The following is a 57,671-nucleotide window of genomic DNA, read 5'->3' on the forward strand; positions in this document are numbered from 1 at the left end:
GTAATATAAATATAATCAATTATTTTTAATTATATGAAGTTTTAATAATTTAGGTAATAATAAATTTATACTTTAAAGAATAATACATATATGTAATCTCATATATTATTTTAAACTAAAAAGAGGTTATTATATGAAAAATATTTTTGTTGAAATAGAGTTTATAGATATAAATGATAAAGTTATAAAAAAAGAGGATATTATAATAGAAGAAATTTATTTTAATATTATAAATGATTATGCGAAATACATTGATGCAGTTATTATAAAATAAGGGGATAAAATATGGCAGAAATATTAAAAAACGACTGGAAAAATTATCTGGATAATGAATTTAAAAAAGATTATTATTTAAAAATTAGAGAAAAATTAAAAGAGGATTACAAAACAAAAATAGTATACCCACCTATGGGTGATATATTTAATGCACTTCATTATACAAGCTATAAAGATACAAAAGTTTTAATATTAGGACAAGACCCATACCATCAAAAAGGGCAAGCACACGGGCTTAGTTTTTCTGTAAATAAAGGTATAAAAATACCACCTTCTTTACAAAACATATATAAAGAACTATCTAGCGATTTAGGACTTTATATACCTAATAATGGATATTTAAAAAAATGGGCAGACCAAGGGGTGTTGCTTTTAAACTCAACATTAACAGTTTTAGATAGTAACGCCAATTCTCACCAAAATATTGGTTGGCAATTGTTTACAGATAAGATTATACAAGTGCTAAATGAAAAAGATGACCCAGTAGTTTTTATACTTTGGGGTAATAATGCCATATCTAAAACAAAATTTATTACAAAAAAACATCATCTTATTTTAAAATCTGTTCACCCAAGTCCACTTTCTGCTAGTCGTGGTTTTTTTGGAAGTAAGCCTTTCTCAAGTGCTAATAAATTTTTAAAGCAAAATGGTATAAAAGAGATAGACTGGCAAATAGAAAATATATAAAACCCCAGGTTGTAGACAAAGTCTACAACCTCTTCAAAAAAATAACAAATTTATTTTTTTGAGATAATCTAGGGTAGAAAAGCTACATTTAATAATATTTTGTCTTCAATCTAAAAACCCTTCTATTTATTTATAGGAGGGTTTTATATTAAATATAAATTATCTTTTTTCTATAACAAATTTAATAGAAGTTTTTAAATCTCCATCAACATCTATTTGAGAAAAAGCAGGTGTGCATATAAGCTCTATACCATTTGGTGCAACATACCCTCTTGCTATGGCTATGCTTTTTACAGCTTGATTTACTGCACCTGCTCCTATTGTTTCTATTTCTATCTTCTTATTATTTCTTGCTATTGCTGCTATTGCACCAGCAACAGACTTTGGGTCTGAACTTGCTGAAACCTTTAATATTTCCATAATTTCCTCCTAAAATGTTGTACATTATAATATTATTTTTAACAAATATTTATATTATATACATAGGTATAAAAATTAAAAAAATAAAAAATTTTTGAAACTTTATTAATATAAAGGGTGTCTAATATATAGGAGGTGAAAATGACTGATGAGGAAAAATAAGGTATACCTAATAGAAGAAACTCTGTTAAAAAATTATAATAAATACTATAAACTAGCATTTTCTTATGTTCACAATGATACCGATGCTATGGATATAGTTCAAGAAAGTGCATACAAAGCTATTAAAAATGCAGAGTCATTAAAAGACAAAAGGTATGTAGACACTTGGATATATAAAATAGTTATAAACCAATGTAAAACTTTTTTATCAAAAAATAGTAAAATAACAGATGATATAGAAGATGTTAATATAACTTTTAATGATAAATATGAAAATATAGATTTAAAAAATGCCTTAAACTCTTTAGATGATGACGAAAAAGCAATAATTATATTAAGATTTTTTGAAGACTTAAAGATAGAAGATATAGCTAATATATTGGATATTAAGGTTAATACAGTAAAATCTAGGTTATACCGTTGTCTTAGAAAGTTAGAAGACCTTATGGAGGGGTATAGAAATGGAGCATAGAAAAATAATAGAAGATTTAAAAAAAGAATACAATAATATTAATGTTAAACAAGAAGGAGTTTTTATTATGAAAAAAAGAATAGAAGAAGCTAAAAGAGAAAACAAAAATAAAAAAATTAAATATGTATCAGTTGCGTCAATAGCAGCTATAGCAACTTTTGTTGCTCTTCCAAATTTAAGCCCAAACATAGCTATGGCTATGGGTAAAATACCTATTATAGGTAAAATAGTAAATGTTGTTACAATGAATAAATATGACGAACAAGATAAAAATATTACTGCAAAAACACCTGTTGCATCTGATGAAAGTAGTACTCAAAATTTAGAAAAATTTAATAAAGAAGTAGATGAATATATTAAAAACCTTACAGAAGAATTTAAAAAAGATTTCCAAGTGGGAGCTAACCAAAGTTTGGATATAGACTATGATGTTATTACAGATACTGAAAAAATGTTTAGCTTAAGAATAAATGGAACAGAAACAAAAGCTAGTGGGTTTACATTTTCTAAAATTTATAATATAGATAAAAAAACAGGGGAAATGGTAGAGCTTAAAGACTTATTTAAAGAAGGTAGCAACTATATAGATATTTTAAGTGAAAATATTAAACAACAAATGAAAGAGCAAATGGCTAATGATGATAGCAAAGCATATTTTATAGATAAAGATATGGAGGACAGCAACTTTACAAAAATTAGAGAAGACCAAAATTTCTATTTTGATAAAGACGATAATTTAGTAATAGCTTTTGATGAATATGAAGTTGCACCAGGTTATATGGGAGAAGTAGAATTTGTTATTGAAAATAACCTTATAAAAGACATATTAAAATAATATCTTAATATATAAAATAAAAAACAAAATTATAGATACTTACAGATTTGTAGACAAAATAGTGTTAAAGTAAATTTTTTCATTTTTATATATTATTTATAGGGTATAAAAATTTTAATCACAATATGAGGCTTTGCCTTGGGTTGTGTAAAAGCTAGATTTTTATGGGCTTTAGTCCTTGTGCGAAGAAATCTAGCTTTTTTCTTGTTATATCTTGTTTTTCTAAGGTTAGCTTTTTTTATCTCTATTTAATACAAATAATTATTATACAAATTACAAGCTATAAATTTTATATTATTGTATAATTGATTTTTAAATAGATAGGTGTTATTATAATTTTAAAAATTAAGCTATTACAATTAGGAGGATACGGTATGAGTATTAAATTTTTTGAAAAAGAAAAAATATTTTTTATCCATACACCAAACACCACATATGCAATAGGAATTGAAGATAAAGGGTATTTAGGGCATATATATTATGGTAAAAAAATAGATGATTCGGATATAAGGTATTTATTAAGAAGCCAGGAACACCCTAGCATACCTTCTAAGAATTTAAGAGAAAAAAATTTATTTTTAGATACATTTCCTATGGAATATCCAGAATATGGTACAGGAGATTATAGAGAGGCTGCTCTTTGTATAAGAGATTTAAATGGCCATTGTTGTAGCGAGAGCCTATACCATTCTTATGAAATTATAAAAGGAAAGCCAAAATTGGAAGGACTACCTGCAACTTTTGGAGATGAAAATGAGTGTGAAACTCTTTGTATAACTTGCTTAGATGAAACTTTAAATATGGAGATAAAGCATTTTTATACAGTATTTAAAGATTTAGATGTTATTACAAGGCATACAGAGATTAAAAATAATAGTGATGTAAATTTTTATATAGAAAAAGCTTTAAGTGCTAACATTGATATAGATGATGAAGATTTTGAAATGATAAGTTTATGTGGCTCTTGGGCAAGAGAAAGACATATACAAAGAATACCTTTGGGATATGGAAGACAAAATGTAGCGTCTTTTAGGGGAGAGTCTAGCCATCAAGAGCACCCATTTTTTGCATTAGTAACAAAAGATACAAATCAAGACTATGGTAAAGTGTATGCAATGCATTTTGTATATTCTGGAAATTTTAAAGCACAGGCAGAAAAAACTCCTTTTGATATGGTTAGAATGTCAATGGGAATACACCCAGATGGCTTTTGTTGGAAATTAACACCAAAAGAAACTTTTGTAACACCTGAGGTAGTATTAACTTATTCGGATTGTGGACTTGGCAAAATGACAAGAACACTACACGACTTATATAGAAATCATTTAATTAGAAGTAAATACAAAAATACAAAAAGACCAATTTTGATAAATAATTGGGAAGCAACATATTTTGACTTTAATGAAGAAAAATTACTTGATATAGCTAAAGATGCTAAAGAGCTTGGAATAGAAATGCTTGTTATGGACGATGGCTGGTTTGGTAATAGAAATACAGATAATAGCTCTTTGGGAGATTGGGTTGTAAATGAAGAAAAGCTAAAAGGTGGGCTAAAATCTTTAGTTGATAATGTAAAAAATATAGGCCTAAAATTTGGTATTTGGTTTGAGCCAGAAATGGTATCAAAAGACTCTGATTTATACCGTAAGTATCCAGAATGGGCTATACAGATACCTAATAGAGAAATAACACAAAGCAGAGCACAATATGTACTAGATTTTACTAGAAAAGATGTAAGAGATTATGTATATAGTTTGATTTATAATATATTAAAAAGCGCAGATATTTCATATGTAAAATGGGATATGAACAGACAGTTGACAAATATAGGTAGCTTTTCTCTTGATAAAGATTGTCAAGGAGAAATTTACCATAGATATATGCTTGGTGTATATGAAATGCAAGAAAGATTGTTAAATGACTTTCCAGATTTATTGTTGGAAAACTGCTCTGGTGGTGGTGCAAGGTTTGACCCAGGTATGTTATATTATAGCCCACAAATATGGTGCTCAGATGACACAGATGCTATAGAAAGGCTACTTATACAAGAGGGGACATCTCTTATATACCCTATTTCTACAATGGGAGCACACGTTAGCGTATGCCCTAACCATACAGTAGGAAGAACTACACCTTTTAAAACTAGGGGAGATGTTGCTCTTTGTGGTACTTTTGGATATGAGCTAGATGTTACAAAGCTAACAAAAGAAGAAAAAGAAATGGTTAAGCAACAAGTGGAAGATTATCATAAATATAACGACTTAATAAGAGAGGGAGATTATTACCGTATAGCTTCTTATTCTCAAAATAAATACTACGATAGTTGGATAATAGTTAGTAAAGATAAGAAAAAAGCTATACTATTTTATGTACAGGTACTAGCAAGACCTAACCATAGAAGTAAAAAATTAAAATTAAAAGGGTTAGATAGTAATAAAATATATAAAATAGAAGATACTACTTATAAAGGTGATGTAATTATGAATGCAGGTATTTTAATACCACCTATACAGGAAGATTTTAAAAGTATAATTATTATAATAGAAGAAAAATAGGAATATAAAGGGATATAATTAGCTAATAATGTATATAGATTATTTGTAAAAACTATTGTAAAAAAAAGTAGAATAATATATAATATAATTGAAAATATTATTTTTATAATAAAAGGAGGGTTAAAGTATGATTTCAAGCGATAAGGATAACCTTTTTGATAATACTTTAGAGCAAGAAACTGACAATAGCCTATCAAAAAGCCATATTAATTTAGATTATACTGATGAACCCCAAAAAAAAGGTTTATTATCAAGATTTTTATTAAAATTTAGACAAGAAGAAGTTATAGACTCTAGACAAACATTAAAAGATTATGATTACGAGTATTCTAAGTTTAGAGAATATGTATTTTTATTAGGAGAAACCGAAGACGATGAAAATGTCTTAAAAGCAATAGAACTTTGTGATGATAGCTTAAAGCTAGATAGACACCGTTTATATTTAGAAAAAAAGAAAAAAGAATGTGAAATTATATTAGAAGATTTAGATTGCTATAACAATCTTTCTAAGGAAGATGCACAACATTTAAAATCTCTTATTACAAAATTTATACAGTTAAATACCGAAAGAAAGGGTATTAGATACCAAATTGGAGATTTTGATAATGGAATAAATAAGCTAGAAACTTTAGAAGAAGATGCTCAAGATGCACTTTATCAGATAGAAGATGCAGAAAATTCTAAGCGTCTTTTATCTAGAGATATAAGTTTAATAAAAGATGAAAAAGAGCGTACTATTCTTGATAGAGAAAGATTACAATTTGCCTACAAAGTTTTGCATAAATTTTCTTTTGCTATATCTATAGTTTTAGGGTTATTTATAGTAGTTTTGGCGTTAATATCTGTATATTTAAATGAATCTGTATTTTTGTCATTATCTATTTTATGTATAACATTAGTTTTTACAATAGTCCTTATATATATCTTTAGGAGAAAAATAGTTTTTGAATTAAAATTAAACGAAAAGAAACATTCTAAGCTTGTATCCTTATTAAATAAAAAAACTGTTGTATATTCTTATTATGTAAACTTTTTAAATTATACTTACCAAAAATATAATGTAAAAAATTCCCGTATATTAAAAGCTAATTTAGAAGATTTTAATAATTACAAGCACGTTATTACTAGATATGATAATTTGGGAAAATTAGTATATGAAGTTCAAGGAAAGTTAGAAGACTTTTTAAAGGATAAAAAGATAACTATTTCTAATGGCTCTTTAGAGGCTTTTGCAAAATCTATAAATATAGATAATAAAATAGCATATTTTAAAGAAATAGAGCTTAAAAAACAAAAAATCGAAGAGAGAATAAAAGGAATAGAAGAAGAACACCAGCAATTAATAGAAAAAATAGTTGCTCTTAATGTGGAAGATACATCTAAAGAAAAGGTAATAGAAAAAATAATAAAAGCATATTTTAACGAAACAGAAAAGCTATTATCAGAAGAAGATGAAGAAAACTTTAAAAAAGAAGAATTTTCTATTTAGTACTACAAAATACCTACCTATATTAGGTAGGTATTTTAAAGGATTAAATATATTCAATTTTAAAGGAGGACATTATGAAAAAAATACTTAATCTTTTAAGTGTAATAATTTTTACATTAGCATTAAGTTTTACTGTATTTGCTAATGATTGGGTAAATTTAAAGCTTAACTATGATGGTAAAATACATAATTATAGTGCAGAAAAGGTACATATTACTATTGATAGTAAGGAAATAGAACAACTTAAAATGGAGCCTATTATAATAGATGGAAGAACCCTAGTTCCTTTAAGAGATGTTTTTGAAGAAATGGGTGCAGAAATATTATGGGACGATAAGAAAAAGGAAGTAACTATAAAAAAAGATGACAACACTATAATATTTAAAATAGGTAGCAAAGAGGCTATAAAAAATAGTATAGATGTTATAAAGCTAGATGTACCTGCAAAAATAATAAATGGATATACAATGGTACCTATAAGGGCTATATCAGATAGTATAGGGTGTAGTGTAGAATGGGATAATAATATAAGAACTATCATAATAGAAACACCTATAAATAATATAACTACTACAACAGAAACTATTACAGAGGTTACAACTAATAATATAGAGCCAGTAGCCAACCAAAAACAAGATGGTATAAAAATTGTTTGGGACCAAACAAACAAATCTATAAACGATAGTGATATAAAAAGAAAGGCTATAAATGGATTAGATGTTTTATCTCCTACTTGGTTTGAGATAAAAAATAGTAAAGGTGATATAGAAGATAAAGGTAGTATAGAGTATTCTAAATGGGCTAAGGAGCAAGGGTATCAGCTATGGGGGCTTGTGTCTAATAGTTTTGATAAAATTATAACACACGATACATTAAGTGACCCAAATAAAAGAAGTAAAATAATAAACACTTTACTAGAATATGCTAAAAAATATAACTTAGATGGAATTAATATAGATTTTGAAAACGTTGCAAAAGAAGACGGAGATTATTATTTGCAGTTTATAAAAGAGGCAACATCTATATTTAAACAAAATGGATTGGTTGTATCTGTTGATATGTATGTTCCTGCACCTTGGACAGCACATTATCAAATGAAAGAAGTAGCAAAAATAGTAGACTATGTAATAATTATGGCCTATGATGAGCATTATAGTACAAGTAAAGAAAGTGGTTCTGTTTCATCTTTACCTTGGGCAGAAAAATATATGGTAGAGGCTACAAAGCTTGTACCTAAGGATAAACTTATAATGGGTGTTCCTTTTTATACTAGAGTATGGACAGAAACTAAAAAGCCAGATGGAACTGTTTCTGTTGTATCTAAATCTTTAAAAATGGAAGAAGCTAGAAAATTACTAGAAGATAACAATGCCAATATTGTATGGAACGAAAAAACTAAACAGTATTATGGTGAATATTTTTCTGATGGGACAACTAAAAAAATATGGCTAGAAGATGAAAAATCTATGGAAGAACGTATGAAATTAGCTAGAAAGCTAGATGTTAAAGGTATTGCAGCTTGGAAAAGAGGACACGAAACAGACGCTACTTGGGATATAATAAATAAATATTTTAAATAAGCTAGGTTATAAAGGCTTTAGTCATTATAAAAATTAGCTTTTGCTACAATAAAAAGCCCCTTCATTAAGGGGGCTTTTTATTGTAATTTTATAAGACAATCTCAAAAGGCCAGTCTACAATGCCACCAAATTCTAATACGTTTGTATAGCCTTTTTGTGCCATTATTTGAGAAGCATATTTACTTCTTATACCACTTTTACAATATACAAGTATAGTTTCATCTTTATCTTTAAAAATTTCTTCTATTTTTTCATCTATTTCATCTAAAGGTAAAAGTATAGCATTATCTATATGAGATTCATTAAATTCTTCTTCCGTTCTTACATCTAATATTTTACATTTTTTACTATCCATTATTTTTTTTGCTTCTACAGCATTTATCATTTTAAAACTTTTCATTATTACCTCCATTATTATAAGTTAATATCTATGCTTACAGGACAATGGTCTGAGCCAAAAATATCATTATGTATAGTAGCATCTATTAAATTTTCTTTTATGCTATCAGATATTACATAATAATCTATACGCCAACCAGCATTTTTTTCACGAGATTTAAAACGGTAGCTCCACCAGCTATAAGCACTTTCCTTTTCTGGATATTTATACCTAAAGGTATCTATAAAGCCACTATCTAAGAGATTTTGAAACTTTTCTCTCTCTTCATCAGAAAAACCAGGGTTTTTTCTATTATTTTTAGGATTTTTTAAATCTATCTCTTTATGAGCCACGTTTAAATCTCCACAGTATATAACAGGCTTATGTTTATTTAGGTTATTAAGGTGATTTTTTATATCATCTTCCCATTTTATACGATAATCAAGCCTTTTTAATTCTTCTTGAGAGTTAGGTACATAGGCAGTTACGTAATAAAAATTTTCAAATTCTAATGTAATAAGCCTACCCTCTGTGTTGTGTTCTTCTATTTCTAAGCCGTATTTAACGCTTATTGGCTCTTTTTTAGAAAAAACAGCAACGCCAGAATATCCTTTCTTTTCGGCATAGTTCCAATACTGGTAATATCCATCTAAATTAAGCTCTATTTGTCCTTCTTGTAATTTTGTTTCTTGTACAGAAAAAATATCTGCATTTATACTATTAAAAAAATCTAAAAATCCTTTTGTTACACAGGCTCTAAGCCCGTTAACATTCCACGATACCATTTTCATTTTTTATCCTCCAAACTATAATTCTAAGTTTTTTATACGTTCTAAAAAGCTATTAAAGCTAGCGTCACTAGGCATTCTAAAATCTCCTCTAGGAGATAAAGATACAGAGCCAACTTTTACACCATCTGGAAGACAAGAGCGTTTAAACTGCTGTGTAAAAAATCTTATATAAAACTTTTCTAACCACTTTAAAATAGTTTGGTTATTATAAGTATTTTTAAATGCTTTTTTAGCAAGATAATATATTTTTTCTGGTGTATAATTATATCTTATCATATTGTATAAGAAAAAGTCGTGTAGCTCATAAGGGCCTACTATATCTTCTGTTATTTGAGATATATTACCATTTTGATTAGGTGGTAAAAGCTCCGGAGATACAGGTGTATTTAATATATCCATTAGTATGTTCTTTAAATTTATATTAGAGTTTTTAGCAAAGTATTCTATTAGATACCTTATTAATGTTTTAGGTATAGAACCATTTACACCATACATACTCATATGGTCGCCATTATATGTGGCAAATCCAAGAGCAAGCTCGGATAAATCTCCAGTACCTATAACTATACCATTATATTTGTTTGATATGTCCATAAGAATTTGCGTTCTTTCTCTAGCTTGGCTATTTTCGTATGTTACATTGTGTACATCAGGGTTGTGCTTTATATCTTCAAAGTGTTTTAAAACAGCAGCTTTTATATTTATTTCTAAAAGGGTAGTTCCTATAATTTCACATAGCTTTTTAGCATTATTGTATGTTCTATCTGTTGTGCCAAAGCAAGGCATAGTAACAGTAATTATACCTTTTTTGTCATATCCTAAAAGCTCAAATGTTCTGTTTACAACAATTAATGCGTGGGTAGAATCTAGCCCACCAGATATTCCAATAACAACATTTTTAATGCCTATATGCTCTATACGTTTTTTTAGCCCATATGCTTGCATATCTATTATTTCTTTACATCTTATATCTCTTTTATCCATATCTTTTGGTACAAAAGGCATAGGGTCAACATATCTATCTAAATCGAAAGAGATGTTTTCCATTTTGTAGGATATTGTATGATAATCTTTAGTTTCAGTTGTTTTGAAAGAGGTGTTTTTTCTTCTTTCACTATTTATATAGTCAAGGTCTATGTCCGAATAAATAATTTCATTTTTAAACGGTGTACTTTCATTTAAAAGGTTACCATTTTCATATATTAAATTATGTCCAGAAAACACTAAATCTGTTGTAGATTCTCCTTGTCCAGCATTAGCATATACATAGGCACAAATACATCTAGCAGATTGGTTTTTTACAAGCTCTTTTCTATATATAGATTTTCCTGCTATTTCGTTACTAGCAGATAAGTTAAATATAATATTAGTACCATTTAATACATAGTTTGAACTAGGTGGAATAACACTCCACAAGTCTTCGCATATTTCTATTGCAAAAGTAAAGTTTTTTGTATTTTCTATTTTAAAAATAGTTTTACCAAAGCAAGCTTCGATGCCGTCTAAATTAACAAAATGTTTATTATTATCATCTAAGCTGTTAAAATGTCTTTTTTCATAAAATTCGTTGTAGTTGGGTATATGTGTTTTTGGGACTATACCTAAAATTTTACCTTTATAAAAACATACAGCACAGTTGTAAAGACTACCTAAAAACTCTACAGGCATTCCAACTATACAAGTTATGTTTAAGCTTTTAGTTTCTTCTATAATATATTTTAAAGCATTAATACTATCTTGTAGTAAGCTATCTTGCAAAAATAAATCTGAACAAGTATACCCTGTTATGCAAAGCTCTGGAAAGCATATAATACTTGTTTTATTTTGTTGAGCTTTTTTAATATCTTCTATTATATTTTTAGCATTGTAAAAACAATCAGCAACTTTTATACAAGGTGTAGCAGCAGCTACTCTAACAAATCCATAGTCCATAAATTTATCTCCTTATTTAATTTATTATTTTTATTATACCATAAATAAAATTTTTTAAAATATGTTATTATTGTAGATTTTAATAAAATTGTAAAAATAGGATATATTGTATAAAAAGTAAAAAAATATTGCATAAAAACCCCTTTATTGATTAATACTAGTATTGTTTAAAACAAATTAAAATTATAAATTTTTATAATATAATTTTAAATATAAGGAGGAATTTTTTTGAAAGCAACAGGGATAGTAAGACGTATAGATGATTTAGGTAGAGTTGTTATACCAAAGGAAATAAGAAGAACATTAAGAATAAGAGAGGGAGACCCTTTAGAAATATTTACAGATAGAGAAGGGGAAATTATATTAAAAAAATATTCTCCAATAGGTGAGCTTGGTAGCTTTTCTAAAGAATATGCAGAAAGCTTGGCTCAAACAGCAGGGCATATAGCTTGTATAGTAGATAAAGACCATATAATAGCTGTAAGTGGTGGTGGCAAAAAAGAGCTTTTAGAAAAACATATTAGTAGTGATTTAGAAGAAGTGCTTAACAAAAGGGTAACACATATAGCAAATAGAGATGAAAAAAGCTTTGTATCTATTACAGAAGAAGATAGTGGCATATATAATCACCAATTAATTACACCTATTATATCTGAAGGAGATGTTTTAGGTGCTGTTGTATTATTATCTGGAGATAAAAAAATGGGTGAGGTAGAAGGAAAGTTAGCCCAAACAGCAGCAGGTTTTTTAGGCAAGCAAATGGAATAATTAAAATATAAATAGCCTTTCAAATAGTTTATAATGAAAGGCTATTTATATTTTAAAAGTATAAAATTTACATATATAATTAACTAGTACAAAAAAATATATTTTTTATATTGTATAAATTGTTGAAATTTAGTATAATTATAAAAATAGTATATTTATGAAAGGAGAAAACTATGGATAAAGTGAAAAGTAAACAAAATAAGGTATCTTTTTTTAACAAGTTTTTAAATGGTGTTGAGATAGCAGGTAATAAGTTGCCACACCCTGTAACATTATTTGCAATATTAGCACTTATAATAGTTGTATTATCTGCTATATGCGAAGCTTTTGGAGTTTCTGCAACTGGAGAGATAATGAACACTAAAACAATGGAGATAGAAGAAAAAACTATAACAGCAGTTAGTTTGCTAAGTGGAGAAGGTATATCATATATGATAACAAATGCTATATCAAACTTTACAGGCTTTGCTCCTCTTGGTGTAGTTTTAGTAACAATGCTTGGTGTTGGCTGTGCAGAGGGTAGTGGATATATTGCTGCTTCTATGAAAAAGCTAATATCTAAAACGCCAGCAAGGCTAATAACACCTGTTGTTGTATTTTTAGGAGTTATATCAAATGTAGCATCAGATGTTGGTTATGTTGTATTAGTACCTATTGGTGCTATTGTGTTTATGGCATATAAAAGACACCCTTTAGCAGGGCTTGCAGCTGCTTTTGCTGGTGTATCTGGAGGGTTTAGTGCAAATCTTTTAATAGGTACAGTAGATGCTCTACTTGCAAGTATAAGCACAGAGGCAGCGGCAATATTAAATCCAACATATGAGGTTGGAGCAACAGCTAACTGGTTTTTTATGTTTGTATCTACATTTTTAATTGTTATAATAGGGACATTTGTTACAGATAAAATAGTTGAGCCTAGATTGGGTAGCTTTGAAACAACAGATGAAAGCATTGACAAAGCAACAGAGCTTACACCAAAAGAAAGTAAAGCTTTAACAGTAGCAAATATATCATTATTAGTATACATATTATTAATTATAATATGGGCTATACCAAAAAATTCTTTACTTAGAAACCCAGAAAATGGTAGCTTAATATCAAAATCTTTATTAATAAATGGTATTATTGTATTTATAACAATAGGATTTTTTATACCTTCTGTTATATATGGTAGAATGTCTGGGACATATAAAAATGAAAAAGATATAGGCAACCAGTTAAGCAAAAATATGGAATCTATGGGCTCATACATTGCTTTAACATTTGTTGCAGCACAATTTATAAATTATTTTAGCTATACAAATCTTGGAAGCATATTAGCTTTAAAAGGTGCAGACTTTTTAGGTAATATAGGATTCACAGGTGCACCTCTTATGATAGTATTTATTTTATTAACAGCATTTATAAATCTTTTTATGGGTTCTGCATCTGCTAAATGGACTATACTTGCACCTATATTTATACCTATGTTTATGCAACTTGGATATTCTCCAGAGCTTACACAAGTTGCTTATCGTATAGGAGATTCTACTACTAACATTATTAGTCCACTTATGGTGTATTTTGCTATGATAGTTGTATTTGCTAAAAAATATGACAAAAAATCTGGTATAGGTACATTAATATCTATAATGTTGCCATATAGTATAATGTTTTTGATAGGTTGGACAATATTATTAGTTATATGGATGCTTTTAGGCCTACCTTTAGGACCTGGCGTATCTATGTTTTATCAACATTAAAATATAAGTATAAAAAAGGCTTGATTTATATTAAGCCTTTTTTATACTTATTATTAAATACAATTAAGATATGACTTATATTTTTAAAGGGGAAATTATATACGGTTTTTTGTATTAGTTTTCCTTTTAAAAATATATAGGAATATCTATTTTTGACTACAAAGTATTCAGAACCTTGATTAACAGGTAAAGGAGTGATTTTTATAGATAATTATATTTTAATAGGTAATCCAGTAAAACATAGTATATCACCTATGATACATAACACTTTCTTTAAAGATATGGGATATACCAATAAAAAATATAGTTTATTTTTAGTTGAAAAATTAGATAAAAATATAATAGATGATTTTTTTAATAAAAATGTAAAGGGATTAAATGTAACAGTCCCATACAAAATAGATATAATAAAGTATTTATATAAAATAGATGAGCAAGCTAAAATGATAGGTGCAGTAAATACTTTAAAATATACACAAAATGGATATATAGGATACAATACTGATATAGATGGTATGCAAGATACCCTAAAAGAAAATAATATTAATATTAAAGACAAGGTAGTATTAATATTAGGAGCAGGTGGCAGTGGGTATACAGCATCTTTTATGGCATTAAAAAACAAAGTTAAAAAAATAATTATAGCAAATAGAACTATTGAAAATGCAGTAAAGCTAAAAGAACATATATTAAAATATTATAAAAATGCTAATGTAGATATATTTAGTTTAGATAAAGTACACTGTATAGAAAACGTGAATATAATAATTAATACAACGACATTAGGATTTGGAGAAAGCATAGAAAAATCTCCTTTAGATGAGAGTTTTTTTAAAGATAAAAATATAGAATTTGTATTTGATATAATATACACACCATTTAAAACAAAGCTTCTGCAAATTGTAGAAAAGAATAATATTAAATATGCAAATGGATTTTCTATGTTAATATACCAAGCTTTAAAGGCACAGGAAATATGGCAAGATAAGGGTATAGATATGTTATATAAAATAAATATTAAAAACAAAATTTTAAGTAATTATAAAAAATAAAATATATTGAACAAATTTAATTTAAATGATATAATATACAAAAATTATTTGTTAGGAGGGAAATAATGGGAAAATATTTTGGGACAGATGGCGTTAGAGGTATTGCAAACGTGGAGCTTACACCAGAGCTTGCCTATAAAATAGGTAGAGCAGGTGCATATGTTTTAAGTAAAGAAAATAACCATAAGCCTACTATTATTGTTGGTATGGATACACGTATATCTGGAGATATGCTAGAGGCAAGTCTTATATCTGGTATGTGCTCTGTGGGAGCTAAAGTTATATCTTTAGGTATTATACCTACACCAGCTATTGCATATCTTGTAAAAAAATATAGTGTAGATGCAGGTGTTATGATTAGTGCTAGCCATAACCCTTTTCAAGACAACGGTATTAAATTTTTTAATAGTAATGGATTTAAGCTTACAGATAGTGTAGAAGAAGAAATAGAAGATTATATAATAAATAAATATGATGATATACCTTATGTACAAGGTAGCGAAGTGGGCTATAAAGAAACTAGAGAAGATGCAATAGAAGATTATATAGACTTTTTAAAATCTACAATAGATGTAAATTTTGAGGGAATAGATTTAACAATAGATTGTGCTAATGGTGCAACATATCAAGTAGCACCTATATTGTTTGAAAGTTTAAAAGCAAATACAAATGTTATATTTAGAGAGCCTAACGGTACAAATATAAATGATAATTGTGGCTCTACACATATGGAAAATTTATGTAAAGAAGTTATAAGTAACAAATCTCATATAGGGATAGCATTTGACGGTGATGGGGATAGATGCCTTGTAGTAGATGAAAACGGTAGCATAGTAGATGGTGACGAAATAATGGCTATATGTGGTAATTATTTAAAGGAGCAAGGAAAACTAAAAGATAATACTATTGTTGCCACTATTATGAGTAACTTAGGATTATTTATAATGGGAGAAAAAAATAACATAAATATTTTAAAAACAAAAGTAGGGGATAGATACGTTTTAGAAGAAATGCTTTTAAATGGGTTTAATTTTGGTGGAGAGCAATCTGGACATATTATATATTTAGACTACAACACAACAGGAGATGGTATACTTACTGCCATTAAGCTTTTAGAAGTTATTAAAACAACTGGCAAAAAATTATCTGAGCTTAGACAAATTATAAAAGTTTTACCACAAGTGCTTGTTAATGCTAAGGTTAATAATAAAAATAAATATAACTACCTTGAAAATGAAGATATAAAAAATGCTATAAATAGTGTTGAAAAAATGTTTGAAGGAAATGGCAGAGTTTTAATAAGACCATCTGGTACAGAGCCTTTAGTAAGGGTTATGATAGAAGGTAGTGACCAAAAATTATTAGATGAAGAAGCTAAAAAATTAGCTAAATTAATAGAGGAAAAGTTAAAATAATGTGTTTAAAGCTAATTTTTTTAATAGGTTATATTCAAAAGTATATATAAATGCTTAATTGTATTTAATAAAAATAAGAGAAAAATAAAGAGGTTGTAGACAAAATCTACAACCTCTTCAAAAAAATAACAAGTTTATTTTTTTGAGATAATCTAGAGTAGAAAAGCTGATTTCTTCGCACAAGGGCTAAAGCCCCTTGAAATCTAGCTTTTTACACAATCCGAGGCAAATCCACGTATTGTGATTAAAATTTTTATATCCTATAAATAGGATATAAAAATGAAAAAGACTTGATTTAATAATATTTTGGATTCAATTAAAGAGGTTATAGACAAAATCTACAACCTCTTCAAAAAAATAATAAGTTTATTTTTTTTGAGATACTATAAGAAAATTATCCTATTTTTTGTATCTATACTAGATTAATTGTATCTATTATCCAATTTGGCAAATCTTTAAAATTTTCATCAACAAAGTAAAAATCACTATGTTCTTGGCTAATTTTAATGCTAGTATTTTTTATATTAACTAAATATGTAATAATAACAAGGTGCAAGCCATCTTTTCTTATAACAGATGTAGCATTTAATATTTTTTCTATGTTATTTAATGTTATATTAATCCCTGTTTCTTCGTATACTTCTCTTATAAGAGCATCTGTTATATTTTCTCCGTATTCTACCCTTCCACCAGGTATATCATATAAATTTGAACTAGCATCATTTTTATTTTCATATTTTGTCTTTTTTAAAATAAGGTATTTATTACCCGTATTTTTTAAAAGACATTTTACGGCAATAGCAAAACTTTTTTCCATATTACACAATTTCAAATCCTAAAATATTTTTCATATAGTCTAAGGCAAATGTATGTCCATTTTCATTAAAAGATGCACAAGCACTAGTGTTTACTTTAAAGTGGATATTTTTATCCATATTTGCACAAGCATTATAAATTGTAATAGCAGTTTGTAAAACACATATATCTGTAACAACACCACATATTTCTATATTATCATAGTTATTAACTATATTTTCTATATCTTGTAGTGTAGGAGTATATCCTTTTTTTTCTAAAACTTTACAATTTTTATATGATAAAATTTCTTCTATTTTACCATAAGGTTTATGTCCTTTTGTACCTTTTTCACAATGTATGTTAAAACTTTTGCTCTCTGGGTGTATATGCCATTCTTCTTTAATATGTGTATCAAGAGTAAATATAATATCACTATTATTTTTTATATATTCGTTAGATAGGGTATAAATATTATTTTCTATATCTTGAGCTTTTTTACCAGCTGTTAAAAGGCCGTCATCTGCAACAAAATCATATTGATAGTCTACAATTATTAATAAGTTATTCACAATATCACCTCGTTAATTATACATATATACCTACAAAATTTAAAGTAGGGCAAACTCTTGATTTAAGTATTCTTATTTCTATATAATCGGTATTAACATTATTTAGCCTACAAATTCTTTTACTACCTACAATTGTTCCATTAAAAACATTAACCATATTATTATCTATACTAGCATAAATTTCAAATCGTTCTATTCTTTGGCTTAAAGCTATTTGCTCTTTTAAAACAATATTTTTAATTTGTTTTACACTATCAAATTTAAAGCTAATAGTTGCTTTTTCTTCATTATTAACACCTTTATAAAAATTATCATCATCTGATACAATATTATAAATATTAGTGCTATCATCAATAAAATCTACTTTAATTTCTGCTTCATTTACGATATTTTCTTTAAAAGCATCGTTTATATGAGAGCCTATTTGTTTAAGTATTTCTACATCTTTATCATCAATAAGGCCATCTGTATTAGGAGGAACGTTTAATAGCAATGTAGCATTAGCACCAACAGAGTTATAGTATATATCTAAAAGTTTATCTAGTGGTTTTGGATTTTCATTTTTGTGATAAAACCAACCACTTCTTATAGATGTATCTACCTCACAAGGATACCATATTAAATCTTGTTCATCTTTTAATAATTCTCTACTGCCTAAGTCTTCATCAGTAGAGCTAATTGTTTTTTCTCTAAAGGAGGCATCATCACTTTTTTGTGAGTGTTCTTGAACTATTTCGGATTTTGATAATCTAGCAGGAACAACATTCCATTCTTCTTTTCTACAATGTCCAGCCTCATTGCCACACCATCTAACATCTGGGCCACATATAGTTATACAAGCATTTGGTTGGAGTTTTCTTATTAAGGCATAATATCCCTCCCAATCATATACTTGTTTTTTACCATTTTCTCCCTCGCCACAAGCACCGTCAAACCATACACTAAATATATCTCCATATTCTGTTAAAAGCTCAGTTAACTGATTTTTAAAAAATTTGTTATATTCATCTGTACCATAAAGTTTATTGTTCATATCCCAAGGAGAGAGATAAACACCAAATTTTAAGCCATATTTTTTACAAGATTCGCTTAGCTCTTTTACAATATCTCCATTACCATTTTTGTATGGGCTATTTTTTACGCTATGCTCTGTATATTTACTAGGCCATAGACAAAAACCATCGTGGTGTTTACAAGTTAATATTACAGCTTTTATGTTTGCACTTTTTAAGCTTTCTACCCATTGGTCTGTATTTAGTTTAGTAGGGTTAAACATAGTAGGGTCTTCTTTGCCATTGCCCCATTCTCTATCATAAAATGTGTTTATACCAAAATGTATGAAAGAATAAAACTCTAGTTTGTGCCAGTTAAGTTGTCTTTTACTAGGGCGTATGCTAATTAATTTGTTAGATAAGTTATTCATAATGATAACCTCCTTATATCTATAATAAATATTTATAGTAAATTTAAAATTCTTCAAATTCACCCATTTTTCTAAAACGGTTATATCTATCATCTAAAAGTTTATCTTTATCTATGTTTAAAAGGGTGTTAATTTCTTTTATAAGCTCTTCTTTTAAAATATGGGCAGTGTACATAAAGTCCATTTCTACGCCACCATCTACTTCAGGTATAACCTTTTCTATTATGCCAAGCTCTAAAAGGTCTTTAGCTGTTATTTTCATAAGCTCTGCTGCTTCTGGTGCTTTAGTAGAATCTTTCCATAGAATACTTGCAAATCCCTCTGGAGATAGTATAGAATAAACAGAATTTTCTAACATCCAAACTCTGTCTGCAACACCAAGGGCTAAAGCTCCACCACTACCACCTTCGCCTATAACAATGGCTATAATAGGTACTTTAAGATTTGCCATTTCAAAAAGGTTTCTTGCAATAGCTTCTCCTTGTCCTCTTTCTTCTGCACCTATACCACAGTATGCACCAGAGGTGTTTATAAATGTTATTATAGGTCTATTAAATTTTTCTGCTTGTTTCATAAGCCTTAGTGCTTTTCTATATCCTTCTGGGTGAGGTGAGCCAAAGTTTCTTTCTATATTTTCTTCTATTGTAGAGCCTTTTTGTATACCAACAATGGTAACTGGTTGATGGTCTAAAATAGCAATACCACCTATAACAGCTTTATCATCTTTATATGCTCTATCTCCGTGTAGCTCTATAAAGTTTGTAAATATATAGTCTATATATTCTTTAGCATTAGGTCTTGTAACTTTTCTTGCTAGTTTTACTGTTTCAAAAGCATTTGACATTTTAGCACCTCCTTATATATTGTTTTTATGGATTTTTAAAATAGTAGATAAGGTCTTTTTAAGTCTTTGTCTTTCCACTATTGCATCTACAAAGCCGTGTTCTAATAAAAATTCTGCTTTTTGGAAGCCATCTGGTAATTTTTGTTTAATAGTTTGCTCTATAACTCTAGGGCCTGCAAAGCCAATAAGAGTGTTTGGCTCTGCCAATATTATATCACCAAGCATAGCAAAGCTAGCTGTAACACCACCTGTTGTAGGGTCTGTTAAAACAGTTACATATAAAAGTCCAGCATCGGAATGTCTGCTAGCTGCTGCACTAACTTTTGCCATTTGCATAAGAGATACTATGCCTTCTTGCATTCTAGCACCACCAGATGCAGTAAAAATGATAATAGGAAGTTTATGTTCTGTTGCATATTCAAATGCTCTTGTTATTTTTTCTCCTACAACAGAACCCATACTACCCATTATAAAGCTAGAGTCCATAACACATAAAACACAGTCTTTACCATATATTTGGCATTTACCTGTAACCACTGCATCATTAAGCCCTGTTTTTTCTTTAAGGTTTTGTATTTTTTCATCATAGTTAGGATAGTTTAAAGGATTTTTTGCATACATATCTTTATCAAATTCTACAAAGATATTTTTATCGGCAATAGTTTTTATTCTATCTCTAGCAGATAGCCTAAAATGGAAGTTACATTCTGGGCAAACATTGTATAATCCTAGCTCTTTAGAGTATACAGTAGTCCCACAGCCACTACATTTTATACATAGTCCTGTTGGCACTTCTGGTTTTAAAAGAAGTTTTTGTTTAGTTAGTTTTTTATCTATATTATTAGGACTTTTTTTATTTTTAAATAAATCCATTTACATCTTCCTTTCAAAGCTATTTTATAATTTTATTAGCGATAAATGATGTGTCAAAATTTCCGTTTAGGTAGTCTTCATTTTCTAAAAGCTCCATATGAAAGTCTATGTTAGTTTTAACACCTTCTATGACAAATTCGTTTAAAGCTCTTTTCATTTTTTGTATAGCTTCTTCTCTAGTTTTACCTTTTGTTATAACTTTAGCTATCATAGAATCATAAAAGCTAGGTATAGTATATCCTGCATATACAGCACTATCTACTCTAAGGCCATTACAACCACTAGGTAAAAATAAATAGTCTATTTTACCAGGAGATGGTGCAAAGTTATTATAAGGGTCTTCTGCATTTATTCTACATTCTATACTGTGTCCATTAAATGTTACGTCATCTTGAGTGTATTTAAGTTTTTTACCATAAGCTATTCTTATTTGCTCTTTAACTATGTCTATATCTGTTATCATTTCTGTAACAGGGTGTTCTACCTGTATACGAGTATTCATTTCCATAAAGTAGAACTTATTGTCTTTTCCATATAAAAATTCTATTGTGCCAGCATTTTTATAATTAGATGCTTTAACGGCTCTTATAGCAGCATCTCCCATAGCTTTTCTTGTTTTTTCATCAAGGGCAATAGAAGGGGCTTCTTCTAGTACTTTTTGGTTTCTTCTTTGTAATGAGCAGTCACGTTCGCCTAAGTGGATAGCGTTTCCGTGTTCATCTGCTAATATTTGTACTTCTATGTGTCTAGCATTTTCTATTACTTTTTCCATATATATGCTATCATCTCCAAAGGCTACTTTAGCTTCACTTTTAGCAGAATTATATGCTTCTTCTATGTCTTTTTCTTCCCTAACTATTCTTATGCCACGACCACCACCACCTGCAGATGCTTTTATCATAACAGGATAGCCAAAGTTATTTGCAAGCTCTTTTGCTTTTTCTACACTTTCTACTATGCCATCGCTACCAGGTGTAACAGGAACGCCAGCATCTATCATAAGTTTTCTTGCATTAGCTTTATTACCCATAAGGTCTATTGTTTTTGCATCTGGTCCTATAAACTTAATATTGCATTCTTTACACATATCGGCAAATTTTGAATTTTCGGATAAAAATCCAAATCCAGGGTGTATAGCATTAGCACCTGTAAGGCAAGCAGCACTTATAATATTGTTCATATTAAGATAACTAGATGAGCTTTTGTTACCACCTATACAAATTGCCTCATCTGCAAGTTGTGTATGTAGAGCCTTTTTATCTGCCTCAGAATAAACGGCAACAGTAGATATACCTAGCTCTCTACAAGCTCTAATTATTCTAACTGCTATCTCTCCACGATTTGCTATTAATATTTTATTAAACATAAGACACCTCTATCCAATCATAAAAGTAAATTCTGCTTCTGCAACTTTTTTATCTCCTACATAGGCTATACCTTTTCCTATACCTGCAACCTTTTTAAGCTTTAAAAGCTCTACTTCTAGCCTTAAAGTATCACCAGGCACTACTTTATCTCTAAATTTAGCATTGTTTATTGCTCCAAAGTATGCAATTTTTCCTTTGTATTCTTCCATAGACAATATAGCACAAGCACCGGCTTGAGCCATAGCTTCTATTATTAATACGCCAGGCATAACAGGTTCTACAGGGAAGTGTCCTTGAAAAAACTGTTCGTTCATTGTTACATTTTTTATAGCAACTATTTTTTTACCTTCTTCTATTTCTACTATTCTATCTATTAAAAGAAAAGGGTATCTATGAGGTATAATCTCCATTATTTCTTTAATTTCCATAATAATCTCCTTTCATACAATTAAGGTATGACTTAATATTTTTGAATAAAAATTATATACGTGTTTTTGTATTAATTTTTGTGAAAAAAATATATAGGAATACCTGATTTTGAATATGAGTATTCAAAAAATTGATAAAACCAATTAAGGTATGACTTAATATTTTAAATAAAAATTATATACGTGTTTTTGTATTAATTTTTGTGAGAAAAATATATAGGAATACCTGATTTTGAATATGAGTATTCAAAAAATTGATAAAACCAATTAAGGTATGACTTAATATTATAGGTATGCTAAAGCATACCTATAATAACTAAATTATTCTAAATAAAGGTTGATTGTATTCTACCATATCTTCATTATTTACTAATATTTCAACTATTTCTCCACTATACTGGCTTGTTATTTCGTTCATAACTTTCATAGCTTCTATAATACATAAAACATCGCCTTCTTGTACTTTATCTCCAACTTTTACATAAGCAGGCTTAGTAGGGGAGCTACTAGAATAAAATGTTCCTACAATAGGGCTTGCTACTATATTACCTTCTTTAATTTCTTTTTTAGTTTCTGGTATAATAGTTATAGGCTCTGATATATTTTCTGCTATGTTGTTTATAGTAGGGGCACTTGTTACGTTATTGTTGCTAACAATAGGTGCACTATTATTTTGTGAAATAGGTTGACTATTGTATTTATTCATTCTAAGATAAAAGCCATCATTTAATTTAAGTTCAAAATCCATAAGATTAGAGCTATCTAAACTTTGCATTAGGTCTTTAATTTTTTCAAAATCCATTATTATTAGTCCTCCCATTTTTTAAGGCATAATACTGCATTATGTCCACCAAAGCCAAGCGTATTAGATAAAGCATATTTCATTTCACGTTCTTTACCTACATTTGGTGTATAGTCTAAGTCACATTCTTCGTCAGGCACTTTATAACCTACAGTTGGAGGTACAAAGTTATTTTCTAAAGCTAATACACAAGTAATTGCTTCAACAGCACCTGTTGCACCTAAAAGATGCCCTGTCATAGATTTTGTAGAGCTAATAGAAACATTGTAGGCATTTTCTTTAAGGGCTAATTTTATAGCTTTAGTTTCGCCTACATCATTAGCAGGTGTGCTTGTACCGTGAGCATTTATGTATGTAATATCGTTAGGGTTTACGTTACCTTCTTCCATAGCTTTAATCATAGCACGAGCAGCACCATCTCCATCTTCACAAGGAGCAGTCATATGGTAGGCATCACAAGTAGCACCATATCCTACAATTTCTGCTAATATTTTAGCACCACGAGCTTTTGCGTGTTCTAGCTCTTCTAAAACAAGTACACCAGCGCCTTCTCCCATAACAAAACCGTTACGTTCTTTATCAAATGGGATAGATGCTCTGTCTAAATCTTCTGATGTAGACAATGCCTTTAAAGCAGCAAATCCACCAATACCAGCTTTTGTAATAGTACTTTCTGTACCACCAGCTAATATAACATCTTCGTATCCAAATTTTATATTTTTATAAGCCATACCAATGCAACTTGTACTTGTTGCACAAGCAGTTATTGCTGTTTCGCAAATACCTTTTGCACCAAAACGTATTGCTACGTGTCCTGCTGCCATATTTGTTATAACACTTGGTATAAATAAAGGTGCAAGTCTTGAAGGGCCTTTTTCTACCATTTTAATCATTTGGTCTTCAATCATACCAATACCACCCATACCAGAGCCTATTATTGTACCAAATCTATATGGGTCTATTTTGTCTAAATCTATACCACTATTATCTACAGCTTCTTGTGCTGCATATAAAGCATATACACTAAAAAGCTCAAGTCTTCTAATTTCTTTTTTGTCTAAAACTTTTTCTGGCTCAAAGTTTTTAATTTCTGCTGCTATTTTTACTTTAGAATCTGATGTGTCAAAATGAGTAATTTTGCCAATACCGTGTTTACCATTTTTTATATTTTCCCAAAACTCGTTTATGTTATTACCAACAGGGGTAACTAAGCCCATACCCGTTATAACTACTCTTCTTTCCATATTAACCTCCTAGACTAAGCCATTACCATACCGCCATCTACGGTAATTACTTGACCTGTTATATATTTATTTTTAGCTAAAAATACTGCTGTACTAGCTATTTCATCTGTTGTTCCCATTCTTTTAAGAGGGATATTGTTAAGTATATTTTCTTTTATGCTATCAGGTAAAACATCTGTCATATCTGTTTCTATAAAGCCAGGAGCAATAGCATTGCAAGTAATACCACGAGATGCAAGCTCTCTAGCAGTAGAAAATGTCATACCTATCATACCAGCTTTACTAGCAGAATAGTTTACCTGACCAATGTTACCAGTTAAACCAACAACACTACTCATATTTATAATGCTACCACTTTTTTGTTTAAGCATTACTTTACTAGTATGTTTAATCATATTAAAAGCACCTTTAAGATTTGTGTTAATAACCATATCAAAATCGTCTTCAGACATTTTTAAAAGAAGGTTATCTTTTGTAATGCCAGCATTGTTTACTAAAATATCTATTGTTTTAAATTCTTCTAAGGCTTTATCTACTAATTGTTTAGCTTGTTCAAAATCACTTATATCTGCCTGAACGCTTAAACATTTTACACCAAAGCTTTCTATCTCTTTAGCCACGTCTTCTGGGCTTGTGCTTCTGTAATTTAACACAATGTTAGCACCTTCTTTAGCAAAAGCTATAGCAATGGCTTTGCCAATACCTTTAGCACCACCTGTAACTATTACTGTTTTTTCTTTTAACATTATTCTATACCTATTCCTTTACAAGTTTTTTCTAAGCTAGCTAAATCTTCTACGTTATATACACTAACTTCTTTACTAACTTTTTTTACAAAAGATGATAAAGTTTTACCAGGGCCTAGCTCTATAAAAGTATCTACACCAAGGTTAATAAGATTTTTTATAGTTTGCTCCCATTTAACAGGGCTCATTACTTGTTTTATTAATGTATCTTTTATGTTGTCTACTTTTTCTCCTGTTAAGTTTGTAAATACGTCTATATTAGGTGTGTTTATAGTAATATTTTCAAGCTCTTTAGCTAATTTATCACTAGCAGGTTTTAATAAAGATGTATGGAAAGGTCCACTTACGTTAAGTCTTATAACTTTTTTTACACCTTTTTCTTTAAGGATAGTTTCTGCCCTTTCAATAGCAGGTGTGTGCCCTGCTATAACTATTTGCCCTGGAGCATTATAGTTTGCAATCATAGCAAGCTCTGTATCTGTAGATGCTTCTTTTAGAGCTTCATTTATAATATCTTCATCGGCATTCATAACAGCAGACATAGCACCAACACCAACAGGAACAGCCTCTGTCATATATTTTCCTCTTTTTCTTACAAGGGATACACATTCGTTAAAACTTATAGAGCCACTAGCACAAAGGGCTGAATATTCTCCTAAGCTAAGGCCTGCCATATAGTCTGATTTTATACCCTTTTCTTCCATAAGTTTGTATATAGCATAGCTTGTTGCTAAAATAGATGGTTGTGTATACTCTGTTTGGTTAAGCCTTTCATCTTCGTTAAAGCATATATCTGTTATATTAAAGCCTAGAGCATTATTTGCCTCTTCAAACACTTGTTTACATACTGTAAAGTTGTCGTAAAGCTCTTTGCCCATACCATTATATTGAGCACCTTGGCCACTAAATATAAAACATATTTTCATATTTTATCTCCTTTATTTTATATTTAATATATTATTTATTACCCATTAAAGCATCAAATTCGCTAACTAATTCGTTTATAATTTCTTGGCTACTTTGTCTTTTTGATACCATACCTGCTATTTGTCCTGCCATAACAGAGCCATTTTCTACATCGCCTTCTTTAACTGCTTTTTGTAAAGCACCAGCACCTAATTTTTCTACTCTTTCTATATCTGGCGTATCTTTTTTAAGTTCTTCTCTTTCCACTGTATCGTAAAGTCTAGCAAGTTTGTTTCTTAAAATACGAACAGGGTGTCCTGTTATTTGCCCAGTTATAACACTATCTATATCTTTAGCTTTTATTACTTTTTCTTTGTAGTTGTCGTGTACATTACATTCGTCTGATAATAAAAATCTAGTACCAAGCTGAACACCTTTTGCACCTAGCATAAAGGCAGCAGCACAACCTCTACCATCTCCAATACCACCAGCAGCTATAACAGGGATATTAACAGCATCTACAACTTGTGGTACTAAAGCCATAGTAGTAAGTTTACCTATATGTCCACCAGCTTCCATACCCTCTGCAATTAATGCTTTAGCACCTATTTTTTCCATTTTTTGTGCAAGAGCAACAGATGGTATAACAGGGATTACAGAAATGTTGTGCTCATTAAATAAGTCCATATATTTAGCAGGGTTACCAGCACCTGTTGTTACTACCTTAACGCCTTCTTCACATACCACTTTTACAACTTCTTCTACAAAAGGAGATAAAAGCATAATGTTTACTGCAAAAGGTTTATCTGTTAAAGATTTTGCTTTTTTAATTTCTTCTCTTACAATTTCTCCAGGTGCATTACCACCAGCTATAATACCAAGCCCACCAGCATTAGATACACTAGCAGCAAGCTCACCATCAGACACCCAAGCCATAGCACCTTGAAAAATAGGATATTTTATACCTAGTATATCACATAAATTTGATTTCATTTTATCACCTTTTTAACCTTTACTAAAAATATTATAAATTATTATACCTAGTATGCTACCAAGAGCCATACCAACCATAGTATAAACTATTAGTTTTATTTTATCATTATTATTCATAAAACACCTATATTTGAACAATCATAGATGCCCAAGTAAGACCAGCACCAAAGCCTGCGATTATTATTTTATCGCCTTTTTGTAAAAGTCCTTTTTGGGACATCTCTGCCAAGGCAATAGGTATGCTGGCTGCCGATGTATTGCCAAAGTTTTGTAAATTTAGATAAAATTTATCTAAGCTTACTTTTAATTTTTTTGCAACAACTTCAACTATACGGCTATTTGCTTGATGAGGTACTATATATTTTATATCATCTAATGTTAGGTTAGCCTTTATTAAAACTTCATTTATACTTTTTGGTACAGTTTTTGTAGCAAAATTAAATACATCTCTGCCATTCATTGCTAGATAAAAAGAGTTATCATCTTTTTTTTCTGTAAATGGGTTATTATTGTTTAGGTTACCACCTGTTATAGCTTGCCAAGACATACCATCGGCATTTAAATCTTCTGATATTACGCTATTATAGTCTTTGCAAGATGTTAATATAGCACCACCAGAGCCATCTCCAAATAAAACACAAGTGCTCCTATCTGTCCAGTCTACTATTTTAGATAAGGTTTCTGCACCTATTACAATAGCATTTTTGTATATTCCAGATTTTAAAAATTTATCTGCAATAGATAAACCATATACAAAACCAGAACAAGCTACATTTATATCAAAGGCTAAGGCATTTTTAGCACCTATTGCTCCTTGTACCATACAAGCAGTAGAAGGTGTTAAATAATCTGGTGTTATTGTTGCAACAATAATAACATCTATATCTTCTGCTGGAATATTAGATTTTTCTATTAACTTTTTACCTACGTTTATAGCAAAATCTGATGTATTTTCTTGTGTAGAAAGGCATCTTTTTGATATACCAGTTCTTGTATATATCCATTCGTCAGATGTTTCTACAATATTGGAAAGCTCATCATTTGTTACAACTTTTTTAGGTAAGTAGCTTTCAAATCCAACTATTTTTGAATTAAACATATTTTTCTCCTTTTAAATATTTATACATTGCTTATGCAATGTTTGGCTAACCCTAGTCAATGCACCATTAAAAATTTCTTTTTCTTGGTTGGAAAGTTCTATTACTATAGATTTCATAATATTTTCTTTAAATTTTTTATGTAATCTAAAAAGTTTTTTACCTTTTTCTGTAAGACTAACATTAACTACTCTTTTATCATTAAGAGATTTTTCTCTTATAACATACCCTTTTTTTTCTAGATTTGTTACAGAAACTGTTAATGTACCAAGGGTTATATCCAGATTTTTGGCAACAGAGCCCATAGTTTTTGTTTTGCTTGTGCCTATTGCCTCAATAGTCCTTACTTCTCGAGAGGACACATCTTTATATTTGTTATTTTTTAAAAAAACTTCTTCTAGCTTAATTATATCGTTAAAAACGCTAGACATAAGCCCACTAATAGTATCTAAAGTTTTTTTCATAATGCAGCCTCCATATTATTATACAACGCTAAAAAAATCTTTTGATAATCAAAGTATATTATTACTTTAAACAAACGTCAAGTGTTTTGGTTTATTTTTAATAAAAAATTCAAAAAATTGTTTTTATTTTATAGTTTATATGTTAAAATATAAAAAAATATTTTACAAAAGGTGATATTATGGGAAATGTAAGACTTTTTGCAAAAGCTAAAATAAACTTAGCACTAGATGTTGTAGAAAAGTTAGACAACGGCTATCATAATTTAGAAATGATTATGCAGTCTATAGATTTATCAGATACTATCGAAATTAAAAAGACTTTTACAAATGACATAAAGCTAAGAACAAATGTATATTGGATACCAACAGATAATAGAAATTTAGTTTATAAAGTTGCAGAATATTTAAAAAATGAATACAATATCAAATATGGTATACATATAAACTTAAATAAAAAAATACCATCTTGTGCAGGGCTTGGTGGTGGTAGTGCAGACTGTGCAGCTGCTTTAATTGGTATTAGAAAACTATTTGGGCTTGATATACCTAATAGTAGATTGCTAGAAGTAGCTAAAGAGTTTGGAGCAGATGTACCTTTTTGCGTAAAAAGAGGCACATATTTAGCAGAGGGTATAGGAGAAAAGCTAACCCCTTTAAAAAAAATGCCAGATTGTTATATATTGGTTGTTAAGCCACACGTTAGTATATCTACAGCTACTATTTTTCAAAATTTAGATTTAGCTAACATAAAAGAAAGACCAGACATAGAAAAAATTATATACTATATAGAAAAAGATGACATAGAGGGTGTTTCTAAAAATTTATGTAATGTTTTAGAAAGTGTGTCTATTGAAAGATACCCTATAATAAAAGATATAAAAGATGCTATGTTAAAAAATGGTGCTTTAGGTAGCCTTATGAGTGGAAGTGGCTCTGCTGTTTTTGGAATATTTAAAAATAAAAAACAAATGGCAATAGCAAAAAATTATATAGCAAAAAATTTAAAAGTAAAGGACATTTTTGCTACTAGGCCTTTTAATATGTATAAAAATTAAATAAATTTAAAATGATAACATATATTTAATACTTTTAATATAAATAAATTGTTTATAAATTATTATTTACAAATATTGTATTTTGGAATATAATATAAAGATAGACTTTAGAAGGAGGCTATATGCAAATACATTTTAAAAAATCAATATACTTAGCTATTACTATACTAATAATATCATTTGTTTTTTATAATTCTATGCAAAATGGTGAAAGCTCTTCTAATACTAGTACAGCTGTTTTAATGTTTGTAAACAATTTAATAAATACAATAGGGTTAAATTTTCAAGTTAGTGGACACTTTATAAGAAAATTGGCCCATTTTATAGAATTTTTTGCTTTAGGTATTTTTCTTATGTTGACATTTGAAGCTTTTACTAATAGATTATTTAGTATAATTGGGTTTCCTATGTTTTTTTCTATATTTATACCAGTTATAGATGAATTTATACAAATATATTCACCAGGACGTGCATCTTCTGTTAAAGATGTGTTGCTAGATTTCTCTGGAGCGATTTTAGGAGTATTATTAGTTTTTACAAGCTTTATAATAAAAAATAAGAATAGATTAAATAATTAAAATTTAATATATAAATTAATTTAGGAGAATAAATATGGAACAACTTTTAAATAAGTTAAACCCTATGCAAAAAGAGGCTGTTTTAACAACAGATGGGGCTCTTCTTCTTTTAGCAGGGGCAGGCTCTGGTAAAACTAGAGTTTTAACACATAGGATAGCATATTTAATTAATAAAGGCGTGAGACCTTTTAACATTTTAGCTATCACTTTTACTAATAAAGCAGCTAAAGAAATGAAAGATAGAGTTTATTCTATATGCGATGAGGGTAGACAAGTTTTGGTATCTACATTTCACTCTTTATGTGTTAAAATTTTAAGAAGAGATATACAAAAAATAGGGTATAATAATAAATTTACTATATACGATGCAGATGATGCAGAAAGACTTATAAAAGATATAATGAAAGAGTACAAAATAAATGATGATTTATTAAGTGCTAAAGCAGTTTTAAGTGAGATAGGAAGACAAAAAGATAAGCTTATAACAGCTAGTGATTATGAAAAAAACATAGGTTCTGATTTTAGAAAAAAAATGATTTGTGATATATACAAAGAGTATGAAAATAGATTAAAATTAAACAATTCATTAGATTTTGACGACCTTATATTTAAAACAGTACATCTTTTGGCTACTAATGTTGATGTACTAGATTATTACCAAGAGCGTTTTAAGTATATTATGGTTGATGAATATCAAGATACTAGCACAAGCCAATATATGCTTGTAAAGCTTTTAGCTAATAAATATAAAAATATTTGTGTAGTAGGAGATGACGACCAGAGTATATACGGTTGGAGAGGTGCTGATATAAACAATATATTAGACTTTGAAAAAGACTTTAAAAATGCTAAAGTTATAAAGCTTGAACAAAACTATCGTTCTAGCAAAACTATATTAGATGCAGCAAACTTTGTTATAAAAAATAACTTTGGTAGGAAAGAAAAAAGTCTATGGACAGAAAATGAACAAGGCTCTCTTATAAACTATGAAAAATGTAACTCCGATAGAGAAGAAGCTATGTTTATAGCTAATGAAATAGCCAAAAAAATAAAAGAAGGATATTCTTATAGAGATTTTGCAATATTATATAGAACAAATAGCCTATCTAGACTTTTAGAAGAGCAAATGGTGTTTTTATCTATACCGTATAAACTATATGGAGGTGTAAACTTCTATGGTAGAAAAGAAATAAAAGATATTATAAGCTATTTAAAAGTTTTAGAAAATCCTAGCGATGATATATCATTAAAAAGAATAATAAACGTTCCTAAAAGAGGAATAGGGGATACAAGTATATTAAAAGCTAGTGAATATGCACAAGAAAATAATATTTCTCTTTTTGAAGCATTGTCTAAAGCGGGAGAAATAACAGATTTAGGTAGGAAAACAAAAAGTGTTATAGACTTTTATAATATGATGAATGGATTTATACAAAAAAGCCAAAGTTTAAATATATCCGATTTGATAGATTATATATTAGATGAAACTGGATATTTAGAAGAACTTAACAAAGAAGGAACAGATGAAGCTTTAGGCAGAGTATCAAACTTAGAAGAATTTGTTAGCAAGGCAGTAGAATATGAAGAATCTGAAGAAGATGATGTATCTCTTACAAAATTTTTAGAAGAAGTATCTTTAGTAGCTGACATAGATTCTATGGAAGAAGATGATGATGTTGTTACATTAATGACTTTACATAGCTCTAAAGGGTTAGAGTTTCCTACAGTTTTTATAGCTGGATTTGAGGAGGGTATATTCCCTACATACCGTGCATTAACAAGCCAAAATCAGTCTGGCATAGAAGAAGAAAGAAGGCTTTTATATGTAGGTATAACAAGGGCAAAAAAAGAACTATATCTTACAAATGCAAAATCTAGATTACAACACGGAAGATATATAAGTAATGCACCATCTTCATTTTTTAAAGAATTACCAAAAGATTTATTAAACATTAAGCAAAAACCAGACAAACCTTCTAAAATCTCGTTTTCAGTAGAAGAAGATAGTAGTTATAGACCAAAGCCTACATATAAGCCTAATGTTTCAACATATCTTAAAAAGGAAATACCAGCACCTAAAAATGTATCATTAGATTTTGGTGTTGGAGATGTAGTTAAACATTTTAAATTTGGTAAAGGCGTTGTTTTAAAAATAAGCCCAGCAGGTGCAGACTATGAAGTAACTATTAATTTTGACAACTTTGGAGAAAAGAAACTTATGGCAAACTTATCTAAATTAAAAAAAATATAAAAAATATAAAAAATTGTAACCTACTTATATACCCTTTCATACTATACATAATATGAAAAAATTGGAGGGTTATATATGGGAAAGTATATAATAAAAGGTGGAAATAAGCTAAACGGTGAAGTTTTTATAAGTGGTGCTAAAAATGCTGTTTTGCCTATCCTTGCCTCAACTGTTTTAAATAGTGGTATATGTATATTAAAAAATGTTCCTATGCTTTTAGATACTTTTGTAGCTATAGATATATTAAAAGATTTAGGTTGTGAAGTTAATTACGGAGAAAATACTGTTGTTGTTAATTCTAAAAATATGTATAAAACAAATGTTAAAGAAGATTTAGTTAAAAAAATGCGTTCTTCCATAATATTTTTAGGAGCTATAATATCTAGATTTAAAGAAGCTAGTATAAGCTATCCTGGAGGGTGTAACCTTGGCAAAAGACCAATAGATTTTCATTTATCAGCATTTAAAGAGCTAGGGATAAAAATAGAAGATAACCAAAAATTAATAAAAGCTAGTGTGGATACTATAAAGGAAAGAATTATAGACCTACCTTTTGCTAGTGTAGGAGCAACTCAAAATATTATTTTGGCATCTATTTTTGTAAAAGGCAAAGTTGTTATAAAAAATTGTGCTAAAGAGCCAGAAATAATAGATATGGTGAAATTTTTACGAAAAATGGGTGCTAACATATATGGAGAAGGGACTTACACTATAACTGTAAAAGGTGTAGAAAAGCTTAATAATATAGTTGAATATACTATAATGCCAGATAGAATAGAAGCAGGTACTTTTTTATGTATGTCTGCTATAACAAATGGAAATGTAAAAATAAATGGTATAACACCAAATTATGTAAAATCTTTAACAGATATTTTAGAGCAAATGGGCTGTAATATTGTTATAGATAAAGATAATATAAAAATTAAAAATGATAAAAAGTTAAAATGTATAGAATTTTTAGAAACTAAGCCATACCCATATTTTCCAACAGATTTACAACCACAACTAATGGCTTTATTAGCAACTGCAGATGGTGAAAGTATTATAAAAGAAAATATATTTGAGGCTAGAAATAAACATATACCAGAGCTTAACAAAATGGGTTGTAACATTATAGAAGATAATAGTACATTTATTATAAAAGGGGTTAATAAATTAACTGGTAAAAATGTTTTTGCAAAAGATTTAAGAGGAGGAGCAAGCCTTATAACAGCAGGACTTTTTGCAAAGGAAAAGACAGTTGTAGAGGGTGCTGACTATATAAACAGAGGATATGAACATTTAGATAAAAAACTTAACATTTTAGGAGCAGATATAAAACATATCAAAGATTAGGTGAATCTAATGAAAAAAATATATACTTATATTTTAATTGGTGTAGCATTAATAGCACTAATATTTATGTTATTAATGCTATCGCCTTGGCTCAATATAGAGAATATACAAATAAATGGTATAAAAACAATAGAAAAATCAGACATTATTAGACAAATGAAACTAGATAAAACAACCAACATACTTAGTTTTAATAGTTTTGTAGCAAAAAGAAGAGTTAAAAGTAATTATTATATAGAAAATATACGAGTAACAAGAAAACTGCCCAATACAGTAACTATTGATATTATTGAAAGAAAAGTGGTTGGATATATACCTTACATAAATGACTATATATATATAGATAAAGATGGTGTTGTTATAGATGTAAAATCATCTTATAAAGAGCCACTACCAATGATTTATGGATTAAAATTTAATAGTTTTATTATTGGGCAAAAGCTAAAGACTGAAAATAACACAGCATTTGAAATAGTAATGGAAATAACAAATGCTATAAAAAATAAAGAAAATCTAAATGATATTCTTAAAATAGATGTATCAGATTTAGAGGATATACATTTATATACAGAAAAGTTAGATGTTATTATAGGAAATATAGATGCTATAAACATAAAAATGAATACTCTAAATGAAATACTTAAAAATTTTACACCTACGGAAAAAGGGTTTTTATACATAGATGATATAAACAAAGCACCTATTTTTAAATATATTACATAAAGCCATAATTTGTAATATAAACAATTATTTTGTCGATTTTTATAACAAAAAATAGAACGCAAATTTAATAACATACTTGAAAAATTTTTAAAAAAATATATACTTATATTATAAAAATATTATAAATAAATTGAATTATTAAAATATATGGTGTATAATATAAAATTGAAGATGATTTAGGAGGGTTATATCTTGATAGGTTTAGAGAATATTAATAATGAAGAAGAAAAAATTATAGTTATAGGTGTTGGTGGTGCTGGTAATAATGCTGTTAATAGAATGGTAGAATGTGGCTCTACAGATATAGACTTTATTTCCATAAATACAGATAGACAAGCACTTAATAAAAGTTTAGCTCAAAAAACTATTGTTATTGGAGAAAAATCTACTCGTGGACTTGGAGCAGGTGGAAATCCCGAAGTTGGAAGAATAGCAGCAGAAGAATCTAAAGATGATATTTCACAAGCTGTACAAGGTGCAGATATGGTATTTGTAACTGCTGGTATGGGTGGAGGTACTGGTACTGGTGCTGCATCTGTTGTTGCTAATATTGCTAAAAGTCAAGGTGTTTTAACTGTTGCTGTTGTAACTAAGCCTTTTAATTTTGAAGGTAAAAAAAGAGCTTTAAATGCTATGGAAGGTATAGAAAGATTAAAAGAGAACGTAGATACTCTTATTGTTATTCCTAATGAACGTATACTAGATATTATAGAAGATGATGTAACTCAAATAGAAGCTTTTCATAGAGTAGATGAAGTTTTAAGACAAGGGGTTACAGGTATTGCAAATATTATTAAAAATGCTGCAGAGATAAACGTAGACTTTGCAGATGTTACTACAATTATGAAAGATAAAGGATATGCACATCTTGGTGTTGGTGAGGGTGCTGGTAAAAATAAAATGCAAGATGCTGTTAATGGTGCTATTAATAGTCCATTATTAGAAACATCTATAGAGGGAGCTAAAAGTATACTTGTTAATGTAGCTGGTGGCCCAGACCTTGCTCTTAAAGAAATAGATAGAGGTATTTCTAGTATAACTGCTATGCTTGACGTATCTGCTAACGTTATATATGGTACTTCCATAGAGGAAAACCTTACAGATAGAGTTATTATTACTATTGTTGCAACAGACCTTAGAGATGTGGAAGGAAATGGACAAGATTTAGTTTCAGATATGCAATCTAACATACAACCTAACATACATCAAGGAGTAAATAACCAACAACAATTTAATGTTGCTCCACAACATTTACAAAACGGTTTTTCTAATATTAATACACAACAAGTACAACCACAAGTAGCACAACCAACAATTAATCATTCGCAAGAACCTGTATTTACTCCACAAGAACCTAATAATTATGGATTAAACAGACAAAAAGAAAATGAAACTGGAAAATTAAATATACCAACATTTTTAAGAAAAAATAGATAAAATATTAAAAAAATAAAACTAGATAAATATCTAGTTTTATTTTTTTCTTAAATACAATTAAGGTATTCCTATATATTATTTAAATAAACTTAATATATCTATTTTAATTAAGTTTATTTTTATTTTTATTTATATAAAATAAATCGCCTAAAGAACCAGTAGTACTTGGACCTACAACCTTAGAATTTGAGGTAATGTTAGGTTCTTTTTTTACATTACTAGGTTCATTTTTATAGGTTGGTTTAGCTTTGGCATCAGATAGTATTTTTTTTGAAAGTGATGTAAAATTATCTGTTAAAGGAGGCGATGAATATATAAAGCCTAAAGAGTCTTTAATATATAGCTTTAAAGTATATTTACCCTCGTATTTTTGTGAAATAGATTTTAAAGAGCCGTCTTTTTGCTCTATACTATAACTACCAAAAGTAACATTTAATGGCTCTTTAGATGTTAATGTCTTTAACGGGTATGGTATAAATGGGTTGTCATCTGGATATATAACTAATGTGTATTCAAATGGTTCGTTTTTATTTGGGTTGTTCCAACTAACATTATATGTAGGTTCTCCGTTAATGTCTACATAGCCTGTAATGTTATTTAATTTTGGTTTTTTAGGTATTTTATGTTGTGAAATAGTAAAGTTGCTAAGCTCTAACAAATAAGGGTAAAGTCCATTAATATCTGCTGCTAGTGGAATATAAGGGTTTAGTTGGGGCTTTAGATTAAAGCTAGATGGATTTTCATAAGGTGGTTTATTTAATTTTATAAGCTCATCTACAGATTTGTAGTCATAAGATAATTTAGCATTAGATGAACCTAAAAGCTGAACATAATCATCTGCCATTATTTCCATTATGTCCCAATGGTATAAATAATTATCATCATCATTATAATTATATATAACAGGCATATTAGTTAGTCCTCTTATTTTTACATACTTAGAATCTTTTAAATTGTTATAGTATATATTTTCAGACTTTACAAGATTACATATCATATAATGATGCCCATATTCGTGAGATAGTGTATAAGCTATTTTAGGTACTGTATTATATCTTTCTCCATTATAAAGATTAATATAGGCATTAGGACCTAATATATAGTTATTACCCTCTAAATGTATGTCGTCAAAATAAAGTCCATTTACACCCTCTGGTGCATCTGGATATATGTATATATTACTTAAATAATCAAATTCATCACCGTGAAGATTATTTATAAGCTCTCCATACAAGTCTTTTAGCATAGTTTTATTCCAACTTTTACTATAACTTGTTAAGGTAAGGTTATTTGCAGTATATGTAGCATATATTTTATTTGGATTTGCATATATAGTTGTTTTAAATAAAAATATTATAAAAAATGCAACTATTATGTTTATTTTAAAAAATTTCATAGAATATCACCCTAAATTATTTCAATTATTTCAATTAAGCTATATTTTATGTTATGTTATTATATTATATATCAAAATTATTTAAAAATAATTACAATAAAATTAAAAAAATATTACAAAAAATTTTAAAATAAATATTGTATAAAAACATTAAACTTTAAAAGTAAGATTACGTTATATAATATATAAAAATTAAAAATTTTAGGAGGAAATAATAATGAAAAAATTTATTAGTGGATTATTAATTGGTGGTATTATTATGACATCTGTATCAGCTTTTGCCGCTAATGTTGTTAATATGAAAGCAGTATACTCTGTTAAAAACCTTATTGTAAATGGTGTTAATACTGGCAAGGGTAGCAGTGCTTTTATAAGTAATGGGACAACTTATGTTCCATTAAGAACTGTAAGTGATGCATTAGGGCACGAAATTTCTTGGGATTCTAAAACTAGGTCTATTTATATTAATACAGGGAATAAAACACCTGATGCAAACGGAGAACCAACAGATTTACCATTAGCAGATACAGGGGCGACTACAATGCCTACTACTCCAAACGCTAACATCTCTAATGGACAAAAGTTAATTAGTATGGAAGTAGCTAAAGAAGCAGCTATAAAAGCTGTTGGAGGTGGAAGTGTTATTTCACAAGATGCTGATATTTATGACGATGATGATATTCCAGATTATGAATTTAAAATAATGAAAAATAACAAAGTTTATGAAGTAAGCATTAATGCACTAACAGGTGCTGTTATTGATTTTGATATTGACTAATATTTAAAATTAAAAAATAAAATCAAGTAAAAATAATTTTACTTGATTTTATTTTTTTTAGATGTATAATAGTTGTATATCTAACAATTATATAATAAGATTTATAGAGGTGTTTTTGTGAAAAATATTTTTAGGATAACATATAGAGATTTTAAAAAAATTATAAAAAATCCAGTAGCATTAACTGTTATAATAGGCGCTTGTTTTATACCTGCATTGTATGCTTGGTTTAATATAGCTGCTAGTTGGGACCCATATGGAAGTACAAATGGGTTAAAAGTTGCAGTTTCTAACAATGATACAGGCACACAACTATTGGATATAGACTTAAACTTAGGGGATAAAATAAAAGAAGAACTACAAGGAAATAATAATATAGGGTGGGTATTTGTAGATAAAGATATAGCCATAGAAGGTGTTAAAAGTGGAGAATACTACGCAGGGGTTATTATACCAGAAAATTTTAGTGAAAACTTTTCTAGTATTTTAACAGATGACATAAAAACTCCTAAAATAGAATACTATGTTAACCAAAAAAAGAATGCTATAGCACCTAAAATAACAGATAAAGGTGTGTCTGTTGTTCAACAACAAATAAATGAGGCTTTTTTAGACACTGCTAGCAAAGTATTAGAAGGAACTTTAAAAGTTGCTTATAATAAAATAGACGAAAAAGAGCAAACAGTTGCAGATAATATGATAAGTGCTTTAAACCAGGTGTCATCATCATTAGAACAATATAAAAATTTATCTAAAAGTTTTGATGAGGGGTTAAATTCTACAAAAAGCCTTATTGATACAACAAAATTAATACTGCCAGCAGGTAAATCTATTGCACAAAATGGGGAAGATATGTCAAATAATATAAATGGGTTAATACATTCTTCCAGTCAGGTTTTTAATAGTATTACAGGGACAGTAGAAAGTTTTTTATTAACATCAGAAGATTTAGCTAATGATATTCTAGATGTATGGAAAGATGTATCTAATGTAAATGAAGATAATATAGACATAATAAAAATGCAAATAGATTTTATTAATAAAAGAACAGATAAAATTATAACTATTAATAAAAATATTGATAGAGTGTTAAATAATTTGAATAATAAACTTCCCATAAGGTTAAAAATTATAGATGAGTTTGTTAATAAACTAGAAAGGCTTAATGGTGCTTTAAACGATATTATATCAACAGGTGAAAATATAGAAAGAATAATAAATAGTGGTAATAATATATCAGACAGTTTAAGAAAAAGTATGGGAAGTCAGTTAAATAAGGTAAGAGAAGACATATCTGGTATAAAAGACTTATATAGAGCTAATATAAAGCCTAATATAGACTATGAAGCAGAAAAAATGTATAAAACGCTTGTAGATTTTAATATATTATCTAAAAATACAATGGGAATAATATCGCAAATGGATAAAATACTAGATGGTATATTTAATACAATAGAAGCTAGCCAAAAGGCAATAGAAAGTACTAATAATGTGATACAAAGTAGCCAAGATGATGTTAAAAATTTACAAAAGAAAATCCAAGAGGTTAAAGCAGAGGATAAATTAAAAAAACTTGCTACTATATTAAAAAATGACCCTAATACAGTAGGTAAATTTATTTCTGCCCCTGTTCAAGTAGAACAAGTATCTTTTTATGAAATATCAAATTATGGTTCTGCTATGACACCTTTTTATACTATATTATCTTTTTGGGTAGGTGGAGTATTATTAGTGTCGTTGTTAAAAACTAGAGTTTATGAAGATGATAATATAAAAAATATAAAGCCTTATCAAGCTTATATAGGGAGATATTTTTTATTTATGATAATAGGTATTATACAAGCTATTGTTGTATGTTTAGGAGATTTATATATATTAAAGGTACAATGTTTAAACCCTGTTTTATTTGTTTTAGCAGGTATAGTAGCTAGTATAGTATTTATTAATATAATATATACCCTTGTTGTTTCTTTTGGTGATGTTGGTAAAGCTATTTGTGTGTTTTTGCTTGTTATACAAGTTGCAGGAGCAGGGGGAACATTTCCTGTAGAAGTTACACCTGAATTTTTTCAAAAAATAAATCCATATATACCTTTTACTTATGGTATAAATGCTATGAGAGAAACTATTGCTGGTATATATGAAAATGCCTATAAAACAGATATTATAAAATTACTTAGTTTTTTACCATTTTCTTTATTGCTAGGACTTTTTTTGAGAAAACCTCTTATTAAAATAAATGAATTTTTTGAAGAAAAACTAGAAGAAACACATCTTATGTAATAACTAAATATTAGATAATTATTACAACAGGATATTTGTATTGATTATTTAAATTAATATAGTATATATAAAATTATTCATTATTATATATACTATATTGACATATATAAAATTATTCATTATTATATATACTATAAGGGGGGATTAAAATGAAATTTAAAGAAAAAATATTAAAAATAGTTGAAATTATTTCGCAAAAATCTGAATTAAAACACCAAATATTAGAAAATACTAAAGTGCTTTTAGATGACTATGAGAAAAATAAAGATGACGAAAATGATGAAGCAACATACTGGGAGTACATAGTATCAAGCTGTTTAACAGGTGAAAATATAAGTGAAATTTATGAAGATTTAGACGAAATACCATATAATGATTTTGACGAAGATGCATACTTAAAAGCTCCTTTATTTACTTTTGATTGGAAAGAATATGCTGAAGAGTATATAGGTGGCTTAGAAACTCTTATAGATGCACAAAAACTAAATATAACTTTAAAAGACATAGAATATGATAATGATAACGATGATATTGAAAACGTAAGTCGTAGGATACACAATAAATTAAAGCCTTTAGGTTATATTTTAACTTCTATAGATATAGGCAGTGACGAATATGAAATATGTATCTTAAAAGAAGAAGATTTTAATACAATAAAAAATATGATAGAAGAAGATGAAATTTTATCAGATGTTATAATTTTACAGGTGTTTGGAGATTAAATAAATATAGTAGGTTTTATGTAAAATAGAAAAGATTTTATAATTAAACTCTACAATAGTTACAGTATGATATTGTAGACAAAGTATACAATATCTTCAAAAATAACAAGTTTATTTTTTTGAGATACTCTAAGGTAAAAAAGCTGATTTTTTCGCACAAGGGCTAAAACCCCTCGAAATCTAGCCTTTACACAATCCAAGGCAAAGCTTCGTATTGTGATTAAAATTTTTATACCCTATAAATAGGATATAAAAATGAAAAAAATTTACTTTAATATTATTTTGTCTACATTCTACAGTATTGTATTTATTTTTATTACCAGTAGATTTAGTTAATAAAAAAATTATAAAAAAAGTAAAAAAATGCTTGCAAATATTTTTAGTATATGCTATAATACGTTGTGTTGTGACATTAAGAGCGATGAAATAGAAGGTTGTTACCTTAGTGGTAAGTTTTTCTATGGAGCGATGTCCAGTTCAAGAAACCGGGCGACAAGTCACTGTGTATATCGAATATTTGTAAGCATTTTATTGCTATATATAGCTTTAAGTATGTTTGACATTGGGCATATTATGTCTATTTTATTGATGTGTACAGTCACCGCTTGTCGTGCTAGAAACTAAAAGTACGAAAAGGAGGGGACTTTTTTTATGGCTAATCAAAAGCTTAGAATCAGTCTTAAAGCTTATGACCATAAGTTAATCGACCAATCTGCTGTGCAAATTATTGAAACTGCTAAAAAAACAGGTGCTCAAGTGAGTGGACCTATTCCACTTCCTACTAAAAAGGAAGTTGTTACTATCCTTAGAGCGGTTCATAAGTACAAAGATTCTAGAGAACAATTTGAGCTTAGAACTCACAAAAGATTGATTGATATTTTAATGCCAACTCAAAAAACTATGGACAGCTTAAGCCGTCTTGATTTACCAGCTGGCGTTGATATTACTTTAAAAATGTTATAATTTTTAGTAATATATCAATAAATGGTTATAACTTACACAATAATTACAAATAATATAATGTAATTAATCCAAATTGGTTTATATAAGTTCGCCTTATATTTGCCTAGAATGATTACTCAAAATATATATTGGGTAATCCGCTGTAGACTACGGAGGTGCAATTTAATTATGAAAAAAAGCATTATTGCTAAAAAAATTGGTATGACACAAATTTTTGCTGAAAATGGTATACTTATTCCTGTTACTGTTTTAGAAGCAGGCCCTTGTGTTGTTACTCAAAAGAAAACAATTGAAAATGACGGATACGAAGCTATTCAAGTAGGCTTTGGTGAAGTTAAAGAGAAAAAAGTTAACAAACCTTTAAAAGGACATTTTGATAAAGCAGGTGTTTCTGCTACAAAATTATTAAAAGAATTTAAACTTGAAAATGTAAGTGAGTATGAATTAGGTGCTTTAATTAAAGCTGACATATTTGCTGCTGGTGATAAAATTGATGTTAGTGGTGTATCTAAAGGAAAAGGTTTCCAAGGTGCTATCAAAAGACATAATCAACACAGAGGACCTATGGCTCACGGTTCTAAATATCACAGAGGTGTTGGTTCTTTATCTTCTGCAACTACTCCTGGTAAAGTTAAAAAAGGTAAAAAAATGCCTGGACATATGGGTGCAGAAAATGTTACTATTCAAAACCTTGAGGTTGTTAGAGTAGATGCTGAAAAGAATTTACTTCTTGTTAAAGGTGCTGTTCCTGGCAACAAAGGTTCAATTCTTGTTATTAAAGAAAGCGTAAAGGCTTAATTAATCTTTACGAAAGGAGGAAAACCTAAATGGCAATAACTGTAAAAGTTTTAAATATGAGCGGAAGCGAAGTAGGCTCTGTTGAATTAAATGAAAATATATTTGGAGTTGAAGTAAACGAACACGTTATGCATCAAGCAGTTGTTCAATACTTAGCTAATCAAAGACAAGGTACTAAAAGTGCTAAAACACGTGCTGAAGTTCGTGGTGGTGGTAGAAAACCTTGGAGACAAAAAGGTACTGGTCGTGCTAGACAAGGTTCTATACGTTCTCCTCAATGGACTGGTGGTGGCGTTGTATTTGCTCCAAAACCAAGAGATTTCTCTTTTAAATTAAATAAAAAAGTTAAAAGATTAGCTCTTAAGTCTGCTCTTACTACTAAAGTAAACAACGAAAAATTTGTTGTTGTAGATGAGCTTAAATTAAACGAAATTAAAACTAAAGAAATGAAAAAAGTTCTTGATAATTTAAATGTAAACAAAGGGTTAGTTGTTTTAGAAGAAAATAATAAAAATGTGTTATTATCTGCTAGAAATATACCTAATGTAAAAACTGCTGGTGTTAATACAATAAATGTATATGACATCTTAAAATATGAAAGCTTTGTTGTAACTAAAGAAGCTTTAGCTAAAATTGAGGAGGTGTACAAATAATGGCTGATATTAAATACTATGACGTTATTTTAAAACCTGTTGTTACTGAAAAAAGTATGGGGCTTATGGCTGATAGAAAATATGCTTTTTATGTACACCCTGAAGCTACTAAAATCCAAATTAAACAAGCTGTGGAAAAAATGTTTGATGGGGTTAAAGTAGACTCAGTTAATACTATGAACTTAACAGGTAAAACTAAAAGACGTGGTTATACTTTTGGTAAAACTAACAATAGAAAAAAAGCAATCGTTACATTAAAAGAAGATAGTAAAGATATTGAAATCTTCCAAGGAATGTAGTATAATAAATTAATGTTTTTAAATTGATGAAACACACGGAAACGTTGTAAAGAAAATCGAAAGGAGTGTAATTAATGGGTATTAAGAGATTTAAACCTTATACACCTTCAAGAAGACAGATGACTGTTTCTGACTTCTCAGAAATTACTAAAAAAACTCCTGAAAAAAGCTTAGTTGTTCACATTAAAAAAACTTCTGGGCGTAATAATCAGGGTAAAATAACTGTTCGTCATCACGGTGGTGGACATAAGAAAAAATATAGAATTATTGATTTTAAAAGAAATAAAGACGGTATCAATGCTAAAGTTGTTGCTATCGAATATGACCCAAACAGAACATCTAACATTGCTTTAATTAGCTATGCAGATGGTGTTAAATCTTACATCATTGCACCTAACGGCTTAAAAGTTGGAGATATATTATCTAACGGTCCAGATGCAGAAATCAGAATTGGTAACGCATTACCTATGAGAAATATTCCAGTTGGTTCTGAAATTCACAATATTGAAATGAAACCAGGTGCTGGTGGACAATTAGTTCGTGCTGCTGGTAACGTTGCTCAATTAATGGCTAAAGAAGGTAAATATGCAACAGTTAGACTTCCTTCTGGTGAAATGAGATTATTACCTATTGATTGTAGAGCTACAATCGGTCAAGTTGGTAATATTGACCACGAGCTTATCAACATTGGTAAAGCTGGTAAAAAACGTCATATGGGTATTCGTCCTACTGTTCGTGGTTCTGTTATGAACCCTAATGATCACCCTCACGGTGGTGGTGAAGGTAGAGCACCTATTGGTAGACCATCTCCTTGTACTCCTTGGGGTAAACCAGCTCTTGGATACAAAACTAGAAAGAAACATAAAGCAAGTAATAAATATATTATCCGTGGTAGAAATAAATAAAAGGAGGGCTGTTTAAATGGCTAGATCGCTTAAAAAAGGACCATTTTGTGATGCACACCTTCTTAAAAAGGTAGATGCTCAAAATGCTGCTAACACAAAAAATGTTATAAAAACTTGGTCTCGTCGTTCTACTATCTTTCCAGAGATGATTGGACACACTATTGCTGTTCACGATGGTAGAAAACATGTGCCTGTATACATTACTGAAGATATGGTTGGACACAAATTAGGAGAGTTCGCTTTAACTAGAACTTATAGAGGACACGGAAAAGACGCAGAGAAAAAATCAAGAGTACGTTAATCGGCTTTGGAAGGAGGTTAATTTAATGTCTGAACAGATTAAAAGTAGAAGTAAGTTTAAAAGAAAAGTTAGAAACGCAGCTACTAGAGAGCTTAAAAGACAAAGAGCTGAAGCTCATCACAACTTTGCTAGAATTTCTAACACTAAAGCTAGAATAGTTTTAGACCAAATTAAAGGTAAAAATGCTTCAGAAGCTTTAGCAATTCTTGCTTACTCACCAAGATATGCTGCTGAAATTATAGAAAAAGTTTTAAAATCTGCTATGGCTAATGCAGAACATAACTTAGGATTTGATGTTGATAAATTATATGTTGATGAGGTAGTTGCTAATCAAGGACCAACTCTTAAAAGAATTCGTCCTAGAGCTCAAGGTAGAGCTTATAGAATTAACAAACGTACTGCACACATTTCAATATATCTTAAAGAAAGATAAGGAGGTTCACGATGGGTCAAAAAGTAAATCCACACGGGTTAAGAGTGGGTGTTATCAAAGACTGGGATTCAGTATGGTATGCGGATAAACACAACTACGCTGACTACTTAGTAGAAGATAATGCACTTAGAACTTGTATTAAAAATAAATTAAAAGACTCTAGCGTTTCTAAAATTCAAATAGAGAGAGTTAATGGAGCTAACGATAATGCTAAAGTGAAAATTACTATTCACACAGCTAAACCAGGCAACGTTATCGGTAGAAAAGGTGAAGCTATCCAAGCATTAAGCAATGAGCTTCAAAAAATGACTTCTCAAAAAGTTTTAATTAACATAGAAGAAATTAAAAAACCTGAGCTTGATTCTCAATTAGTAGCTGAAGATATTGCACGCCAATTAGAAAACCGTGTAACATTTAGAAGAGCTATGAAACAAGCTATGACTAGAACAATGAGATTAGGTGCTAAAGGTATTAAAACTGCTTGTTCTGGACGTTTAGGCGGTGCTGAAATGGCTCGTACTGAACATTATCACGAAGGAACTATTCCTCTTCAAACTTTAAGAGCAGATATTGACTATGGATTTGCAGAAGCTGACACTACTTATGGTAAAATTGGTGTTAAAGTTTGGATATACAAAGGAGAAGTTCTTCCTCAAAGAGCTGCTAAGGAAGGGAGTGAAGAGTAATGTTAATGCCTAAAAGAGTTAAAAGACGTAAACAGTTTAGAGGCCGTTTAAAAGGTAAAGCTACTCGTGGTAATAAGATTACTTATGGTGAGTTTGGTATACAAGCTTGTGAACCAAGCTGGATTACTTCTAATCAAATAGAAGCTGCCCGTATCGCTATGACTAGATACATCAAACGTGGTGGTAAAGTTTGGATAAAAATTTTCCCAGACAAACCTATTACTGAAAAACCTGCTGAAACAAGGATGGGTTCTGGTAAAGGTTCACCTGAATATTGGGTAGCTGTTGTTAAACCAGGTAGAATTATGTTTGAAATAGCTGGAGTAAATGAAGAAGTTGCTCGTGAAGCCCTTCGTCTTGCTATTCACAAATTACCTATTAAATGTAAAATTGTGTCACGTGCTGACCAAGAAATGGAAGGTGATAACAGTGAAAACTAAGGATTATTTATTAGAGCTTAAAAATAAATCTGCTGATGAGTTAAACGGTGAATTAGTGTCTGCTAAAAAAGAATTATTTAATTTAAGATTTCAAAATGCTACAAATCAATTAAATAATACTGCTAGAATAAGAGAAGTTCGTAGAAATATTGCTCGTATTCAAACTGTAATCACTCAAAAGCAAAAAGGTATGTAATTAGTATAATGGAAGGAGGTAACCTTAGTGGAAAGAAATCTTCGTAAAACAAGAATTGGTAAAGTTGTAAGCGACAAAATGGACAAAACTATCGTTGTTGCTGTAGAAAACAATGTTAGACACCCATTATACAAAAAAATTGTGAAGACTACTTATAAGTTAAAAGCTCACGATGAAAATAATGAATGTAAAATTGGTGACCGTGTTAAAGTTATGGAAACAAGACCTTTATCTAAAGATAAAAGATGGAGACTTGTTAATATTGTAGAAAAAGCTAAATAGTTCCTGTATGAAAGGAGGTAACTACATTGATACAACAAGAATCAAGATTAGTTGTTGCCGATAACTCAGGTGCTAAAGAGTTATTATGTATCAGAGTATTAGGTGGTTCAACTAGAAGATATGCAAATATAGGTGACATTATTGTTGCTACTGTTAAAGATGCAACACCTGGTGGCGTTGTTAAAAAAGGTGACGTTGTTAAGGCTGTTGTTGTTAGAACTGTTAAAGGTGCTTCAAGACCAGATGGTTCTTATATTAAATTTGATGAAAACGCTGCTGTTATCATCAAAGATGACAAAAACCCAAGAGGTACTCGTATATTTGGACCAGTTGCTAGAGAGCTTAGAGAAAAACAATTTATGAAAATCTTATCTCTTGCACCTGAAGTATTATAAGGAGGTGTAATTGTGAAGATTAAAAGAGGCGACAAGGTAGTTGTTATTGCTGGTAAAGATAAAGATAAAGAAGGTAAAGTTCTTCTTGTAGATAGAAAAAATAACAAAGTTGTAGTTGAAGGTGTTAATCAAATTAAAAAACATCAAAAACCAAATGCTATAAACCATACAGGTGGTATTATTACTAAAGAAGCTCCTATTGATGCTTCTAACGTAATGTATTTACACAATGGTAAAGCTAGCAGACTTGGATACAAAGTTGAAGAAGTAAATGGTAAAAGAGTTAAAAAGAGAATAATCAAAAAAACTGGAGAAGTTATTGATTAAGAAAGGAGGTACATTTTACTGTGAACGTTTTAAGAGAATACTATGAAAATGAAATAGTTGATGCTATGATGAAAAAATTTTCATACAAAAATAAAATGGAAGTTCCAAAAATTGAAAAAATAGTTATCAATATGGGTCTTGGTGAGGCAAAAGAAAATGCTAAAGCTATTGAAAGCGCTGCTGGTGATTTAGCTATTATTGCAGGTCAAAAACCAATTATTACTAAAGCTAAAAAATCTATTGCAGCATTTAAACTTCGTGCAGGTATGCCTATTGGTTGTAAAGTTACACTTAGAGGCGAAAAAATGTACAGCTTTGCTAACAGATTAATAAATTTAGCTTTACCTCGTGTTCGTGATTTCCGTGGTGTTAGTGCTAACTCATTTGATGGTAGAGGTAACTACACTTTAGGTGTTAAAGAACAACTTATGTTCCCTGAAATTAGATATGATAAAATTGATAAAATTAGAGGTATGGATATCGTTTTTGTTACTACTGCTAAAACAGATGAAGAAGCTAGAGAGTTATTAAGATTATTCGGTATGCCGTTTAAAAAATAAGGGAGGAGCAAGAATATGGCTAAAAAATCTATGGTCGTGAAGCAACAAAGAAAACCAAAACATTCAACACAAGCTTATACTCGTTGTAGAATATGCGGTAGACCACATGGTTATTTAAGAAAATTTGGTATATGTCGTATTTGTTTCCGTGAATTAGCCTACAAAGGTCAAATCCCGGGAGTAAAAAAAGCTAGTTGGTAATTTTGGGAAAGGAGGATTTTTATAATGTCAATGAGTGATCCTATTGCAGATATGCTTACAAGAATTAGAAATGCAAATACTGCAAAACATAATACAGTTGATGTACCTTCTTCTAAAATGAAAGAAGCTATTGCTAATATTTTAGTAAATGAAGGTTATGTAAAAGGTTTTGAATTAATCGAAGATGGCGTGAAAAAGACTATGCGTATCACGCTTAAATATGGAAAAGATAAAAACGAAAAGGTTATTTCTGGTATAAAAAGAATTTCTAAGCCTGGTCTTAGAGTTTATGCTAACAGAGAAGAGCTTCCTAGAGTTTTAGGTGGTCTTGGTACTGCTATCATCTCTACTAACAAAGGGATTGTTACAGATAAAGAAGCTAGAAAACTTGGTGTTGGCGGAGAAATTATCGCTTTTGTTTGGTAATTAAAAAAACAGGAGGTGCAATAAATGTCACGTATAGGTAGATTACCTATTGCTATCCCAGCTGGTGTTGAAGTTAAGCTTGAGGAAGGCAATGTTATTACTGTTAAAGGTGCTAAAGGTACTTTAACTCGTAAATTAGTTGACGATTTAACTATCACAGTTGAAAACAACGAAGTAGTTGTTACTAGACCTAGTGATTTAAAAAGATATAAATCTTTACACGGTCTTACTAGAACACTTATTTTCAATATGGTTGTAGGTGTTACAGAAGGCTATACTAAAGAACTTGAAATAAACGGGGTTGGTTACAGAGCTGCTAAATCTGGTAACAAATTAAACCTTACTTTAGGTTATTCTCACCCTGTTGAAATGATTGACCCAGAGGGCGTTACTACTACTGTAGAAGGAACTAATAAAATTATCGTTTCTGGTATTGATAAAGAAAAAGTTGGACAGTTTGCTGCGGAAATTAGATCTAAACGTCCACCAGAGCCTTACAAAGGTAAAGGTATTAAATATACTACTGAACACATTAGACGTAAAGTTGGTAAAACAGGTAAGAAATAAATAAAGGGGTGAGGACACTATGATAAGAAAGCCATCACGTGCTGAAGCTAGAGAAAAACGTCACTTAAGAATCCGTAATAAAGTAAGTGGTACAGCACAAAAACCTAGATTGGCAGTATTTAGAAGTAATAAACACATCTATGCACAAATCATAGATGATACAGTAGGCAATACAATAGTTTCTGCATCTACTATGGAGGCGGACATTAAAGGTAAGCTTTCTAAAACATCTGATGTTGAAGCAGCTAAAGTAGTTGGTGCTGAAGTTGCTAAAAAAGCTATCGCTAAAGGTATTGATACAGTTGTATTTGACCGTGGCGGTTATATATATCAAGGCAAAGTTATGGCTTTAGCTGAAGCAGCTAGAGAAGCTGGCTTACAATTTTAGTAAGGAGGGAAAATCTTGAGAAACAAAATTAATGCTAGTACGCTTGATTTAAAAGATAAGGTTGTTACTATTAAACGTGTTACTAAGGTTGTTAAAGGTGGTCGTACTTTCCGTTTTGCAGCATTAGTAGTAGTTGGAGATGAAAACGGACACGTTGGCGTTGGTCTTGGTAAAGCTATGGAAATACCTGATGCTATTAGAAAAGGCAAAGAAGATGCTATGAAAAACCTTATTTATGTTGAACGTAATAAAGATGATAGTATTTACCACGAAATGATGGGTAAATTTGGAAGTGCAACTGTATTATTAAAACCAGCTCCAGAAGGTACTGGGGTAATCGCTGGTGGTCCTGCTCGTGCTGTGTTAGAGCTTGCAGGTATTAGAAATATTAGAACAAAATCTTTAGGTTCTAATAACAAGAAAAACGTTGTTAATGCAACTATTGAAGGATTAAACCGAGTTACTACTCCTGAACGTGTTGCTAGACTTCGTGGTAAAACAGTTGAAGAAATTTTAGGTTAAGGAGGGCATATAAATGAGTTTAAAAATTACTTTAGTTAAATCTACAATTGGTGCTATCCCTAAACATAAAAAAACTGTTGAAGCTTTAGGACTTAGAAAAACTAATAGCTCTATCGTTAAAGAAGATAATGCAGCTATTAGAGGTATGATTCAACAAGTTAAACACTTAGTTAAAGTTGAAGAAATCTAGTAGAAGGAGGTGTCCCTTAAATGAATTTAAGTGAATTAAGACCAGCTGAAGGCTCAAAAGGTAAAGTATTTCGTAGAGGTAGAGGACACGGTTCTGGTAATGGTAAAACTGCAGGTAGAGGACATAAAGGGCAAAACGCACGTTCTGGCGGCGGTGTAAGACCAGGATTTGAAGGTGGTCAAATGCCTCTTTACAGAAGAATACCTAAAAGAGGTTTCCATTGCAGAAACCATAAAGAAATCGTTGCTATTAACGTAAATCTTTTAAACGTTTTTGAAGATGGAGCTACTATTGATATTGATGCTCTTAAATCAAAAGGGTTAGTAAGTAACCCTAGAGATGGTGTTAAAATTCTTGGTAATGGAGAATTAACTATTAAAAATATAACTGTTAAAGTAAATTTATTTAGCAAAACAGCTATTGAAAAAATTGAAGCAGCGGGCGGAAAAGCTGAGGTGATTTAATGTTTTCAACCTTTAGAAATGCTTGGAAAGTACCTGATTTGCGTAAAAGAATAATATTTATGATTCTTATGACTTTAGTTATAAGAATAGGTACTAAAATAACAGTTCCAGGTATTAATATTGCAGACTTAAGTACAAACAGTAACAATACATTATATAATATTATTACTGGTGGTGCTTTTGGAACAATTTTTGCTTTAGGTATAGGGCCATACATTACTTCATCGATTATTATGCAACTTTTAACAGTTGCTATACCTAAACTTGAACAGCTTAATAAAGAAGGCGAGCAAGGAAGAAAAATAATTAATAAATATACTCGTGTATTAGCTGTTGTATTAGCTTTTATGCAAGCTACAGGACAAATATTATCTTTAAAAGGTGCTTTTGTTTATCAAAATGCTTGGGTATATTTTGTTGCTGCATTATCTATGGTAGCAGGTACTATATTGGTTATGTGGCTTGGTGAAAGATTAACTGAAAAAGGCATTGGCAATGGTACATCTTTTATTATCTTTGCTAATATATTAGCTAGCTTACCAAATACTGTTAAAACTATTTATGTAGATACAGTAGGTGGTGGGACAGCAGCATATATAAAAGCAGCTATAATAATTGTTTTATTCATTCTTCTTATAGCTTTTGTTATACTTGTTCAAGATGGTGAAAGAAGAATTCCTGTACAATATTCTAAAAAAATGGTTGGTAGAAAAATGTATGGTGGACAATCTACTTTTATACCTATTAAGGTTAATATTGCAGGTGTTATGTCTATCATTTTTGCAATATCTATATTGCAGTTTCCACAAACTATTGCACAGCTTTGGCAAACACCACCAAACTGGCTACAAGAAGTTGTACGTATTTTAAATATAACTAACCCTATAGGTGCTATATTATATATTATACTGATTTTTTGTTTTACATCTTTCTATACATCATTTTCTTTTAACCCTATTGAGGTTGCAGAAAATATGAAGAAGAATGGTGGATTTATACCTGGTATTAGACCAGGAAAGCCTACTTCTGATTTTATACAAAATGTTGTAAATAAAATCTCTTTAATAGGAGCTTGTTTCTATGCTGTTATAGCTATAGTACCAGTATTATTTGAATGGATATTCAAAGTAAATGTTGGGTTTGGAGGAACAACACTCCTTATTATAACAGGTGTTGCATTAGAGATTGTTAAACAGCTTGATTCTCAACTTTTAATGAGAAATTATAAAGGATTTTTAGGTTAAAAATTTGGTGATTCGAGGGAGTGCTTAGCACTTTCTCTATATTAACCAAATATACAAACGTTATTTTGAAAGAAGGGTAAATATGAAACTTGTACTTATAGGAAGCCCTGGTGCTGGTAAAGGTACGCAGGCTAAAGTTTTATCAAAGCATTTTGATATAGCACACATTTCTACTGGCGATTTATTAAGAGAAGAAATTAATCTTAAAACAGAACTTGGCTTAAAGATTATAGATATAATGAACGCTGGAGAGCTTGTTTCTGATGAGATTGTAGAGGCACTTCTTTCTAACAGAATCAAAAAAGACGATTGCAAAAATGGATTTATATTAGATGGATATCCTCGTAATGTAGAACAAGCAGAAGGCTTGCCATCTATTGTTGGAGAGATTGACAAAGTTGTTTTAATAAGTGTTGAAGATGACCTTATTATCGAACGTATGGTTGGTAGACGTGGTTGTCCTAAATGTGGGCAAATGTATCACATAAAATATAATCCACCTAAAGAAGATGGCATTTGTAGTGAATGTGGCACTGCACTTGTTCAACGTAAAGATGATAACGAAGAAACTGTTAAAAACAGACTTTCTGTTTACCATACATCTACATCACCTATAATTGATTATTATAAAAACAAAGGACTCCTTTTAGAGATAAACGGTGTTGGTAACATTGATGATATAAGTAAGCAATTAATAGATGCTTTAGAAGGGGCTAAATAATGTCTATTACAATAAAAAATGATAAGCATATAGATTTTATGAGAGAAGCAGGCAAAATAAATGCACAAGTTTTACAACTTATGGAAACTTGTATTAAGCCTGGTATTTCTACAAAAGAGCTTGATAAAATAGCTTTTGATTTTATTAAATCTAAAGATGCAACGCCTTCTTTTAAAGGTTATGGTGGTTTTCCTGCTACTATATGTGCATCAGTTAATAATCAATTAATACATGGTATACCTTCAGATATTGCTCTTAAAGAAGGTGATATTATTAGTATAGATGTGGGAACTTATAAAAATGGGTTTCACGCAGATGCAGCCAGAACTTTTGCTGTTGGTAATGTATCCGATGAAGTTAAAAGGCTTATAGATGTTACTAAAGGCTCTTTCTTTGAGGGAATAAAATTTGCAAAAGTGGGATATTATCTATACGATATATCCGCTGCAGTACAAAAATATATTGAAGATAATGGTTTTTCAGTAGTTAGAGATTATGTAGGACACGGTATAGGTAAAAACCTACACGAAGACCCACAAATACCTAATTTTAGACCTTTTAATAAAAAAGGACCTAAGCTTGTAAAAGGTATGGCTTTAGCTATTGAGCCTATGGTAAATGCTGGAGCAAAAGATATAAAAGTGCTTCAAGATGGCTGGACAGTTGTTACAAAAGATGGTTCTTTATGTGCACACTATGAAAATACTGTTATTATTACAGAAAATGAACCAGAAATACTCACACTTTAAGATTTTTATATTGAGGTGAATTAGGTTGTATACCAAAGGTCAAGTTGTTTATTCTAAATGTGGACGTGATAAAAGACGACCTTTTATAATTTTTGGTCTTGATGACGAATTTTTATACTTGGTTGATGGTGAACTAAGAAAATTAGAAAAACCTAAGAAAAAAAAGAAAAAACATGTTCAAATTGTTAACAAAATAGATTATAATATAAAAAAGAAGCTTGATGAAAATCTTTATCTGTTAGATGCAGATATTAGAAAAGCATTAGAGCCTTTTAAAATTTAATTGTAATAGTATTAAGGAGGTTTTATACCTTGTCTAAAAACGATGTTATCGAAGTGGAAGGTACTGTCCTTGAAAAGCTTCCAAATGCTACTTTTAAAGTGGAGCTTGAAAACGGACATCAAATCCTAGCTCATATATCAGGTAAACTACGTATGAACTTTATTAGAATTATACCTGGAGATAAAGTTATGATAGAAATGTCTCCTTATGATTTAACTAAAGGTAGGATTACTTGGAGAGATAAATGATGAAAGGAGTTTAAAAAATGAAAGTTAGACCATCTGTTAAACCTATGTGTGAAAAATGCAGAATTATTAGAAGAAAAGGGGCTATCAGAGTTATCTGTGAAAACCCTAAACACAAACAAAAACAAGGTTAATATGGCATTTAAAGGTACGAGAACCTTTAAATACCAGTCAAACTGGGTACTGATACTTTAGATGCGGCTGTCTAAAGTATATTATATAAATGTTGATAGAAGAAAAATAAATAAAATTGTAAAGGTTAATAAACCTAATTTTCAGGAGGTGCAAGAATTAATGGCTCGTATTGCGGGTGTTGACTTACCAAGAGAAAAACGTATAGAAATTGGTCTTACTTATGTATATGGTATCGGACGTGCTAGCTCTAATAGAATATTAGCTGAAGCTGGTATTGACCCAAACACTAGAGTAAGAGATTTATCTGACGATGAAGTGGCTAAAATTCGTGAAGTAATTGATGCTACTCAAACTGTAGAAGGTGATTTAAGAAGAGAGATAGCTCTTAATATTAAACGCCTTGTTGAAATTGGATGCTACAGAGGTATCCGTCATAGAAAAGGTCTTCCAGTTAGAGGACAAAAAACTAAGACTAATGCTAGAACTAGAAAAGGTCCTAGAAGAACTGTTGCTAATAAGAAAAAATAATCTTTTGAAGGAGGTTTAGAGTTAAATGGCTAAAAAGACAGTAAAAAAATCTACAGGCCGTAGACGTCGCGACAGAAAAGTTGTTGAGCGTGGTCAAGCACACATTCAATCAACTTTTAATAATACAATTGTAACTATTACAGATGCTTCTGGTAATGCTCTTTCTTGGGCAAGTGCTGGTGAATTAGGGTTTAGAGGCTCTAGAAAATCTACTCCTTATGCTGCACAAATGGCTGCAGACAAAGCTGCTCTTGCTGCAAAAGATTATGGCTTAAAAACAGTTGAAGTTTTTGTAAAAGGCCCTGGTAGTGGTAGAGAAGCTGCTATTCGTGCTTTACAAGCAGCAGGTCTTGATGTAACTATGATTAAAGATGTTACTCCTGTACCACACAACGGTTGTAGACCACCAAAAAGAAGAAGAGTTTAATCATTACTATAAATTTAGGAGGTGCTATTAGAAATGGCTAGAGATATGGGTCCTGTTCTTAAAAGATGCAGATACCTTGGTATCGACCCTATTGTTCTTGGGGTTACTAAAAAAGCTAGTAAACGTAAAAGAACAATGAGAAAATTAAGCGAATACGGTATTCAATTAAAAGAAAAACAAAAAGTTAAATTTATATATGGTGTTTTAGAAAAACAATTTAGAAACTACTATAAAGTTGCAGATAATATGCACGGTATTACTGGTGAAAACCTTCTTATGCTTCTTGAACTTAGACTTGATAACGTAGTTTATAGATTAGGTCTTGGTCGTACTAGAAAAGAAGCTAGACAAATTGTTCGTCACAATTTAATCCGTGTAAACGGTAAAAAAGTTAATATCCCTTCTTATAGAGTTAAAGTTGGTGATGTTATCGAAGTTAAAGAAAACAAAAAAGACTTACAAAGATTTAAAGATGTACTTGAGGTTACAGGGTCAAGAGTTGTTCCTGCTTGGTTAACTGCAGATACAGAAAATCTTAAAGGTAGCGTGGTTACTATGCCTTCTAGAGACCAACTTGATTTACCTGTTAACGAAACACTTATCGTTGAGTTATATTCTAAATAACCTATTTTTTAATTATCTAGTATTTTTTGGGAAAATTTACTTCCTAAAAAATACTAGTAGTTTAAGATATTTATAAGGGAGGTTAAAATTAGTGTTAGGATTTGAAAAACCTCGCATTGAAATTGCTGAGATATCAGAAGATAAAAGATATGGCAAATTTATTGTTCAACCTTTAGAAAGAGGATATGGTACTACTCTTGGTAACTCTTTAAGAAGAATTCTTTTATCTACTTTACCAGGAGCTGCTGTTAGCAATATAAAAATTGATGGTGTTCCACACGAATTTAGCGTTATCCCAGGTGTTAAAGAAGATGTTACAGAAATTATATTAAACCTTAAAAATCTTGCTATTAAAAACAATAGTACTAGCAACGACCCTAAAGTTGCTTATATAGATTTTTCTGGCGAAGGTGAAATTAAGGCTAAAGATATAAAAGTAGATTCTGACATAGAAATTGTAAATCCAGATTTGCATATTGCTACTTTAAGTGGTGGTGCTGAAAGTAAAGTTTTTATGGAAATTACTATTACTAAAGGTAGAGGATATGTAGAAGCTTCTAAAAATAAAAAGCCAGACCAACCTATAAGAATGATTCCTGTTGATTCTTTATATACTCCTGTAGAAAGGGTAAACTTTATTGTAGAGGATACTCGTGTTGGTCAAATAACTGACTATGATAAACTTACTTTTGAAGTATGGACTAATGGTACTGTTAGCCCAGATGATGCTGTAAGTTTAGCTGCTAAAGTACTTAATGAACATTTAGCTTTATTTATTGATTTATCAGATAATGCTAAAAATACAGAAATTATGGTCGAAAAAGAAGAAGGCAAGAAAGAAAAGGTGCTTGAGCTTAGTATAGAAGAGCTTGACCTTTCTGTTCGTTCTTATAACTGTCTTAAACGTGCAGGTATTAACACAGTTGAAGACCTTGCAAATAAAACAGAAGATGATATGATGAAAGTACGTAATCTAGGACGTAAGTCTTTAGAAGAAGTTCTTGGAAAAATGGCAGAGCTTGGGCTTGCTTTAAGTCCTAGTGATGAATAAT

The 57,671-nt window shown here is 29.7% G+C and carries 68 protein-coding genes and 1 pseudogene; 51 read left to right on the forward strand and 18 right to left on the reverse strand.

Features of this window, described 5'->3' with window-relative positions; all coding sequences use genetic code 11:
• Window positions 1–133: 133 nt before the first annotated feature.
• Both R5Z65_RS01280 and R5Z65_RS01285 read left to right on the forward strand, forming a co-directional pair.
• Window positions 134–274, forward strand: coding sequence for a hypothetical protein (locus R5Z65_RS01280; protein WP_317366558.1), 141 nt, complete (start codon window positions 134–136; stop codon window positions 272–274).
• 11 nt (window positions 275–285) lie between these two features.
• Window positions 286–963 (forward strand): uracil-DNA glycosylase, encoded by a 678-nt coding sequence (locus tag R5Z65_RS01285; protein WP_317366559.1) that lies wholly within the window; start codon window positions 286–288, stop codon window positions 961–963.
• Window positions 964–1,122: 159 nt separating this feature from the next.
• Here the strand turns inward: R5Z65_RS01285 and R5Z65_RS01290 are convergent, their stop codons facing one another.
• Complete coding sequence (locus R5Z65_RS01290; RefSeq protein ID WP_317366560.1) at window positions 1,123–1,383, reverse strand: stage V sporulation protein S; 261 nt, start codon at window positions 1,381–1,383, stop codon at window positions 1,123–1,125.
• Between the two features lie 148 nt (window positions 1,384–1,531).
• Between R5Z65_RS01290 and R5Z65_RS01295 the strand changes: the two genes are divergently transcribed.
• From R5Z65_RS01295 to R5Z65_RS01315, 5 genes are all read left to right on the forward strand, one after another.
• Window positions 1,532–2,017, forward strand: coding sequence for a sigma-70 family RNA polymerase sigma factor (locus R5Z65_RS01295; RefSeq protein ID WP_317366561.1), 486 nt, complete (start codon window positions 1,532–1,534; stop codon window positions 2,015–2,017).
• On the forward strand, window positions 2,007–2,852 hold the full coding sequence (locus tag R5Z65_RS01300) for an RsiV family protein (RefSeq protein ID WP_317366562.1): 846 nt from the start codon (window positions 2,007–2,009) through the stop codon (window positions 2,850–2,852). The genes R5Z65_RS01295 and R5Z65_RS01300 overlap by 11 nt, the downstream gene beginning before the upstream one ends.
• Before the next feature lie 374 nt (window positions 2,853–3,226).
• The gene (locus tag R5Z65_RS01305; protein ID WP_317366563.1) at window positions 3,227–5,407 is read left to right on the forward strand and encodes an alpha-galactosidase; all 2,181 of its coding nucleotides are present in this window, start codon (window positions 3,227–3,229) and stop codon (window positions 5,405–5,407) included.
• Between the two features lie 127 nt (window positions 5,408–5,534).
• A complete protein-coding gene (locus tag R5Z65_RS01310) occupies window positions 5,535–6,896 on the forward strand; it encodes a hypothetical protein (protein ID WP_317366564.1) in 1,362 nt (453 codons plus the stop codon).
• Window positions 6,897–6,970: 74 nt separating this feature from the next.
• Window positions 6,971–8,476, forward strand: a complete 1,506-nt coding sequence (locus R5Z65_RS01315) for a glycosyl hydrolase family 18 protein (protein ID WP_317366565.1) — start codon at window positions 6,971–6,973, stop codon at window positions 8,474–8,476.
• A gap of 88 nt (window positions 8,477–8,564) precedes the next feature.
• On the opposite strand, the gene R5Z65_RS01320 is transcribed toward R5Z65_RS01315, so the two are convergent.
• Genes R5Z65_RS01320 through R5Z65_RS01330 form a run of 3 tightly spaced genes read right to left on the reverse strand, consistent with a single transcriptional unit; the run spans window position 8,565 to window position 11,578 of the window.
• Window positions 8,565–8,876, reverse strand: coding sequence for a rhodanese-like domain-containing protein (locus R5Z65_RS01320; RefSeq protein WP_317366566.1), 312 nt, complete (start codon window positions 8,874–8,876; stop codon window positions 8,565–8,567).
• A gap of 14 nt (window positions 8,877–8,890) precedes the next feature.
• Window positions 8,891–9,646: an exodeoxyribonuclease III gene (locus tag R5Z65_RS01325; protein ID WP_317366567.1), complete on the reverse strand. Its 756-nt coding sequence runs from the start codon at window positions 9,644–9,646 to the stop codon at window positions 8,891–8,893.
• A gap of 15 nt (window positions 9,647–9,661) precedes the next feature.
• Complete coding sequence (locus R5Z65_RS01330) at window positions 9,662–11,578, reverse strand: NAD(+) synthase (RefSeq protein WP_317366568.1); 1,917 nt, start codon at window positions 11,576–11,578, stop codon at window positions 9,662–9,664.
• 228 nt (window positions 11,579–11,806) lie between these two features.
• Here R5Z65_RS01330 and spoVT point away from each other — a divergent pair, with 228 nt between their 5' ends.
• From spoVT to glmM, 4 genes are all read left to right on the forward strand, one after another.
• The gene (gene spoVT, locus R5Z65_RS01335) at window positions 11,807–12,346 is read left to right on the forward strand and encodes a stage V sporulation protein T (protein ID WP_317366569.1); all 540 of its coding nucleotides are present in this window, start codon (window positions 11,807–11,809) and stop codon (window positions 12,344–12,346) included.
• A 173-nt stretch (window positions 12,347–12,519) separates the two neighbouring features.
• Complete coding sequence (locus R5Z65_RS01340; RefSeq protein WP_317366570.1) at window positions 12,520–14,088, forward strand: AbgT family transporter; 1,569 nt, start codon at window positions 12,520–12,522, stop codon at window positions 14,086–14,088.
• Between the two features lie 194 nt (window positions 14,089–14,282).
• Complete coding sequence (gene aroE, locus R5Z65_RS01345) at window positions 14,283–15,140, forward strand: shikimate dehydrogenase (RefSeq protein WP_317366571.1); 858 nt, start codon at window positions 14,283–14,285, stop codon at window positions 15,138–15,140.
• Between the two features lie 65 nt (window positions 15,141–15,205).
• Entirely contained in the window at window positions 15,206–16,555 is a 1,350-nt protein-coding gene (glmM, locus tag R5Z65_RS01350) for a phosphoglucosamine mutase (RefSeq protein ID WP_317366574.1), read from the forward strand.
• Between the two features lie 412 nt (window positions 16,556–16,967).
• Here the strand turns inward: glmM and R5Z65_RS01355 are convergent, their stop codons facing one another.
• The 13 genes and pseudogenes from R5Z65_RS01355 to R5Z65_RS01420 all read right to left on the reverse strand — a co-directional run bounded on the left by R5Z65_RS01355 (window position 16,968) and on the right by R5Z65_RS01420 (window position 29,109).
• Window positions 16,968–17,372 (reverse strand): NUDIX hydrolase, encoded by a 405-nt coding sequence (locus R5Z65_RS01355; RefSeq protein ID WP_317366576.1) that lies wholly within the window; start codon window positions 17,370–17,372, stop codon window positions 16,968–16,970.
• A 1-nt stretch (window position 17,373) separates the two neighbouring features.
• Window positions 17,374–17,922 carry an isochorismatase family cysteine hydrolase gene (locus tag R5Z65_RS01360; protein WP_317366577.1) on the reverse strand — a complete coding sequence of 183 codons (549 nt, stop codon included), beginning with the start codon at window positions 17,920–17,922 and terminating at the stop codon, window positions 17,374–17,376.
• A gap of 16 nt (window positions 17,923–17,938) precedes the next feature.
• Window positions 17,939–19,345: an alpha-L-fucosidase gene (locus R5Z65_RS01365; protein WP_317366578.1), complete on the reverse strand. Its 1,407-nt coding sequence runs from the start codon at window positions 19,343–19,345 to the stop codon at window positions 17,939–17,941.
• A 43-nt stretch (window positions 19,346–19,388) separates the two neighbouring features.
• Window positions 19,389–21,062, reverse strand: a pseudogene (locus R5Z65_RS10175) (acetyl-CoA carboxylase carboxyl transferase subunit alpha).
• A 19-nt stretch (window positions 21,063–21,081) separates the two neighbouring features.
• Window positions 21,082–22,428, reverse strand: coding sequence for an acetyl-CoA carboxylase biotin carboxylase subunit (locus R5Z65_RS01380; RefSeq protein WP_317366583.1), 1,347 nt, complete (start codon window positions 22,426–22,428; stop codon window positions 21,082–21,084).
• Window positions 22,429–22,437: 9 nt separating this feature from the next.
• A complete protein-coding gene (fabZ, locus tag R5Z65_RS01385) occupies window positions 22,438–22,863 on the reverse strand; it encodes a 3-hydroxyacyl-ACP dehydratase FabZ (protein WP_334309012.1) in 426 nt (141 codons plus the stop codon).
• Window positions 22,864–23,173: 310 nt separating this feature from the next.
• A complete protein-coding gene (gene accB / locus R5Z65_RS01390) occupies window positions 23,174–23,659 on the reverse strand; it encodes an acetyl-CoA carboxylase biotin carboxyl carrier protein (RefSeq protein ID WP_317366586.1) in 486 nt (161 codons plus the stop codon).
• A gap of 5 nt (window positions 23,660–23,664) precedes the next feature.
• Entirely contained in the window at window positions 23,665–24,903 is a 1,239-nt protein-coding gene (gene fabF / locus R5Z65_RS01395; RefSeq protein ID WP_317366587.1) for a beta-ketoacyl-ACP synthase II, read from the reverse strand.
• A gap of 14 nt (window positions 24,904–24,917) precedes the next feature.
• A complete protein-coding gene (fabG, locus tag R5Z65_RS01400; RefSeq protein ID WP_317366588.1) occupies window positions 24,918–25,649 on the reverse strand; it encodes a 3-oxoacyl-[acyl-carrier-protein] reductase in 732 nt (243 codons plus the stop codon).
• Window positions 25,649–26,575: an ACP S-malonyltransferase gene (fabD, locus tag R5Z65_RS01405; RefSeq protein WP_317366590.1), complete on the reverse strand. Its 927-nt coding sequence runs from the start codon at window positions 26,573–26,575 to the stop codon at window positions 25,649–25,651. The genes fabG and fabD overlap by 1 nt, the downstream gene beginning before the upstream one ends.
• Window positions 26,576–26,606: 31 nt before the next feature.
• A complete protein-coding gene (gene fabK / locus R5Z65_RS01410; protein WP_317366592.1) occupies window positions 26,607–27,548 on the reverse strand; it encodes an enoyl-[acyl-carrier-protein] reductase FabK in 942 nt (313 codons plus the stop codon).
• A gap of 124 nt (window positions 27,549–27,672) precedes the next feature.
• Entirely contained in the window at window positions 27,673–28,647 is a 975-nt protein-coding gene (locus R5Z65_RS01415) for a beta-ketoacyl-ACP synthase III (RefSeq protein ID WP_317366593.1), read from the reverse strand.
• Window positions 28,648–28,659: 12 nt separating this feature from the next.
• The gene (locus R5Z65_RS01420; protein WP_317366595.1) at window positions 28,660–29,109 is read right to left on the reverse strand and encodes a transcriptional regulator; all 450 of its coding nucleotides are present in this window, start codon (window positions 29,107–29,109) and stop codon (window positions 28,660–28,662) included.
• 179 nt (window positions 29,110–29,288) lie between these two features.
• Here R5Z65_RS01420 and ispE point away from each other — a divergent pair, with 179 nt between their 5' ends.
• The 6 genes from ispE (at window position 29,289) to ftsZ (ending at window position 36,488) form a co-directional block, all read left to right on the forward strand.
• A complete protein-coding gene (gene ispE / locus R5Z65_RS01425; protein WP_317366597.1) occupies window positions 29,289–30,164 on the forward strand; it encodes a 4-(cytidine 5'-diphospho)-2-C-methyl-D-erythritol kinase in 876 nt (291 codons plus the stop codon).
• Window positions 30,165–30,286: 122 nt separating this feature from the next.
• The gene (locus R5Z65_RS01430; RefSeq protein WP_317366599.1) at window positions 30,287–30,742 is read left to right on the forward strand and encodes a VanZ family protein; all 456 of its coding nucleotides are present in this window, start codon (window positions 30,287–30,289) and stop codon (window positions 30,740–30,742) included.
• Window positions 30,743–30,776: 34 nt separating this feature from the next.
• Window positions 30,777–32,993 carry a UvrD-helicase domain-containing protein gene (locus R5Z65_RS01435; protein WP_317366601.1) on the forward strand — a complete coding sequence of 739 codons (2,217 nt, stop codon included), beginning with the start codon at window positions 30,777–30,779 and terminating at the stop codon, window positions 32,991–32,993.
• Window positions 32,994–33,068: 75 nt separating this feature from the next.
• Window positions 33,069–34,328, forward strand: a complete 1,260-nt coding sequence (gene murA / locus R5Z65_RS01440; protein WP_317366602.1) for a UDP-N-acetylglucosamine 1-carboxyvinyltransferase — start codon at window positions 33,069–33,071, stop codon at window positions 34,326–34,328.
• Window positions 34,329–34,337: 9 nt separating this feature from the next.
• On the forward strand, window positions 34,338–35,051 hold the full coding sequence (locus R5Z65_RS01445) for an FtsQ-type POTRA domain-containing protein (protein WP_317366604.1): 714 nt from the start codon (window positions 34,338–34,340) through the stop codon (window positions 35,049–35,051).
• A gap of 192 nt (window positions 35,052–35,243) precedes the next feature.
• Window positions 35,244–36,488, forward strand: a complete 1,245-nt coding sequence (ftsZ, locus tag R5Z65_RS01450) for a cell division protein FtsZ (RefSeq protein WP_317366605.1) — start codon at window positions 35,244–35,246, stop codon at window positions 36,486–36,488.
• Between the two features lie 103 nt (window positions 36,489–36,591).
• On the opposite strand, the gene R5Z65_RS01455 is transcribed toward ftsZ, so the two are convergent.
• Window positions 36,592–37,884, reverse strand: a complete 1,293-nt coding sequence (locus tag R5Z65_RS01455) for a hypothetical protein (RefSeq protein ID WP_317366607.1) — start codon at window positions 37,882–37,884, stop codon at window positions 36,592–36,594.
• 217 nt (window positions 37,885–38,101) lie between these two features.
• On the opposite strand from R5Z65_RS01455, the gene R5Z65_RS01460 reads away from it, so the two are divergent.
• The 34 genes from R5Z65_RS01460 (at window position 38,102) to R5Z65_RS01625 (ending at window position 57,670) form a co-directional block, all read left to right on the forward strand.
• Entirely contained in the window at window positions 38,102–38,662 is a 561-nt protein-coding gene (locus R5Z65_RS01460) for a stalk domain-containing protein (protein WP_317366609.1), read from the forward strand.
• A 117-nt stretch (window positions 38,663–38,779) separates the two neighbouring features.
• Window positions 38,780–40,945, forward strand: coding sequence for a YhgE/Pip domain-containing protein (locus R5Z65_RS01465; protein ID WP_317366610.1), 2,166 nt, complete (start codon window positions 38,780–38,782; stop codon window positions 40,943–40,945).
• Between the two features lie 149 nt (window positions 40,946–41,094).
• The gene (locus R5Z65_RS01470) at window positions 41,095–41,667 is read left to right on the forward strand and encodes a hypothetical protein (RefSeq protein ID WP_317366612.1); all 573 of its coding nucleotides are present in this window, start codon (window positions 41,095–41,097) and stop codon (window positions 41,665–41,667) included.
• A gap of 651 nt (window positions 41,668–42,318) precedes the next feature.
• Entirely contained in the window at window positions 42,319–42,630 is a 312-nt protein-coding gene (gene rpsJ / locus R5Z65_RS01475) for a 30S ribosomal protein S10 (RefSeq protein WP_250278352.1), read from the forward strand.
• Window positions 42,631–42,798: 168 nt separating this feature from the next.
• Window positions 42,799–43,428: a 50S ribosomal protein L3 gene (gene rplC / locus R5Z65_RS01480; RefSeq protein WP_317366613.1), complete on the forward strand. Its 630-nt coding sequence runs from the start codon at window positions 42,799–42,801 to the stop codon at window positions 43,426–43,428.
• A gap of 29 nt (window positions 43,429–43,457) precedes the next feature.
• Window positions 43,458–44,081: a 50S ribosomal protein L4 gene (gene rplD / locus R5Z65_RS01485; protein ID WP_317366614.1), complete on the forward strand. Its 624-nt coding sequence runs from the start codon at window positions 43,458–43,460 to the stop codon at window positions 44,079–44,081.
• Complete coding sequence (gene rplW / locus R5Z65_RS01490) at window positions 44,081–44,380, forward strand: 50S ribosomal protein L23 (RefSeq protein ID WP_317366615.1); 300 nt, start codon at window positions 44,081–44,083, stop codon at window positions 44,378–44,380. Before rplD ends, rplW begins: the two co-directional genes overlap by 1 nt.
• A 74-nt stretch (window positions 44,381–44,454) precedes the next feature.
• Window positions 44,455–45,285 carry a 50S ribosomal protein L2 gene (rplB, locus tag R5Z65_RS01495; protein ID WP_317366616.1) on the forward strand — a complete coding sequence of 277 codons (831 nt, stop codon included), beginning with the start codon at window positions 44,455–44,457 and terminating at the stop codon, window positions 45,283–45,285.
• Window positions 45,286–45,301: 16 nt separating this feature from the next.
• The gene (gene rpsS, locus R5Z65_RS01500; RefSeq protein WP_317359741.1) at window positions 45,302–45,586 is read left to right on the forward strand and encodes a 30S ribosomal protein S19; all 285 of its coding nucleotides are present in this window, start codon (window positions 45,302–45,304) and stop codon (window positions 45,584–45,586) included.
• 25 nt (window positions 45,587–45,611) lie between these two features.
• On the forward strand, window positions 45,612–46,019 hold the full coding sequence (rplV, locus tag R5Z65_RS01505; RefSeq protein WP_317366617.1) for a 50S ribosomal protein L22: 408 nt from the start codon (window positions 45,612–45,614) through the stop codon (window positions 46,017–46,019).
• Window positions 46,020–46,030: 11 nt separating this feature from the next.
• On the forward strand, window positions 46,031–46,705 hold the full coding sequence (gene rpsC, locus R5Z65_RS01510) for a 30S ribosomal protein S3 (RefSeq protein WP_317366618.1): 675 nt from the start codon (window positions 46,031–46,033) through the stop codon (window positions 46,703–46,705).
• Window positions 46,705–47,145 (forward strand): 50S ribosomal protein L16, encoded by a 441-nt coding sequence (gene rplP, locus R5Z65_RS01515; RefSeq protein WP_317359734.1) that lies wholly within the window; start codon window positions 46,705–46,707, stop codon window positions 47,143–47,145. The genes rpsC and rplP overlap by 1 nt, the downstream gene beginning before the upstream one ends.
• Window positions 47,135–47,341 (forward strand): 50S ribosomal protein L29, encoded by a 207-nt coding sequence (gene rpmC, locus R5Z65_RS01520; RefSeq protein ID WP_317366619.1) that lies wholly within the window; start codon window positions 47,135–47,137, stop codon window positions 47,339–47,341. The genes rplP and rpmC overlap by 11 nt, the downstream gene beginning before the upstream one ends.
• A gap of 27 nt (window positions 47,342–47,368) precedes the next feature.
• Complete coding sequence (gene rpsQ / locus R5Z65_RS01525; protein WP_284345824.1) at window positions 47,369–47,623, forward strand: 30S ribosomal protein S17; 255 nt, start codon at window positions 47,369–47,371, stop codon at window positions 47,621–47,623.
• Between the two features lie 26 nt (window positions 47,624–47,649).
• On the forward strand, window positions 47,650–48,018 hold the full coding sequence (rplN, locus tag R5Z65_RS01530; protein ID WP_317366622.1) for a 50S ribosomal protein L14: 369 nt from the start codon (window positions 47,650–47,652) through the stop codon (window positions 48,016–48,018).
• Between the two features lie 12 nt (window positions 48,019–48,030).
• Complete coding sequence (gene rplX, locus R5Z65_RS01535; RefSeq protein ID WP_317366624.1) at window positions 48,031–48,345, forward strand: 50S ribosomal protein L24; 315 nt, start codon at window positions 48,031–48,033, stop codon at window positions 48,343–48,345.
• Between the two features lie 20 nt (window positions 48,346–48,365).
• The gene (rplE, locus tag R5Z65_RS01540; protein ID WP_317366625.1) at window positions 48,366–48,905 is read left to right on the forward strand and encodes a 50S ribosomal protein L5; all 540 of its coding nucleotides are present in this window, start codon (window positions 48,366–48,368) and stop codon (window positions 48,903–48,905) included.
• A 15-nt stretch (window positions 48,906–48,920) separates the two neighbouring features.
• Window positions 48,921–49,106: a type Z 30S ribosomal protein S14 gene (locus tag R5Z65_RS01545; protein ID WP_250278365.1), complete on the forward strand. Its 186-nt coding sequence runs from the start codon at window positions 48,921–48,923 to the stop codon at window positions 49,104–49,106.
• Window positions 49,107–49,130: 24 nt separating this feature from the next.
• A complete protein-coding gene (gene rpsH / locus R5Z65_RS01550) occupies window positions 49,131–49,532 on the forward strand; it encodes a 30S ribosomal protein S8 (protein WP_317366626.1) in 402 nt (133 codons plus the stop codon).
• A 24-nt stretch (window positions 49,533–49,556) separates the two neighbouring features.
• Window positions 49,557–50,099, forward strand: a complete 543-nt coding sequence (gene rplF, locus R5Z65_RS01555) for a 50S ribosomal protein L6 (protein ID WP_317366627.1) — start codon at window positions 49,557–49,559, stop codon at window positions 50,097–50,099.
• A 19-nt stretch (window positions 50,100–50,118) separates the two neighbouring features.
• A complete protein-coding gene (gene rplR / locus R5Z65_RS01560; protein ID WP_317366628.1) occupies window positions 50,119–50,487 on the forward strand; it encodes a 50S ribosomal protein L18 in 369 nt (122 codons plus the stop codon).
• A 12-nt stretch (window positions 50,488–50,499) separates the two neighbouring features.
• Window positions 50,500–51,009, forward strand: coding sequence for a 30S ribosomal protein S5 (gene rpsE / locus R5Z65_RS01565; RefSeq protein ID WP_317366661.1), 510 nt, complete (start codon window positions 50,500–50,502; stop codon window positions 51,007–51,009).
• 13 nt (window positions 51,010–51,022) lie between these two features.
• Window positions 51,023–51,199 (forward strand): 50S ribosomal protein L30, encoded by a 177-nt coding sequence (gene rpmD, locus R5Z65_RS01570; RefSeq protein ID WP_317366629.1) that lies wholly within the window; start codon window positions 51,023–51,025, stop codon window positions 51,197–51,199.
• A gap of 20 nt (window positions 51,200–51,219) precedes the next feature.
• A complete protein-coding gene (gene rplO, locus R5Z65_RS01575) occupies window positions 51,220–51,663 on the forward strand; it encodes a 50S ribosomal protein L15 (RefSeq protein ID WP_317366630.1) in 444 nt (147 codons plus the stop codon).
• Window positions 51,663–52,907, forward strand: coding sequence for a preprotein translocase subunit SecY (secY, locus tag R5Z65_RS01580; RefSeq protein ID WP_317366631.1), 1,245 nt, complete (start codon window positions 51,663–51,665; stop codon window positions 52,905–52,907). Before rplO ends, secY begins: the two co-directional genes overlap by 1 nt.
• 82 nt (window positions 52,908–52,989) lie before the next feature.
• Entirely contained in the window at window positions 52,990–53,628 is a 639-nt protein-coding gene (locus R5Z65_RS01585; protein WP_317366632.1) for an adenylate kinase, read from the forward strand.
• Window positions 53,628–54,377: a type I methionyl aminopeptidase gene (gene map, locus R5Z65_RS01590; RefSeq protein WP_317366634.1), complete on the forward strand. Its 750-nt coding sequence runs from the start codon at window positions 53,628–53,630 to the stop codon at window positions 54,375–54,377. Before R5Z65_RS01585 ends, map begins: the two co-directional genes overlap by 1 nt.
• 25 nt (window positions 54,378–54,402) lie before the next feature.
• Complete coding sequence (locus R5Z65_RS01595; protein ID WP_250278375.1) at window positions 54,403–54,660, forward strand: KOW domain-containing RNA-binding protein; 258 nt, start codon at window positions 54,403–54,405, stop codon at window positions 54,658–54,660.
• 29 nt (window positions 54,661–54,689) lie between these two features.
• Entirely contained in the window at window positions 54,690–54,908 is a 219-nt protein-coding gene (gene infA / locus R5Z65_RS01600) for a translation initiation factor IF-1 (protein WP_250278376.1), read from the forward strand.
• 17 nt (window positions 54,909–54,925) lie between these two features.
• Window positions 54,926–55,039 carry a 50S ribosomal protein L36 gene (rpmJ, locus tag R5Z65_RS01605; RefSeq protein ID WP_317359701.1) on the forward strand — a complete coding sequence of 38 codons (114 nt, stop codon included), beginning with the start codon at window positions 54,926–54,928 and terminating at the stop codon, window positions 55,037–55,039.
• Window positions 55,040–55,199: 160 nt separating this feature from the next.
• On the forward strand, window positions 55,200–55,568 hold the full coding sequence (gene rpsM, locus R5Z65_RS01610) for a 30S ribosomal protein S13 (RefSeq protein WP_250278378.1): 369 nt from the start codon (window positions 55,200–55,202) through the stop codon (window positions 55,566–55,568).
• 25 nt (window positions 55,569–55,593) lie between these two features.
• The gene (rpsK, locus tag R5Z65_RS01615; protein WP_250278379.1) at window positions 55,594–55,995 is read left to right on the forward strand and encodes a 30S ribosomal protein S11; all 402 of its coding nucleotides are present in this window, start codon (window positions 55,594–55,596) and stop codon (window positions 55,993–55,995) included.
• Between the two features lie 33 nt (window positions 55,996–56,028).
• The gene (gene rpsD / locus R5Z65_RS01620) at window positions 56,029–56,619 is read left to right on the forward strand and encodes a 30S ribosomal protein S4 (RefSeq protein ID WP_317366638.1); all 591 of its coding nucleotides are present in this window, start codon (window positions 56,029–56,031) and stop codon (window positions 56,617–56,619) included.
• A 91-nt stretch (window positions 56,620–56,710) separates the two neighbouring features.
• Window positions 56,711–57,670 (forward strand): DNA-directed RNA polymerase subunit alpha, encoded by a 960-nt coding sequence (locus R5Z65_RS01625; protein ID WP_317366639.1) that lies wholly within the window; start codon window positions 56,711–56,713, stop codon window positions 57,668–57,670.
• Window position 57,671 lies beyond the last annotated feature (1 nt).

Source organism: uncultured Tyzzerella sp., assembly GCF_963558545.1.
In the GTDB taxonomy this organism is placed as follows: domain Bacteria; phylum Bacillota; class Clostridia; order Lachnospirales; family CAG-274; genus Tyzzerella.

What these genes read in the sequence shown, in the direction of transcription:
- rpsS (WP_317359741.1), top strand. Translation starts at nt 45,302, where the DNA reads ATGGCTAGATCGCTTAAAAAAGGACCATTTTGTGATGCACACCTTCTT.
- rplC (WP_317366613.1), top strand. Translation starts at nt 42,799, where the DNA reads ATGAAAAAAAGCATTATTGCTAAAAAAATTGGTATGACACAAATTTTT.
- rpmD (WP_317366629.1), top strand. Translation starts at nt 51,023, where the DNA reads ATGAGTTTAAAAATTACTTTAGTTAAATCTACAATTGGTGCTATCCCT.
- R5Z65_RS01300 (WP_317366562.1), top strand. Translation starts at nt 2,007, where the DNA reads ATGGAGCATAGAAAAATAATAGAAGATTTAAAAAAAGAATACAATAAT.
- R5Z65_RS01430 (WP_317366599.1), top strand. Translation starts at nt 30,287, where the DNA reads ATGCAAATACATTTTAAAAAATCAATATACTTAGCTATTACTATACTA.
- R5Z65_RS01585 (WP_317366632.1), top strand. Translation starts at nt 52,990, where the DNA reads ATGAAACTTGTACTTATAGGAAGCCCTGGTGCTGGTAAAGGTACGCAG.
- rplB (WP_317366616.1), top strand. Translation starts at nt 44,455, where the DNA reads ATGGGTATTAAGAGATTTAAACCTTATACACCTTCAAGAAGACAGATG.
- rpsJ (WP_250278352.1), top strand. Translation starts at nt 42,319, where the DNA reads ATGGCTAATCAAAAGCTTAGAATCAGTCTTAAAGCTTATGACCATAAG.
- R5Z65_RS01285 (WP_317366559.1), top strand. Translation starts at nt 286, where the DNA reads ATGGCAGAAATATTAAAAAACGACTGGAAAAATTATCTGGATAATGAA.
- glmM (WP_317366574.1), top strand. Translation starts at nt 15,206, where the DNA reads ATGGGAAAATATTTTGGGACAGATGGCGTTAGAGGTATTGCAAACGTG.
- rpsH (WP_317366626.1), top strand. Translation starts at nt 49,131, where the DNA reads ATGTCAATGAGTGATCCTATTGCAGATATGCTTACAAGAATTAGAAAT.
- rplV (WP_317366617.1), top strand. Translation starts at nt 45,612, where the DNA reads ATGTCTGAACAGATTAAAAGTAGAAGTAAGTTTAAAAGAAAAGTTAGA.
- R5Z65_RS01305 (WP_317366563.1), top strand. Translation starts at nt 3,227, where the DNA reads ATGAGTATTAAATTTTTTGAAAAAGAAAAAATATTTTTTATCCATACA.
- rplW (WP_317366615.1), top strand. Translation starts at nt 44,081, where the DNA reads ATGGCTGATATTAAATACTATGACGTTATTTTAAAACCTGTTGTTACT.
- rpsK (WP_250278379.1), top strand. Translation starts at nt 55,594, where the DNA reads ATGGCTAAAAAGACAGTAAAAAAATCTACAGGCCGTAGACGTCGCGAC.
- R5Z65_RS01380 (WP_317366583.1), bottom strand. Translation starts at nt 22,428, where the DNA reads ATGTTTAATAAAATATTAATAGCAAATCGTGGAGAGATAGCAGTTAGA.
- accB (WP_317366586.1), bottom strand. Translation starts at nt 23,659, where the DNA reads ATGGATTTTGAAAAAATTAAAGACCTAATGCAAAGTTTAGATAGCTCT.
- R5Z65_RS01365 (WP_317366578.1), bottom strand. Translation starts at nt 19,345, where the DNA reads ATGAATAACTTATCTAACAAATTAATTAGCATACGCCCTAGTAAAAGA.
- R5Z65_RS01295 (WP_317366561.1), top strand. Translation starts at nt 1,532, where the DNA reads ATGAGGAAAAATAAGGTATACCTAATAGAAGAAACTCTGTTAAAAAAT.
- rplO (WP_317366630.1), top strand. Translation starts at nt 51,220, where the DNA reads ATGAATTTAAGTGAATTAAGACCAGCTGAAGGCTCAAAAGGTAAAGTA.
- R5Z65_RS01445 (WP_317366604.1), top strand. Translation starts at nt 34,338, where the DNA reads ATGAAAAAAATATATACTTATATTTTAATTGGTGTAGCATTAATAGCA.
- rplP (WP_317359734.1), top strand. Translation starts at nt 46,705, where the DNA reads ATGTTAATGCCTAAAAGAGTTAAAAGACGTAAACAGTTTAGAGGCCGT.
- R5Z65_RS01310 (WP_317366564.1), top strand. Translation starts at nt 5,535, where the DNA reads ATGATTTCAAGCGATAAGGATAACCTTTTTGATAATACTTTAGAGCAA.
- secY (WP_317366631.1), top strand. Translation starts at nt 51,663, where the DNA reads ATGTTTTCAACCTTTAGAAATGCTTGGAAAGTACCTGATTTGCGTAAA.
- rplF (WP_317366627.1), top strand. Translation starts at nt 49,557, where the DNA reads ATGTCACGTATAGGTAGATTACCTATTGCTATCCCAGCTGGTGTTGAA.
- fabG (WP_317366588.1), bottom strand. Translation starts at nt 25,649, where the DNA reads ATGTTAAAAGAAAAAACAGTAATAGTTACAGGTGGTGCTAAAGGTATT.
- R5Z65_RS01420 (WP_317366595.1), bottom strand. Translation starts at nt 29,109, where the DNA reads ATGAAAAAAACTTTAGATACTATTAGTGGGCTTATGTCTAGCGTTTTT.
- ispE (WP_317366597.1), top strand. Translation starts at nt 29,289, where the DNA reads ATGGGAAATGTAAGACTTTTTGCAAAAGCTAAAATAAACTTAGCACTA.
- rpsD (WP_317366638.1), top strand. Translation starts at nt 56,029, where the DNA reads ATGGCTAGAGATATGGGTCCTGTTCTTAAAAGATGCAGATACCTTGGT.
- R5Z65_RS01545 (WP_250278365.1), top strand. Translation starts at nt 48,921, where the DNA reads ATGGCTAAAAAATCTATGGTCGTGAAGCAACAAAGAAAACCAAAACAT.
- R5Z65_RS01470 (WP_317366612.1), top strand. Translation starts at nt 41,095, where the DNA reads ATGAAATTTAAAGAAAAAATATTAAAAATAGTTGAAATTATTTCGCAA.
- rpmJ (WP_317359701.1), top strand. Translation starts at nt 54,926, where the DNA reads ATGAAAGTTAGACCATCTGTTAAACCTATGTGTGAAAAATGCAGAATT.
- fabF (WP_317366587.1), bottom strand. Translation starts at nt 24,903, where the DNA reads ATGGAAAGAAGAGTAGTTATAACGGGTATGGGCTTAGTTACCCCTGTT.
- rpsC (WP_317366618.1), top strand. Translation starts at nt 46,031, where the DNA reads ATGGGTCAAAAAGTAAATCCACACGGGTTAAGAGTGGGTGTTATCAAA.
- R5Z65_RS01320 (WP_317366566.1), bottom strand. Translation starts at nt 8,876, where the DNA reads ATGAAAAGTTTTAAAATGATAAATGCTGTAGAAGCAAAAAAAATAATG.
- R5Z65_RS01280 (WP_317366558.1), top strand. Translation starts at nt 134, where the DNA reads ATGAAAAATATTTTTGTTGAAATAGAGTTTATAGATATAAATGATAAA.
- R5Z65_RS01325 (WP_317366567.1), bottom strand. Translation starts at nt 9,646, where the DNA reads ATGAAAATGGTATCGTGGAATGTTAACGGGCTTAGAGCCTGTGTAACA.
- R5Z65_RS01460 (WP_317366609.1), top strand. Translation starts at nt 38,102, where the DNA reads ATGAAAAAATTTATTAGTGGATTATTAATTGGTGGTATTATTATGACA.
- map (WP_317366634.1), top strand. Translation starts at nt 53,628, where the DNA reads ATGTCTATTACAATAAAAAATGATAAGCATATAGATTTTATGAGAGAA.
- R5Z65_RS01435 (WP_317366601.1), top strand. Translation starts at nt 30,777, where the DNA reads ATGGAACAACTTTTAAATAAGTTAAACCCTATGCAAAAAGAGGCTGTT.
- R5Z65_RS01455 (WP_317366607.1), bottom strand. Translation starts at nt 37,884, where the DNA reads ATGAAATTTTTTAAAATAAACATAATAGTTGCATTTTTTATAATATTT.
- R5Z65_RS01290 (WP_317366560.1), bottom strand. Translation starts at nt 1,383, where the DNA reads ATGGAAATATTAAAGGTTTCAGCAAGTTCAGACCCAAAGTCTGTTGCT.
- R5Z65_RS01315 (WP_317366565.1), top strand. Translation starts at nt 6,971, where the DNA reads ATGAAAAAAATACTTAATCTTTTAAGTGTAATAATTTTTACATTAGCA.
- fabD (WP_317366590.1), bottom strand. Translation starts at nt 26,575, where the DNA reads ATGAAAATATGTTTTATATTTAGTGGCCAAGGTGCTCAATATAATGGT.
- murA (WP_317366602.1), top strand. Translation starts at nt 33,069, where the DNA reads ATGGGAAAGTATATAATAAAAGGTGGAAATAAGCTAAACGGTGAAGTT.
- R5Z65_RS01415 (WP_317366593.1), bottom strand. Translation starts at nt 28,647, where the DNA reads ATGTTTAATTCAAAAATAGTTGGATTTGAAAGCTACTTACCTAAAAAA.
- rpsM (WP_250278378.1), top strand. Translation starts at nt 55,200, where the DNA reads ATGGCTCGTATTGCGGGTGTTGACTTACCAAGAGAAAAACGTATAGAA.
- rplD (WP_317366614.1), top strand. Translation starts at nt 43,458, where the DNA reads ATGGCAATAACTGTAAAAGTTTTAAATATGAGCGGAAGCGAAGTAGGC.
- R5Z65_RS01330 (WP_317366568.1), bottom strand. Translation starts at nt 11,578, where the DNA reads ATGGACTATGGATTTGTTAGAGTAGCTGCTGCTACACCTTGTATAAAA.
- fabK (WP_317366592.1), bottom strand. Translation starts at nt 27,548, where the DNA reads ATGAAATCAAATTTATGTGATATACTAGGTATAAAATATCCTATTTTT.
- R5Z65_RS01355 (WP_317366576.1), bottom strand. Translation starts at nt 17,372, where the DNA reads ATGGAAAAAAGTTTTGCTATTGCCGTAAAATGTCTTTTAAAAAATACG.
- rplR (WP_317366628.1), top strand. Translation starts at nt 50,119, where the DNA reads ATGATAAGAAAGCCATCACGTGCTGAAGCTAGAGAAAAACGTCACTTA.
- R5Z65_RS01340 (WP_317366570.1), top strand. Translation starts at nt 12,520, where the DNA reads ATGGATAAAGTGAAAAGTAAACAAAATAAGGTATCTTTTTTTAACAAG.